The sequence below is a fragment of the Rhodanobacter soli genome, from assembly GCF_040548735.1.
GTDB classification, from domain to species: Bacteria; Pseudomonadota; Gammaproteobacteria; order Xanthomonadales; family Rhodanobacteraceae; genus Rhodanobacter; species Rhodanobacter soli_A.
The window spans coordinates 613,610-671,280 of record NZ_JBEPSD010000002.1 but is presented as its reverse complement, the minus strand read 5'-3'; the positions used below and the strand labels follow the sequence as shown (position 1 = coordinate 671,280).

Below are 57,671 nucleotides of genomic sequence, written 5' to 3'. Positions count from 1 at the left end.
TTATGCTAGGCGGCATATAAAAGTCGCCTGCGAACAAAGATCTGTGCGCTGGCCGACAGGAACTTGCTGCAATGCTTCAGCGGCGGCCCGGTGGCGCACAAAGCAAGCTTTTCATTGCCGTTCAGGCTGTTGGAGCGTTACTGGCGTTTTGGTTCCAACTGCGGCCAGATCAGGATTTATGTCCACCCGAACCATGCGCCCCCAAGGTGGCCATCCAAATCGACTCGGGATGACTGTATGCGAAAACTGGAAAACACCAAGCTCGCCATTGTGGGTCTCGGTTATGTCGGCTTGCCGCTCGCAGTGGAGTTCGGCAAGCGCTACGACACCGTTGGCTTCGACATCAACAAGGCCCGGATCGATGAGTTGGCTGCGGGTCGCGACAATACGCTGGAAGTCGATGCCGCCGAGCTTGCCGACGCCACACATCTTCGTTTCAGCGCCGAACTTGAAGACTTGCGGGATCGCAACTTCTACATCGTCACGGTGCCCACCCCGATCGATGTCGCCAAGCGCCCGGATCTGACGCCGCTGATCAAGGCCAGCGAAACCCTGTCCAGGGTACTCAAGCCCGGCGACGTAGTGGTGTACGAATCCACCGTGTATCCCGGTTGTACGGAAGAGATATGCATTCCGATACTCGAAAAAGGCTCCGGCCTGGTCTACAACCGCGATTTCTTTGCCGGCTACAGTCCCGAACGCATCAATCCGGGTGACAAGCAGCATCGTGTCACCAGCATCCGGAAAGTCACCTCCGGCTCCACGCCGGAGACGGCCGATTTTGTCGACCAGCTGTATGGTTCGGTGATCACCGCGGGCACGTACAGGGCCAGTTCGTTGAAGGTGGCCGAGGCCGCCAAGGTCATCGAGAACACCCAGCGCGATCTCAACATCGCCCTGGTCAATGATCTGGCCATTCTGTTCAACAAACTGGGCATCGACACGCTGGAGGTGCTGCAGGCTGCCGGCACCAAGTGGAATTTCCTGCCGTTCCGCCCCGGCCTGGTTGGCGGTCACTGCATCAGCGTGGATCCGTATTACCTCACGCACAAGGCGCAGGCGGTGGGCCACCATTCGGACGTGATCCTGGCGGGCCGCCGCACCAACGACGGCATGGGTCCGTATATCGCCGGCGAAGTGATCCGCCTGATGGTGCGCAAGGGCATCAATCCGGTGCAGGCGCGTGTGCTGATCCTTGGCCTGGCGTTCAAGGAGAACTGCCCGGATCTGCGCAACACCCGTGTGGTCGACATCGTGCTGGCACTGCGCGGTTACAACGCCGATGTCGACGTCCACGATCCATGGATCAACGCCGCCGAGGCCGAGCACGAATACGCCATCACGCCCGTCGCGCAGCCGCAAGCCGACAGCTACGACGCCGTCATCGTCGCCGTCGGCCATCAGCAATTTGTCGACATGGGCCCGGCTGGCATCCGCGCGCTAGGCAAGGCCGCCTCGGTGATCTACGACGTGAAATGTCTGCTTCCGCGCGAGGCGGTCGACGGTCGTCTTTGAACAGGACTTCATGCCATGAAAGTGCTGGTTACCGGCACCGCCGGTTTCATCGGTTCACACGTCGCGCTGCAACTGCTCGAACGCGGCGATGAGGTCATCGGTTTCGACAGCCTCAATGACTACTACGACGTCGACCTGAAGAAGGCGCGACTCGCGCGTTTCATGGAGCACCCGGGCTATACGCATATCCACGCTGACCTGGCCGATCGCACGGCGGTGGAAAGCGCCTTCGCCACGCATAAGCCGCGGCGCGTGATCAACCTCGCTGCGCAGGCCGGCGTGCGCTATGCGGCCGAAAACCCGCACATCTATGTGGCCAGCAACGTCACCGGGTTTCTGCACATCCTGGAAGGTTGCCGCCGGCATGATGTGGAGCATCTGGTGTTTGCCTCCACCAGCTCGGTGTACGGCGCCAACACCGCCATGCCTTTTTCCGAGCATCAGCCCACGGAGCATCCGCTTACCCTCTACGCCGCCTCCAAGAAAGCCAACGAGCAGATGGCGCACAGTTACGCGCATCTGTACGGCATCCCGTGCACGGGGCTGCGTTTCTTTACGGTCTATGGCCCATGGGGGCGCCCGGACATGGCGCTGTTCCTGTTCACCAAGGCGATCCTGGCCGGCGAACCCATCAAGGTGTTCAACCATGGCCGACACAAGCGCAGTTTCACCTACGTGGATGACATCGTGGAAGGTGTGATCCGCACGCTGGATACGCTACCGGGCAAGGACAACGACTGGAACGGAAACCTTCCCGACCCGGCCAGCAGCGGCGTCGCACCCTACCGGCTGTACAACATCGGCAATGCGGAGCCGGTGGAATTGTTGCGCTACATCGCGGTGCTGGAGCAATGCCTCGGACGCAAGGCGCAAATGGAGATGCTGCCCCTGCAGGCGGGCGACGTGCCCGATACCGAGGCGGACGTGTCGGAACTAATCCGTGCCGTCGGGTATGCACCGAAGGTTTCGGTAGGCACGGGCATCGCCAATTTCGTGAGCTGGTACCGAAGCTATTACGGCGTGTAATTGAAGGCACGCAAGCGACGCGCCACATGGCGGGCAAGCCGTGCTCCACGGCTGAAGCTTGCAGCATCGTCGCTCGCACATGCAGACGATGTCAGGTTGTCGTGATCATCGCGTGACCGCTTTCGTAGCGGCATTGACGGCGCTTGCACCGGTAGGCTGCGATGGTGGGGATGTCGCGCGATGTTGATCCGCGATCAGCCTCAATCCCCACGCGCAAAGGAATACGAACATGTCGCTTTCACTATTGGTGGTCATCGTCCTCATCCTCCTGCTGATCGGCGCGCTGCCAACCTGGGGATACAGCCGCTCCTGGGGCTATCGCCCGACCGGAGGCATCGGCCTCATCCTGCTGATCATTCTCGTGCTGTGGCTGCTTGGCGTGTTCCACTGACCTTTCCGATCGTGCCGTGATTGCGCTGGCTAAACCCGTCGAGCACGTGCCTGATGGCAGCCTGACGGCACTGCGCCGCAAGGCAGCGGAATGTCGGGCCTGCCCGCTGTGGCGCAATGCCACCCACACGGTATTCGGCAAGGGGCCGGCCCACGCGGCGGCAATGCTGATCGGCGAACAGCCCGGAGCCCAGGAGGATCTGACCGGCGAACCGTTTATCGGGCCGGCCGGCCACTTGCTCGACCGGGCGATGGCCGAAGCGGGCCTCGATCGCCGGACGCTCTACCTCACCAATACCGTCAAGCATTTCAAGTACGAGACACGCGGCAAGGCACGCTTGCACAAGCGAGCGAACGCCGCGGAACAGGCCGCTTGCCGGCAGTGGCTGGCGGCGGAATTGTTGCGGGTGCAGCCGCAACTGGTCGTCGGACTGGGCGCCATGGCGGCGCAGACCCTGTTCGGCAATACCTTCCGCATCAGCGAGGAACGTGGCCAATGGCGCGACATGGGAGCGCAGGCGCGCGGACTCGCCACCTGGCATCCGTCCGCCGTGCTGCGCATGCGTGAGGATCGCCGTCACCAGGCCTATGTCGAACTGGTGGCCGATCTGCATGAGGTGGCGATTGCGCTGTCCACCCTGTCCGAGCGAAGGAGAGTGGCACTATGAACGGCGGCGTCTGGCCTGGCGGTTCCTGCTGCTGGCGCTGGCCGTGATTCCCGCAGCGGATTTCCATCTCGGCATCACCCATCAGGAGTCGCGTCCCGATGATGGCGGTTCGCCGGTGGTGACCGATCCGCAGGAGTGAGTCCTTGCCGGCGCCTTCAACGCAGGAAACGCAGCACCTGCTGCTCCAGCTTGCGTGGATGCGCGGCGGTGGCCGCGGGGATGGCTCGTTGCAGGCTGCCATCCAGCCAGCCGTCCAGGATGCGCGGGTGGATGTAGGAGCCGCGGCACACTGCAGGGGTATTGCCGAGGATGGCGGCGACTTCGCCGATGGCTTTCGCCAGCGCGCGGCGGCGCGCCGGCTCGCCGCCCTTCCCGGGCCGCGGCGTGCCAGCGAGGACGCGGGCCGCGTGCACCGTGCCGCCCCAGGTGCGGAAGTCCTTGGCGCTGAACTCATGCGTCTGGCCGTTGCTGCAGGCCGCATGCAGATACTCGTTGACCATCCCCGAATCCACCGGTTGCAGCTGGCCGTCATCGTCGACGTACTGGAACAAGCGCTGCCCGGGCAGTTGTTGCACGCGACGCACGATCCGCACCAGGCGCCGGTCGTCCATCTCCACCTCGCGATCCTGCCCGCTCTTGCCGCGGAAGATGAAGCGCAGCCGCCCACGTTGCGCACGCACATGGCGGGTACGCAAGGTAGTGAGGCCGTAACTGCGGTTGTCCCGGGCGTAACGGTCGTTGCCGATGCGGATCAGCGTGTCGTCGAGCAGGCGTACCAGCAGTGCCAGCAGCTTGTCGCGCGGCAGGCCGTCGAGGGATAGATCCCGGCGTACGCGCCGGCGCAACGCCGGCAGCGCCTTGCCGAATGCCACGATGTGGTCGAACTTGCCAAGCTCGCGATATTCCCGCCAGCGCCGGTGATAGCGGTACTGCTTGCGCCCGCGCGCATCGCGACCGGTCGCCTGCAGGTGTCCGCGCGGGTTGCTGCAAATCCACACGTGGGTATAGGCCGGCGGAATCGCCAAGGCACGGATGCGTGCCAGTTCCTCGCGATCATTTACCGGCCGGCCCTCCGCGTCGCGGTAGCTGAATCCCTTGCCACGACGAAGCCGGCGCAGGCCCGGTTGCGCATCACTGACGTAGACCAGGCCCATGGCACGCGTCTGTAGGCGTGGATCCGGCAGGTTTTCGTGGGCAGGGCTGACCATCTGCAGCGAGTATGCGCAAGGCAGGTCAACGACGGGTGATCCGGCAGGCTCGCTTCAATGGAAATCCCGCGATCGAGCATCCAGTGCGCCAAGCAGTGGCGTGAGATCCGTCAACCGATGCGCGATCAGGTGACCGACACCTTCCACGCTCTCCCACTGCCCTTCCACCGCAAGCAGCCGCGCCTGAAGCAATGGACGACGCTGCGCTTCGGCCACCCGCCGCCACACGACGACGTTGATCAGGCCATGCTCGTCTTCCAGTGTCACGAAGATGATGCCACTGGCTGTTTGCGGTTGCTGTCGCGACGTCACCAGCCCGGCCACGCGCACACGGCTGTTATGCGGCTGCCTGCGCAGTGCTTTCCCGTCGATGCAACGCGCCGAGCTCAGCCGGGCGCGAATCTGCCGCAGCGGATGCGCGCCCAGGCTGAGACCGACGCGTGCGTAATCCGCCAGCGTGTCCTCGGCTTGCGTGGGCAGCGGCAAGACCGCCGTCCGCTCGGCCGGGCTTTCGCTACCGAACAGCGGCAATTGTGGCTCGACTCCGGCTACCGCCCAGCGCGCGCGATGGCGATGGCCGGCCAGCCCGCGCAAAGCCGCCGCATCGGCCAGCAGCTCCTGATGGCGACGATCCAGATCTGCACGCACGCACAGGTCGGCGATGTCGGTGAAGGGACGCTGTCTGCGCGCCGCGACGAGGCGCTGCGCTGTCGCTTCGGAACATCCGCGCACCATGCGCAGTCCCAACCGGATCGCGCGCGCACCGGCGGCGCCTTGCGGGTCGGGTTCCAGCGTGCAGTCCCAGTCGCTGAAGCGCACGTCCACCGGGCGCACCGCGACACGGTGGCGCCGCACATCCTGCACGATCTGGCTCGGCCCGTAAAAGCCCATCGGCTGCGCATTGAGCAGCGCGCAGGCGAATGCCACCGGGTAATGGCATTTCAGCCAGCAAGAGACGTAGACCAGGTTGGCGAAACTCGCCGCGTGCGACTCGGGGAAGCCGTAGGAACCGAAACCCTTGATCTGCTCGAAGATGCGCGCGGCGAATTCCGCCGTGTAGTTATTTTTCAGCATGCCCCGCATCAACTTGTCGCGAAACGGTTCCAGCCCGCCATGGCGTTTCCACGCCGCCATCGAGCGGCGCAGCTTGTCGGCCTCGCCATCGGTGAAGTCGGCAGCCACGATGGCCAGCTTCATGACCTGTTCCTGGAACAGCGGCACGCCGAGCGTGCGCTCCAGCACGCTCTTGAATTCCGGCGACGGATAATCGACTTCCTCCTCGCCATTCCGCCGCCGCAGGTACGGATGCACCATGTCGCCCTGAATCGGGCCCGGCCGTACGATCGCCACCTGGATCACCAGGTCGTAGAAATTCCTCGGCCGATGCCGCGGCAGCATCGCCATCTGCGCGCGGCTTTCGATCTGGAAGACGCCGACGGTATCGGCGCGCTGGATCATGTCATAGGTCTTCTCGTCATCCTTGTCGGCCGTCGCGATCGTCGCGATGGTCTTCACCACGCCATGCTCGCTTTCCAGCAGGCCGAAGCATTTGCGCAGGCAGGTCAGCATGCCCAGCGCCAGGCAATCGACTTTCAGCATGTGCATGTAATCCAGGTCGTCCTTCTCCCACTGGATCACGGTGCGGTCGGGCATGGCCGCGTTTTCCACCGGCACCATCTCGCTCAGCGAGGCATCGGAGATCACGAAACCGCCGACGTGTTGCGACAGGTGGCGCGGCATGCCGAGCAGCTCGTGGGTAAGTTTCAATATGCGGCGGATGACCGCGCTGTCCGGATCGAAACCCTGTTCGCGCAGCCGCTCCCCGGCCGTGCTGTCGCCCCAGCCGCGCGCAAAGACATCGCTGAGCTTGTCGACCTGATCCAGCGGCAGGCCGAGTGCCTTGGCCACGTCGCGGACCGCGCTGCGGCCGCGGTAGCAGATTACGGTGGCGGCCAGCGCGGCACGCTCGCGTCCGTATTTCCCGTAGATGTACTGGATGACCTCCTCGCGCCGCTCGTGTTCAAAATCGACGTCGATGTCGGGCGGCTCGTCGCGGTCCTCGCTGATGAAGCGAGCGACCAGCAACTGGTTGACGTCCGGATCCACCTCTGTCACGCCCAGCGCGAAGCACACGGCGGAATTGGCGGCCGAGCCGCGACCCTGGCAGAGAATATCCTTGCTGCGTGCAAAGTGAACGATGTCATGCACGGTGAGGAAGAAAGCTTCGTACTTTTTCGATGCGATCAGCGCCAGCTCGTCATCGATCAGTTTGCGTACCTTGTTACTGGCACCCTGCGGCCAGCGCCACCGGATGCCTTCCTCGGCAAGGTGGCGCAACCAACTGGTGGGCGAGTGGCCCTGCGGTACCAGCTCCCTCGGATAGTCGTATTTCAGCTCGCCCATCTTGAAAGTGCAGCGTTCGGCGATGCGCACGCTTTCCTGCAGCAGGGCCGCGGGATAGAGATCGGCCAGCGCGTCGCGCCGGCGCAAATGCCGCTCGCCATTGCGGAAGATAAGCGCGCCCGCCTCGGCGATGGGCACGCGATGACGGATCGCCGTGAGCGTGTGCTGCAAGGCGAGCCGACGTCGCACGTGCATGTGCACGTCGCCACTGGCCACCAGCGGCAGATCCAGCGCACGACCAAGCGCCTGCAGCTCGCGCAATCGTGTGTCGTCGTCGGGTCCCCGATGCAGTTCCACCGCAAGCCATGCGCGGTCGCCGAACGTCGTGCGCATCCAGCGACCGTGCGTGATGTCCGGCTGCAGTTCCGGCATCCACAAGGCCAGCGTGCCCGGCACGCCGTCCTGCAGGTCTGCACGAGTGAGCCGATAGCTGCCTTTTTTCGAGGCCCATCGCCCACACGTGATCAGCCGGCAGAGCCCGGCATAACCCTGCTTGCTTTCGCACAGCAGCACCAGTTTCGGGCCATCATCGAGCTGGAGCTCCGCGCCGACGATCAACTTCATGCCGGTCTCGTTCGATGCCTGGTACGCACGCACGATGCCGGCCAGCGAACATTCGTCGGTGATCGCCAGTGCGCGGTAGCCGCATGCCTTGGCACGTTCGAACAACTCGCCCGCGTTCGAGGCACCGCGACCGAAGGAGAAGTCGGACAGGCAATGCAGTTCGGCGTACGAACTCATACAGGCTGGCTCACGCGAACCAGCCCTGCAGCATCCAGCCGCTCTGCTCGCCGGGTTGGCAGAAAGCCCACGCCCGTTGGCCCAGCGAGGTTTCGATCACATAGTAGTCGCGGCATGCTTCGGCGCCATCCCACCAGCCGGTTTCAAGCCGCTCGGGGCCGGCCAGGATGCGCGGCGACGGGCCACGCAGGGGAATCGGGTGCGCCAGCAGCCAGGTCGGGCGCGGCGATGGCTCGTCATACCCGGCACCGGAGTCGGCCACGACCTGCGCACGCTCGGGACGTGGATCGGTCGTGCTGCCCAGTCGGTAAACAGTCCGGTCGCCCAGGCGCGCGCGCAGGCGTTCGCGCAGTTGTCCGATCGGCAGGGCGCTGGCCGGCCGCTCGTCGAACAGATCCCGCCCGGCGGGAATGAACGCCGGCAGGTCACGTGCGATCAGGCGGAGCGCCAGCACTGGCGCGGGAAGCACGACGTGTTCCAGTCGGCCTCGTGCAAACTCGAACAGCATCGCACCATCGCGCTCCGACGCCAGCAGCCCTACGGGCACATCGGTATATCGGCCTTCACGATGTTCCAGTCGCAACAGAAAGCGTTGCACCCCGCCGTCGCGACCGGCGAGATAGGCAGCAAGATCATCGACCATGCGTCGCACCGGAAAGATCAGCGCCGACTGGTTCTCCACCTCGTGCAGCAACTCGATGCGCAGGTCGAACGTGTCCGGCGGTCGATACAACTCCAGGCCCGAGGGCAAGTCACCTGTCAGGCGATCCAATGACGCCAACAGTTCCGCACCGAAACGTCGACGCAGCCCATCGCGCGGCAACGCCAGCACTTGACCCACCGTGCGAATGCCCATACCCGGCAACGCCGCGATGGCGTTCGCAGGCAATCGGCTCTTCGCGATCGGCACACGCTGCAGGGCATGGCATAGCGCCTCCACGGACAGCACCGCTTGCCCATCGGAAACCGTGGTAAGCACATGCGCGGCATGAGCCGTTGGCGCTGCCGCCATGCGGTGACGGAACCCCAGCTCGGTGAAATCCGTCCGCAGCATGGATTCAAGCCGTGGCCACGGCCCGAACAGGCCCATGCTCTTGCTGACCTCCAGCACGATCGCATGTGGCAGCAGGCTGACCTCGGAGCTGTAGCGGTAAGCCACGGCGGCCAGGAACCGGTGCCATCGCTCCACCGACTCGCGGTCATACGGGATCGCGTCGAACTGCGACAGCAGCGCTTGCGCAGCGCTCAGTCGTTGTCCGACATGCAGGCCCGCCGCTCGGGCAGTTTCATTGGCCGAAACAATCGTGCGGGCGTTGACCGGGCCGTCGACGAGCACCAACGGTCCCTCCGTGGGACGGCGTCGGAGAATCCCATCCATGGCCAGATGCGGCAGGTAGATGCAGGCCCAAAGCATGTCCGGTCGCCATCAATGGGCAAAACGCGCCAGGGGAACGGGCTGGGCAGGCACGGCACCGCCGCGGCATTTGCGCACCCATATCTGCGGCCGCGGCAAGGCTTCCAGTTCCAGACGCAGCGCGGCAGGCGATGCGTTGGAAAGGTGGGAGCGATCGCGGAACACGAAAGCGAGGGACTGTCCGGTGACCGCGGCCACCTGCAGGCGCCGCAAGGCGCGATCGTCGGCATGAAGCGGCCATGCGAGCACGGCGGCGCAACTTCCCGAGCGCAGGCATTGCTCGGTGGCCCAGAGCACATCCTTCTCGCCGGCAGCCACGATTTCCACCCGGCGCATGTCGACGCCCTGCTGGCGCCAGCCGGCGACACACGGCGCATACGGCGGCGACACGATCACCACGTGGCGCCGACCTTGGGTCAACCGCGCGAGCGTCGGGAGCACGAGGCGAAGTTCGCCTACGCCATCGACGGGCAACAGGATCTCGGACAGCGAAGCCTCGGGCCAACCGCCTGCGGGCAACACCGCATCGAGTGCGCACCACCCGGTGGGCTGATCACCGGCTGGCACCTCGGGGGCACGGCCACGCCAGACCTGGCGAGCGTCGAGCAACGCGGAAAGTGGGACTGCAGCGTTCATCAGCTACCCCGCAGCAAGCCCGCAAACAGACCTTCAATCGCGAAGTCTTCGGTGGGGTCCGGATCAATCGGCTGAAAGCCTGGGCTGTTCGGCATCAACCGGATCACATCGCCCTTCCAGTAAAGGCGCTTGATCGTGAAACGGTCGCCATCCACACGTGCCGCCACGACTTGGCCGTGACGGGCCACTGGCGTGGCGTGCACCGCCACCAGGTCCCCATCGAGGATCCCTTCGTCGCGCATCGAATCGCCGACCACTTTCACCAGGTAGTCCGGGCGCAACCGGAACAGCGAGCGCGACACGCGCAGGCTGCGATCGACCCGCGACGCCGAAAACAAGGGTTCACCGGCCGCGATGCGACCGATCAGGGGTAGATCGAGCGTGTCGGCATCCATCGGGTCGGGCTCACGCACCAGGCGAATGCTGCGGGCGCGGTTGGGTTCGATCGTCAGCCGGCCTTTTGCTTCGAGCGACCGGACGTGCTTGAGCACCGCGCTGACGTTGTCGATCCCCAGTGCCGCGCCGATTTCTTCCAGCGTGGGCGACTGCCCGTCACGTTCGATCCGGGCGCGGATGAAGGCGAGGACGTTCGACTGGCGGCTCGTGATCTGGATGGTCATGGTTCGCATAGTTTCACCCAAATAGGTGAAAATGAAAGATGGGAAAAAGCCGCGCCGAACCACCTGAGACGGATCAAGGGTTTAGCGCGGTGATCGCATCCGGCTTCGAACGCGGCTTCCGTCCCAGCGTCCGTCGAAGCCATCTCACGGGATGAGATGGCTTCGCGATTCACTGCTCCCCCACCCGCCCAGGCCACCGCATGAACGCCCTTCCCGATCGCTACGCTTCCGATGAACTGGTCCTGCGCGACCCCAGCGATGGCCGCACACTGGCCCAGCGGTTCTCGAAGCGGTATGCGACGAGGATCACCGGTGCCTTCGTCGTGCCTGGTCGTGAAGGTTCCTTTGCGCCGTTGCCGGACGATCTGCCGGCGGCGCTCGCACAGGCCTTGCGCTCGCGCGGCATCGAGCAGCTGTATAGCCACCAGGCCGAGGCGTGGGCGGCGACGCAATCGGGTGCGCATGTCGCCATCGTCACGCCCACCGCCTCCGGCAAGTCGCTCTGCTACACGCTGCCCGTACTCACCGCTGCGATGACCCAGCACGCCAAGGCGCTGTATCTCTTTCCGACGAAAGCGTTGGCGCAGGATCAGGTGGCCGAGCTGCTCGAACTCAACCAGGCCGGCGATCTGGGCGTCAAAGCCTTCACCTTCGATGGCGATACCCCCGGCGACGCGCGCCAGGCCATCCGGCTGCATGGCGACATCGTGGTCAGCAACCCGGACATGCTGCACCAGGCCATCCTGCCGCATCACACGAAATGGGCGCAGTTCTTCGAGAACCTGCGTTACGTGGTGATCGACGAGGTGCACACCTACCGCGGCGTGTTCGGTTCGCACGTCGCCAACGTGATTCGACGCCTGAAACGCGTATGCGCGTTCTATGGCGTGACGCCGCAATTCATCCTCTGCTCGGCCACGATCGGCAACCCGAAGGAGCACGCCGAAGCGCTGATCGAGGATGCGGTCGCCGCGATCACGGAAAGCGGTGCACCGACCGGCGACAAGCACGTGCTGCTGTGGAACCCGCCGGTGGTGAATCCCGACCTCGGCCTGCGCGCCTCGGCGCGTTCGCAGACCAATCGCATCGCGCGGCTGGCGATCAAGTCGGGGATGAAGACCCTGGTGTTCGCGCAGTCGCGCACCATGGTCGAAGTGCTGACCAAATACCTGAAAGACGTGTTCGACAGCGATCCGCGCAAGCCCGCGCGGATCCGAGCCTACCGCGGCGGCTATCTGCCCAAGGAGCGGCGCGCTGCGGAACGTGAGATGCGCGCCGGCACCATCGACGGGATCGTGAGCACGTCGGCCCTGGAGCTGGGCGTGGACATCGGCAGCCTTGATGTCGTGGTGCTCAACGGCTATCCCGGTTCCGTCGCCGCCACCTGGCAGCGCTTCGGCCGCGCCGGTCGCCGGCAGCAATCGGCGCTGGGGGTGCTGGTGGCAAGTTCCGACCCGCTCGATCAATACCTCGTGCGGCACCCGGAGTTCTTCCAGGGAGCACCGCCTGAACACGCGCGCATCCAGCCCGATCAACCCCTGATCCTGCTCGACCACATTCGCTGCGCCGCGTTCGAGCTGCCCTTCGTCGGCGACGAGATGTTCGGCACCGAGGTAGCCACGCCCTGGCTCGACGTGCTGGGCGAGGAAGGCGTGCTGCATCGCGAAGGCGATCGCTGGGAGTGGATCGCCGACAGCTACCCGGCCATCGCCGTGTCGTTGCGCTCGGTGGCGGACGGCAACTTCGTGGTGGTCGATCGCACCAACGGACGCCAGACGATCATCGCCGAAGTCGACTACACCGCGGCGCCGGTGACGCTCTACGAGGGCGCCATCCACATGATCCAGTCGGTGCCCTACCAAGTCGAGCGACTCGACTGGGAAGGCCGCAAGGCCTACGTCACGCGCACCCACGTGGACTATTACACCGACGCGATCGACTACACGAAACTCAAGGTGCTCGATTGCTTCGACACGTCCAATGCCGGATGTGGGCAGGCCCACCACGGCGAGGTGCATGTCGTGCGCCGTGTGCCCGGCTACAAGAAGATCCGCTTCTACTCGCACGAGAATATCGGCTTCGGTCCGGTCAACCTGCCCGACCAGGAATTGCACACGACGGCAGTGTGGTGGCAGCTCCCTCAGGTCGTGCTTGATGCCGCCTTCGAGGATCGCCAGCAAGCACTCGACGGTTTTCTCGGCGCGGCCTACGCGCTGCACATCGTGGCGACCGTTGCGGTGATGGCCGAAGCACGCGATCTACAGAAGTCCGTAGGCAGCGGGGACGGCGCCTGGTTCGTCAGCTCGGACGTCACCGGCCGCGGACAGATCCGCGGCAGCGACGGGCAGCCTGCTGCTCCGGCAACCGACGCCCCGTTCACGCCGACGGTTTACCTCTACGACGCCTTCCCCGGCGGCATCGGCCAGAGCGAACCGTTGTTCAACCGGCGCGAGGACCTCGTGGCCCAGTCGGTGACCCTCATCGAACGCTGCGATTGCCGTGGTGGCTGCCCCGGCTGCGTGGGCCCGGTGCTTGCTGCCGATGAGGACGCTGCCACGACGCCCAAGGCCTTGGCGTTGCGCGTGCTGGCGCTGCTGGTGGCCCTGTGAGCGCGTTGGCTGCGCGGTTGCGGCAACTGCGTACGCAGTCAGGTCAACAGATGCCGGTGGCTCCGCCAAAACCCACCCTTTCGCCTGACGTGCTCCGACTGATCCACGGGCACTCGCGCATGCAGGGCATGGCGCGGCGCGCTCTATCCAGTGATCGCATGGTGCCCGGAATCGAGATCGCACCCGGGCTGTTCCTCACCGAGGCGATCGTGGATTGGGGATGCCCTACCCCGTTGATCGACACCACCTTTGCGCGGTGGGACGAGCCCGTCGCCCACAGCCGCCTGCTGCACTTCGACACCGAAACAACGGGTCTGGCCGGAGGCACTGGCACGCGGGCGTGGATGATCGGGGCCGCGGACTGGCTGGCCGACGGACATTTCCGCCTGCGCCAGCTGACCACCACCACGATGGGCGCCGAAACCGCGATGCTGCGAACCTTTGCCCAGTGGCTGCAGCCCGACACCGTGCTCGTCAGCTACAACGGCAAGTGCTACGACTCACCGCTGCTGAAAACCCGCTTCCGCCTGGCCCGATTGCCGGATCCGTTGTCCGGACTGGGCCATCTGGATCTGCTCCATCCTGTACGCCGGCACTGGAAGGGCGTGTGGGAAAACTGTCGCCTGGCTACGGCCGAGCGCGAACTGCTCGGCGTGGTGCGGGAAGACGACTTGCCGGGCTCAGAGGCCCCCGCCGCCTGGCTCAGCTATCTACGCGGAGGGTCCGCACTGAATCTGAGGCGGGTGTTGGCACACAACAGCCAGGACCTGAAGAGTCTGGCTGGCGTACTGCTCCACTTGGCCAGCTTGCCTCGTTAACTCGATGACTTACGAACCGGGACAAGACTGCCAAGCCCGGATGATGGCGTATTTTTTTCGCGCCAGACGAGACCCGACCGGCGGCTTGCTTCGGCATCACGCTTTGCGCGCTGCTGGAAGGACTGGACTATGCGTATCGGACTCTAAAAGCTTCGTGCTACTCAGAATGGGGGAGACGCTGACCCGACCAGCGCAGGATCAGGGTATCCGGATTTAATTGCCTCTGTCCCCTTATTCGGGCCATCACGGCCTGGCCACGCTGGCGGTGGTCGTCCTCTTCGTTCTCGACCGCCTCGTGCTGTGGATGGAGGTCCGCGGCTGAATCTGCCGTCTCCCCGGGTACGCCCGGGGAGACGGTCTAGCATGGCGACGGCCGGTCAGAAGCTGGCCGTCACGCGCGCGTACCAGAAGGCGCCGTTGAAACCGAACGGCGAGGTAAGCGCGTACTTGACGCCAAGGAATTGCAGCGTGCCGTTCTGCTCCTTGCCCGGGTGGGTGTTGAAGACGTTGTTGCCTCCGACAGCCACCGAGAAGGTGTCGTTGAATTTGAAGCGTGCCTCCAGGTCGAGCAGCGTCTTGCCGCTGTAGTGATCCACGTCGTCCGGCGGGTTGTTGCTGCCGAACAAACCGACCGTGGTGCTCCAGCCGCCGTAATGGTTGATCCGAGCGATGGCGTCGAACCGGTGCAACCCGTAGTCGAAGCTGAGCACCGACCGGCTCTTGGGTACCTGGTGTTCAAGGTCGTACACGAAATCGTTGTTGAGCGTGTCCGGTTTGACCTTGACCACGTCCTGCGTATTGCGGTTGTAGCGGAAGTCGATGTTGAGCTTGCCGTTGCCCAGTTGGTGCAACGTGTCGACCACGAAGTCGATGCCGTGGACATGGGAGCCGAACGCATTGCCGAAATAGCTGGCGTCGCTGCCGAGCAGCAATTGCGCATTCGGGTAGCCGCCGGCGGCGAGCTGGTCGACGGTGGCCTGGGTCACGGTCTTGCTGACCAGGCCAATGCGGTTGTCGATCTTGATCCGGTAATAGTCCAGGCTCGTCGTGACGTTGTCGGCCGGCGTCCACACGGCGCCGACGGACAGGCTCTTCGATGTCTCGGTCTGCAGCGGTGCCGAACCGAGCGCGCGTGCCACCGGGTTGTCCACCGGATAGGTGCCGCTGGGGATCAAGCCGCCCTGGGCGTTCGCCGTGGTGGTGATGTTCAGCGTGTTGGCCTGGCCCGGGGTCGGCGTGCGGAAGCCGGTATTGTAGGTACCGCGCAGCGCGAACGTGTCGGTGAACGCATAGCGGCTGGAAAGCTTGTACACCACCTTGGAGCCATAGCCGTTCGCATGCTCGTAGCGCACCGCCGCCGCACCCGACCATTTGTCGTTGAGGTTCGTCTCGGCATCGAAGTAGGCGGAGTCGCTGTTCTGCGTGAACCTCCCGGCAGCGTTGGTCGGAAAGCCCTGGAAGGCGTCCGAACCCACACCGAACACCGACGCGGTCGGCCCCACCTCGGTCGAGCCGGGGTCGCCCTGGTGGATGATGTAGGTTTCCTGGCGCCACTGCGCGCCGAAGGCGAGCGTGAGCGGCGAGTTGTCGAATGAGCGGACGAAATCCGCACCGGCGCCCTGCTCGCGCTGGGTCAGCTTGCCGGGGTGAAAGCTGGTGGGCGAAAGGCTGCCCAGGCTCGGGTTGATCGAACCCTGCAGCCGGTAGTCGACCTCGTTGCTGCCGGTGCGGTAGTGCGCATCCCACTGAAAGTTGCTCTGCCCACCGCCACGCACGCCGCCGACCAACTGGTGGTCGGCGATGTCGGCGCCGAACAGCGGGCTGTAGCCGCCTGGGAACTTCGTATAGATCGGATTGAGCAGCATCCAGCCACTCGGGCTCGCCGCGTTGGCCGTCAGGTAATTCGCCGGGTTGCCGCCGCCGGCGACGATGCTGTCCACCAGCGACTGCGGCGCGTCCGCTGGCGTCAGGGTGCCGTCGGCGTAGCTGACCAGCGTGGAGCGGCCGGCGACGCCGTATTGCGGCGGCAGCACCGGGCTGCGGTAGAAGAAGCTCGACAGGACCTTCTTGTCCATGAAGTTGCCATAGCCGTAGAGCTGCACGTCGCCGGCCAGCGGCAGGCCCGCGTTGACGAAGAGCTTGTTCGTCTTGGTCTGCGGGTCGCCCCAGCGCTGGCCGAGGCCGTCGTACGGCACTTGGTTCGCGCCCACCACCGCGGCCACGGCCGCCGCGCCCCCTTGCGGAACGCCGCGCGAAGTGGGGTCGGTGGTTTCGCGCTCGGCACTCACGTGCACGAAGCCGTCGGCTCCGAGCGGGAGGCCCGCATCGGCATCGTAACGCCGCAGGGCGCCGTCGTCCTTGCCGTACTTGCCCAACTCCGCGCTCACCGTCACCCCCTTGGGAGCCTTCTTGAGGATCACGTTGACCACGCCGGCGATCGCATCCGATCCGTACAACACCGAGGCACCGTCGCGCAGCACCTCGACGCGCTCGATCGCGTTGGACGGAAACACCGAGAAATCGACCGCCTGCGCGCCCTGGTTGAAGGTGCCGAGCGGATCGATCTGCAGGTTGACCAGCGCCGAACGATGGAAGCGCACGCCATCGACCAGCACCAGGGTCTGGTCGGGTGACAGGTTGCGCAATGACACCGGCCGCACGAACGACGTGCCGTCGGCGATGGGAAAGCGCTGGGTAGTCAGCGACGGCACGATATTGGTCAGCGCATCGGTGAGGTCCGCCGAGGGCTGGTTCGCGATCTGGCTGCCGCTGAACGCGTCGATCGGCGAAATGGATTCGGTTGGCGACAGGCCGGCCCGGTGCGTGCCGGTCACCACAACCTGCTGCAGGTTGGTGATCGCTTTGCTCTTCGCCGCATCCTTCTGTCCCTGCGCCTTGGTCGCCTGGCTGGTCGTGGCCTGCCCGCTGTCCGCCGCCCCCGGATCCTGCGCCTGTGCCGACCATGCCACCAGCGCCGCAGCGGCAAGCGCTGTGCGCACCGCACGCATAAGCACCACGTTGACACCCGTTTGATTAGGCATCTGCACTCCCCTCGAATTGGCCCCATTGGCCCCAGCGCCGCAACCTACTCCTGCCCGAACTGCCGGGAAAGGCCCGTCAAGAAGTTGCGGACGTGGAGCCACCCAGCTGGCGACGGCTTCGCCATTCGCAACGCATTCGTCACCAGCACCGTGGTGCAGCATGACGTCACACCGCGCTCCGCTTCGCCGGCATCCTGGGCATGCCGGCGCCGGTCTCTTCGTATCTATTTGCGCCTTGGCAGGCGGGACCGGAGTTGGACGTTGGAGGCGTGGAAGTGGACCAGGCCTCGTTCTTGTGGGCGTTCCGTTGCCTGGGCGGTCCGGTCACTCCCACGCTGTCGGCGACACGAAAATCCAGCCCGTCACATCGCCGCAAAAAATTGTAAGTGGCTCTGACCCGCTTAGCCTTTGCGGCCAAGAAAGGTGCGCACAGAGGGGCGTTCGGGGCACGGCATCAGGCCTCGCGCGAGGGCCAGTACGAATCTGGTTTGACCGGGCGGCGTATCGGCGTCGATTGAATTTCAGTCGGCGTTGAGTAGCCGCACATCCCGGCCGAGTATCTGAATGTCACCGCCGACTGGATTTCGATCGACACCGTGTATCGGGACGTCCCCGTCGACGGCATTTCAGTCGGCATCGAGTGGCGGATATCCCCGCCGGAGTATCCAGACATCCACGTCGAGTATCCGAATGCCCCCGCCGAGTGAAATTTGGTCGGCGCCGGGTCGCTGGATATCCCCGCCGGGAGGATTTTTGTCGGCGGGGATGGTTGGGGTATCGGCGTCGATGGGGGCGCCGATGTTCCTGTGTCCCGCAGATCTGGGCCGATAGCGCGGATCTGAAGAATCGGGGCTAGGTAGGATTCGGCGGGGCAACCATCACGACGCAAAGCTGCCCCTACCGATGATCTACCACCTCACCCTCCACATCCCACCGCCCTCGCAGGTTGCGCAGTGATTCACAAGTGACCAGTCATCCCGCCCTTCCAGGCGCTTGATTCCCTTCCATGCTTTGTCAGCGCTGTGCGCTGGCTGCCAGTTGTCGTGGCCGCAGTCTCCCCGCCGCACCATCACGTCATATTTCGGCGTTGCGTACGTCTTCTTATAAAAGCGGATGTCGCCTGGTACGGGCGCGGGAAAGTCTTCCTCAGCATCAGCCTCCACGTCCTCTTCGGCTTCCACATCCTCTGGGTGCGGCTGATAGCCCCCCTTCATCTGAGCAATAACCTGCCGTAGCGCTTCGACCTCTTCCCTCAGGTCGGCATTTTCGTCATAGAAGGCTTTGGCAATCTCCAATTCTTTTGCGGCCGACTGACCCCGCTGCTCAAGCTCTTGCATGCGCATACGGGCTCGGTAGGTTCGAATCTCCCCAATTTCGAACGGCGGCTCCACGCCTACTGCGGCTGCACTCATGACCAGCATTCGAATATCGCTACGCAGTCGGTCGAACCCTTTGCCGTCCCTGTCCATGAAGTCCAGGCGGGCCGCTGTCCACACCCGGCCGGTTATGCGGACGTCCTCGCCATCCCGAATGGGTGGCCAATAAAGACGGACCGCTCCGCTGTAGCACGAGAGCTTCTTTCCTACCTCGTCAGTGAGGCCCCAACTTGCATCTTCACCTAAGCGATACACCGTGGCGAGCGCATCGAGGTCGCGGGCCGCTTGCCTCGCAAGACCGGGCCAGTATTCATCCCCGTCGAACGTCGAGACCACCACGATAGGCATCCGGCGACGATTAGAGTAAATGCTCGTTGCCAGCGCGATGCCATCGGCTTCATCAAGCATGTCTCGCACACCGCTAGAGCCAAGCTTGGTATCACCCAAGTGCCAATCATTTCGGAGTTCCCGAATCTTGTGGACGATTTCCGGACACCGGGGAACGACGAAGCCAGGCCGAATCACGCTGTGACCATTCCGGGCGGCAAGGGTGATGTAGACGACCGTCCTGAGGGACGACCTGACCACGCGAAGTGCTGTTCGAAAGGTGTTCCCGTCGTCAGTGAGCTCTTCGAGAAAAACCTCGCGAAGTTCCCCTTGGTCGTTAGCAGTATAAATCTGCCTCACCATTCCCGGCTGACCGCCCATCTTGGAGACAAAGGTCGAAGACACCGCCGTTGGGTCATTCATCCCCTTCTTTCTCAACCACTCGTCGACGGCTGCTTCAAGTTGCTTGTAGAGAGCCTTGCCTTCCTCATCCGAGAGGTCGGGCGCTTCCATCAGATAAGCCGACAGATGTTGCATGGGTTCTCCCCCTGTTTCTTTCAGAATGCCCGGATGGACTAACCTGTGCGAACTTTACAGATGCCATCTACAAAAACCACGAAAGGGTGTGAGCACTCGATGCACGAAATTGGCATTTCATCAAGGTCACCACTAGCCGGCAAGGCTTCTCTTACTGAGCGGCGACGACCCGCTGATCTCATGCAGGTCGAGGCTAAACCCCTTGATAATACTCACACGCGCATGAGCAGCCGCCCCGATCCCGAGCGACTGCTACTCTTCGCCGCCCCCGGAACGGGCTAGGCAACGCTCGGGAGAGATCTGGAAGAGGCGCGATTCCTGGTCTCACTGGTCAGCACCAAGGCAAGAGCTGAATGGCACTGCCTCGGCTACAACCGTATTGAGGACTTGGTAGGCCCGACGGGTTCATTGCCGAGAGCGGGTACGGCAGTGCCAAGTTTCAACTCGCCGACATCATCAGCCACGATGGAGGTCTCTTCCCGATGCCCAGATAAGAGTGCCGGGACGCAACTTAGATGCTCAGGTATACACTTCGGAGATTCCACAGGGGGAATAGGAAATGCCAGTTACTACGCTTACGCCGGTCAAGAATCTGCGACTCGACTTGAGCAATTACCGAACTTTGCCGCAGCCAGATGAGCGCAGCGCCGTTGAGGCAATTATCGCTACGAACCCGGATTGGTTTTGGGCACTGACCCATAGCTTGCTCGAAGATGGCTACTTGCCCACGGAAAATATCTTGGTGCAAAAGGATGGGGCGGGTCTGCGCGCTGCTCTCGTCGTCAAAGAGGGAAACCGGCGCATCTCCGCCCTGAAACTGATCCATGGCCTAATTCTAACGAAGGGTCTTCCAGTTCCCTCCAGCGTTCTAGATGCCATTCAGTCCTTGCCGAAGGGTTGGAAAAAGGACAACTCCAGCGTTCCTACCGCGATCTACGGGCCAGACGAAACAGAGCTCGTCAATCGCATCCGCAGCCTGACCCACGGCAAGGGTGAAAAGGCGGGACGCGACAAATGGACGGCAGTAGCAAAGGCAAGACACAACCGGGCTGAGAACGGAACATCCGAGCCAGCTCTTGATCTGCTTGAAAAATATTTACAGAAAGGCAAGAACCTCACAGACCATCAAGCGCAACGGTGGGCAGGCGATTTCCACCTGACGGTCCTCGAAGAAGCAATGAAGCGCGTTGCGACTCGACTGGGTTGTGCCAACAGCCCCGAGGTGGCCAAGGCATATCCGAGGATCAAGAACCGTGTTGAGCTGGAAAACATCATCAAGGATATCGGCCAGCAGGAACTGGGATTCGACGGCGTCCGCAAGACGGATTTCGCGTCGACCTATGGTATTCCGCCCTTACCAGGGCAGGGCAAGTTTGGGACTACGACCAGCGGTACTTCAACCTCGACGACCAACAACCCTTCTGATACCGGAGAGAGGCCTAGCGGAGGCAACTCCAGTGAAACCAATGGTCAAGGCTCAGGCATGGGTGGGCAGGATTCAGGCACCACACCGGGAGGTGCTACCGGACAAGAGAAAGGACCGAAGGCCGTAGCGATGGACGACCCTCGTCGCGTCAAGCGCATCCTCAAAGGCTTCACCCCTCGCGGCAAGAACCGGGAAAAAGTTGTGTCCTTGCGAGGCGAGCTCCAGGAGCTCAACCTCGACAAAAATCCGATAGCATTTTGCTTCCTTGTGCGCAGCATGTTTGAGGTATCAGCCAAGGCCTACTGCGTTGACCATAAAGGCGCCGGACTCAAGGCCGCAAAGGATGGCCGGGATCGATCGCTAGTCGATGTCCTACGAGACATCACGAACCACCTGACGAATGACGAAAAGGACAAGGACGCTCTCAAAGTCATGCACGGCGCCATGACGGAGCTTGCCCGAAAGGATGGTCTCCTTTCCGTGACCTCGATGAACCAGCTTGTCCACAATCCGAATTTCTCCCTGCGCCCCGGCGACATCGTGGTGCTGTTTGGAAACATCTTTCCGCTCCTTGAAGCGATGAACTGAGGCGGCGGCATCATGTCAACCCGATACCACACACCACTCCGCTATCCAGGCGGCAAGCAGAAGCTCACTCCATTTTTGGTGGAAGTCCTCGAAGCCAACAATATGATTGGCGGAGAATATGCAGAGCCTTATGCCGGTGGTGCCGGGGTGGCTCTGGAACTGCTCCTGCGGAAGCATGTTCGCAAGATTCACCTCAATGATTCGGCTCTACCCATCTATGCATTTTGGCGCTCGGTATTGAAGGAAACCGATGCTCTGAACAGCATGATTGCCTCTGCGTCGATGACCATTGCGGAGTGGCGGAAACGACAAGACATCGTCCGGAACCCAAAGGGTCATACCCTCCTCGAGGTTGGATACAGCGCTTTTTTCCTCAACCGCTGCAACCGCTCAGGTGTCCTATCCGGCGGGGTGATTGGTGGCCTTGACCAGACAGGAAACTGGAAGATGGATGCCAGATTCACCCGCAATGAACTCATCCGCCGCATCGAAACCATCGCAGACCGCAAATCTTCCATCGTGGTCAAGAACTGGGATGCCGAACGGTTTATGACGGAGCATGTGGACACGCTGCCAGCTGACACGCTGGTCTACTGCGACCCACCCTACTTCGACAAGGCAAGCCGGCTTTACCTGAACTCATATGGCCCAGACGATCACGAACGTATCGCCAAGTTTATCCAGGCCAAGGTCCGCCACAAGTGGATGGTGTCTTACGACAGCGCCCCGGAAATCCTGTGGCATTACCGAAAGCGCCGATCATTCCTCTATGACCTCCAGTACAACGCCTCAACGGTTTACAAGGGCCGGGAAATTTTCATCTTCTCAGACCAACTAAAGGTGCCGACGGAGTCCGAGTTGCCCTACATCGACCAAGCCATTCTTGAAAACAAGGTCCATCTTCAGATACGGAGAAACAAGCATCTGGCGGTGTCAACAAGCATGTAAGAGGCACCATTAAAGGCAAAAGGGCTCCCACCTGGGCGCCCCTGCTGAATAGGTCGATTATGTAAGCGTTTACGGTATTGGCGGAGAGAGTGGGATTCGAACCCACGGTAGTGTTACCACTACGGCAGTTTTCAAGACTGCTGCCTTAAACCGCTCGGCCATCTCTCCGTAAACTTTTGTCTGCGGCAAGGCGCGCGTTGCGCGCCACCACGGCAGTTTTGTTCCGGGCATCCTGCCCTACACCCCTTCGGGGCCAGCGGCGTTGCCGCTGTCCGCTTCGGCATCCTGCCTTCGCGTCAAGACTGCTGCCTTAAACCACTCGGCCATCTCTCCATAAATTTTTGCAGGCAGGTTTGCTCAGCCAGCAGTGACGGAAGTTTATCAGGAACCCTGCGGCGGACGAGCGCTGGGGCCCTTCTTCGACAACGCCACCAGACATCCCACCAGTATCCCCACCGGGATCAACGCACCCAGCAACGGCAGCAGCAGCACCGGTTCGCGCACCACCATCGGCACCAGTTGGGTGGCGGCGGCGAAGGCGATGATGGCGAGGCGCCAGCGGCGGCTGTGGCGGGCGAACCAGAAGCTGGCGAGGACCAATGCCAGCGCGATCACGGACAGGTCGAGGTCGAGCGTGGGCAGGTACCATACGCCGGCGAAGCCGAGCCGGGTGCCGATCACCGAAGCCAGCACTGCCAGCAGGAAGAAGCTGGTGTAGAACTCCACCCTGCCCCAGGCGCCTCGTGCGGGCGTGTTCATGCGATGCGGTCCAGCCCGGCCATGTACGGGCGCAGTGCTTCGGGCACGTCGATCGAGCCGTCGGCGTTCTGGTAGTTCTCCATCACCGCGATCAGGGTACGGCCGATGGCGAGGCCGGAGCCGTTGAGCGTGTGCACCAGTTCGGGCTTGCCGGTGTCGGCGTTGCGCACGCGGGCCTGCAGGCGGCGCGCCTGGAAGTCTTCGCAGTTGGAGCAGCTGGAGATCTCGCGATAGGTCTGCTGGCTGGGCAGCCACACTTCGAGGTCGTAGGTCTTGACCGCGGTGAAGCCCATGTCGCCGCTGCACAGCAGCAGCTTGCGGTACGGCAGATCGAGTTTCTGCAGCACCTTCTCGGCGTGGCCGACCATTTCCTCCAGCTGTGCATGCGATTGGTCGGCGCGGGTGATCTGCACCATCTCGACTTTCTCGAACTGGTGCTGGCGGATCATGCCGCGGGTATCGCGGCCGTAGCTGCCGGCCTCGGCGCGGAAGCACAGCGTGTGCGCGGCCATGCGCAGCGGCAGCGCGTCGGCGTCCTGGATGGTGTCGCGCACCAGGTTGGTCAGCGAGACTTCGGCGGTGGGAATCAGGTAGCGCTTCGTCTCGCCGACTTCGGTGGCGAACAGGTCTTCCTCGAACTTCGGCAGCTGGCCGGTGCCCTGCATGCTGTCGGAGTTGACGATCACCGGCACGTTGCATTCGAGGTAGCCGTGCTCGGCGGTGTGCAGGTCGAGCATGAACTGGCCCAGCGCACGATGCAGGTGCGCGAGCTGGCCACGCAGCACGGTGAAGCGCGCGCCGGACAGCTTGGCGCCGGCGTCGCCGTCGAGCCAGCCATGGCGTTCGCCCAGTTCGACGTGGTCCTTCACGGCGAAGGTGAAGTCGCGTGGCGTGCCCCAGCGGCTGACTTCGACGTTGTCGTGTTCGTCCTTGCCGATGGGCACGGACGCGTGCGGGATGTTGGGAATGCCCAGCGCGATCGCGGCGAGCTTCGCCTGTGCATCGGCCAGTGCCTGCTCGTTGGCCTTGAGCTTGTCGCCGATGCCGGCGACCTCGGCCATCAGCGACGCCACGTCCTCGCCTTTCGCCTTGGCCTGGCCGATTGCCTTGGAGCGTGTGTTGCGCAGGTTCTGCAGCTCCTGCGTCTCCATCGCCAGCTGCTTGCGGCTGCTCTCCAACGCCTCGACGGTGGACACGTCCAGCGTGTAGCCGCGGGTTTCGGCGAGGCGCGCGGCGGTTTCGGCGAGACGCGAGCGCAGCAGGGCGGGATCCAGCATGATCAAAGTCCAGGTGAAGGCTTGAACCGTGAATTATCGCTGCCGGGTGGCTGCTGCCGCAATGCAGCGCACGCTTGCACCCTTCCCCTGCTGCACGCAGGGGAAGGGTGCAGGGAACAACTCAGCTGGCCAGCTTGCGTTCGCTGCGGCCCAGCCACCAGGCCATCGCGGCGCCGGCGAGCAGCCACCCGACGAGTTGCTCGACCAGTGCGGCCAGGGTGAAATCGAGCGGGAAGCGATACCAGTTCCAGTACGGCACCATCGTGCACAGCCAGGTGAATACCGCCGCCACGGCTGCCAGTGCCACGCGCCGCCGGAAACCCAGCCCGGCCAGCCCCAGCATGAAGGCCAGCGCCAGCGCGGCGAGTGTGTCGGACGCCCATTGCCGGCCGATCTGCGGCCCCATCTGCATCATGTCCTCGCCTTGCGGCAGGTAGACCACGAAGGCATACGGCGACGTCGCCGCCTTTTCCGAGTACGCCTTGAGCACCGCCTCGTCACCCATCTTCTTCGGATCCAGCGATGGCAGGATGTAGATGCCGGGCTGGCTGCCAAGCCCTTCGTGCAGGCTGCTCAACACCGCGTTTTCGTTGGCCGGCAACCGGATGCCGGCATCGCCCAACCCCAGCGCCATGTGCGCCGCCACGCCCCACAGGAACATCACGACGCCGCCGATCAGACCCGCCACGAGTATGCGCATGACTCACCCTCCCCGGTTGATGCGGCGAATCTATGCCGGGTACCGAGGCGGCAGCAAGGGCGCGCGCAGCAGCCGGCGTTATTTGCCGCGCGCCTTGGCGCGGGCGGCGCGCAGGGCCAGCAGTTTTTCGCGCAGTTGCAGTTCCAGGCCGCGTTCGACTGGCTCGTAGAACACGCTGCCGGCGAGCGCATCGGGCAGGCATTGCTGGTCCAGCGCGACGCCGCCTTCGGCGTCGTGGTCGTACTGGTAGCCCTTGCCGTAGCCGAGGCCTTTCATCAATTTCGTCGGCGCGTTGCGCAGGTGCATCGGCACTTCCAGCGTGCCGCCGCTGCGCACCGCGTCGCGGGCCTTGTTGTAGGCCATGTAGGCAGCGTTGCTCTTGGGCGAAATCGCCAGCCAGATCGCCAGTTGGGCCAGGCCCAGCTCGCCTTCGGGGCTGCCCAGGCGCTCGTAGGTATCCCACGCGTCCAGCGCCATGCGCCAGGCCCGCGGCTCGGCCAGGCCGACGTCTTCCACCGCCATGCGCGTCATACGCCGGGCCAGGTACAGCGGATCGACGCCGCCGTCGAGCATGCGGCACAGCCAGTACACCGCCGCATCGGGATCGGACGAGCGCACCGACTTGTGCAGCGCCGAGATCTGGTCGTAGAACTGCTCGCCCTGCTTGTCGAAGCGGCGCGTGCGGTCGGCCAGCACCTGGGTCAGCGTGGTTTCGTCGATACGCCTGTCTTCGGCCAGCTCGGCGGCGATTTCAAGCAGGGTCAGCGCGCGGCGCACGTCGCCGTCGGCGGCCTGGGCGATCGAATCCAGCGATTCGTCGGCAACCTGCAGTTGCAACTCGCCAAGGCCGCGCTCGGTATCCACCAGCGCGCGTTTCAATGCGGCAATGATGTCGTCGGTGGAAACCGGTTCCAGCACGTGCACGCGGCAGCGCGACAGCAGCGCGGAGTTCAGCTCGAACGAGGGGTTCTCGGTGGTGGCGCCGATGAAGATGATCACGCCGCGCTCGATGTGCGGCAGGAAGGCATCCTGCTGGGTCTTGTTGAAGCGGTGCACCTCGTCGACGAACAGCACGGTGCGCCGGCCCTGGGCGAAGTTCACCTCGGCCTCGGCCAGCGCCTTGCGCACGTCCGGCAAGCCGGATAGCACTGCCGAAATCGCGCGGAAATCCGCGTCCGCATAGCGCGCCACCAGCAGAGCCAGCGTGGTCTTGCCGCAGCCGGGCGGACCCCACAGCACCATCGAATGGATCTTGCCGGCCTCCAGCGCGCGGCGCAGCGCCTTGTCCGGACCGACCAGGCGCTGCTGGCCGACGATTTCATCGAGGCTGCGCGGGCGCATGCGTTCGGCCAGCGGCTTGAGCGCGTCGGGTTCGGCGAACAGGCCGGGGGTGGATGGCGAGACAGGACGGGGCATCCGGGCATGATAAGCCATGCCTGCCGGTTCATCTGGCCGCCGCCGATTGCCGGTATGATCCCGCCACGCAGCGGTGTTTGGCCCGCTACGCGCTGTCGGGGGCAGGACGCAGGTGAAGGCAAGGGGGCAGTTTCCTTCCGGATGGATGATCGCGACAGGCCGTGCCGGCGCACGCCTGCCGGGCAGGTTGCGCGACGCATGACCGGCGCGCGCTTCTGTCGCCGCCGCTTCCGCCTGCGTCTTGCCGGTCTGTTCCTGCTGTTCTTCCTGTGCACCCCGGCCAGCGCCGGCAGCGGCGATCCCTGGGCTCCGTTCGACGCGCCCTGGTTCGACCAGGTCGGCATTTCCGACGGCTTGCCGCATTCGATCACCACCGCGATTGCCCAGGACCGCGACGGCCTGGTCTGGATCGGCACCATGGGTGGACTGGTGCGCTACGACGGCTACCGCCTGCAGGTGTTTGGCGCCGGCAGCGGCAAGGTCCCCGGCCTGCCCGACGCCTACGTGCGCAGCCTGCTCGCGCTGCCGGACGGCAGCCTGCTGATCGGCACCAATGCCGGCGGCCTGGTCCGCTTCGAGCCGGCGGACAACAGCTTCCATGTCTATCCGGTCGGCGACGACGGCCTCTCCGACCGCAAGGTCTTCGCGCTGGGCGACGATCACGCGGGCGGCGTGTGGATCGCCACCGAGGATGGGCTGGACCACCTCGACCTGCGCACCGGCAAGATCCGCCGGGTGGACACCGGGCCGGATGCCGCGCCACGCAACTTCAGCGTGATGCAGGACCGGCACGGCAACCTGTGGCTGGGCAACAACGGCGGCCTGTTCGTCCGCCGCGCAGGCACGCATGCCTTCGTGCGGCCCGCGGCACCGGACAAGCCCGCCGCCACGGTGCTCGACAACCAGATCTGGGCGATCATGCAGGATCGCGAAGGCCGCCTGTGGGCCGGCAGCGGCCAGGCCGGCGCGGCGTACCGGGATACCGACGGCCGCTGGCACGGCGTGCCGGGCTTCAGCGGCTACCCGGACAGCGCACGCCACGCGACCGTGCGCGACTTCCTGCAGACCGGCACTGGCGAGATATGGATCGCCACCGACGGCGGCGGCGTACTCGAGTACGCGCCCGGCGAGCCAAGCGTGCAACGGATCGACCACGACCCGGCGGTGCCCTCGTCCCTGCCCGGCGACTCGGTGCGCGCCCTGCTGCGCGACCGCTCGGGAAATATCTGGGCAGCCACCGACCTGGGCATCGCCCACCACAATCCGCAGGCGCGCACCGCGTTCTCGTTGCTGCCTTCGCCGCTGGAACAGAACGCGCTGTCCGACACCAACGTGCACAGCATCTTCGTCGACTCGCGCGGGCGGATCTGGCTCGGCCTCGGCGCCGGCCACATCGACGTGATCGACCTGAAGGCCGGCCGCATGCGCCACCTTCACCTAGACGGCAGCCAGACGCAACGCGACGTGCGCAGCCTCGCGGAAGCCGCCGACGGTTCGATCTGGGTCGGCACCCAGGGGCTGGCGCGGGTCGACCCGGATACGCTGGCGATCGAGGACTCGGTGCTGCCGGCGCTGCACGACAAGCCGGTGCTGAGCCTGCAGCCGGATGGCCCGCGCCTCGTCATCGGCACCTACGACGGCATCTACCGCTACGACATCCGCACCCGCGTGCTGGAACACGCCGGCCACGTGCCGAACGATCCGTCCAGCCTGGCCAGCGACACCGTGCGGCACATCGCGAAGGTGGGCAACGACTGGTGGTACGGCACCGGCCGCGGCCTGAGCATCGCCAGCGGCGACAGTCTGCCGCGCAGCTTCACCAACCTGCGCCATCGCGCCGGCGAGACCAGCAGCCTGCCGCAGGACCTGATCGGTTCGATCAGCAGTGGCCCGCATGGGCAGGTATGGGTCAGCACATTCGGCGGGCTGGGCGTGGCCGATCCCCCGGCCGATGGCGAAGCGTGGAAATTCCAGACGATAGGCCTGGCGCAAGGCCTGTCCAGCGACAAGGTCAACGCGGTGCTGGCCGACGACCAGGGCCGGCTCTGGGCCAGCCTGTCCAACGGCGTGGCCAGGATCGACGGCGATACGCACGAGGTGGCCAACCTCGGCACCCGCGACGGCCTGCACATCGCCAGCTACGTCAACGTCGCCGCGGCACGCGCGCCCGGCGGCGAGCTGTTGTTCGGCGGGCTGGGCGGACTGACCGTGATCCGCCCGCACTGGCAACCGCTGCCGAGCGCCACCGCACCGCTGGCGGTCACCAATGCCGTCGTCAACGGCGTGGCGATGCCGTTCGGCAAGCTGCCGGCCGGTAACGCGAAGATCAGGCTGGACCGGGGCAACCGCAACCTGCGCCTGGACTTCGCCCTGCTCGACTATCAGGCGCCGATGGAGACCGCCTACAGCTATCGCATGGACGGCCTCGACGAGGACTGGACGGTCATCCCCAAGGGCAACCTGCCCAGCGCCATCTACACCAGTCTGCCGCACGGCAACTACCGGCTGCGCCTGCGCGCCGCCACCCGTGGCCTGCAGCCGCACACGGTCGAGACCGACCTTGCGGTCACGGTCAAGCCGCGCTGGTACGAAACCACGCTTAGCCGGATCGTCGCCGCCCTGCTGCTGGCGGCGCTGATCGCCGCGCTGGTGCATTTGCGCACCCTGTACCTGGGGCGACAGGCGGTCCAGTTGCAGCGGCAAGTCGACGAGCGCACGCGCGATCTGCTCGTCGCGAACCGCCGCCTGGACGAACTGGCCAGCACCGACGGGCTGACCGGCGTCTACAACCGCCGCCGCTTCCTGGAACTGGCCGGACTCGAGCGCGAACGGGCGCAAGGAGGATCGGCCTGCATCGCGCTGTTCGACCTGGACCGCTTCAAGCTGATCAACGATGCCCACGGCCATCTGGCCGGCGACGCGGTGATCCGCGGCGCGATCGAGGTGATCAGGCAGCACTGCCGCCAGGGCGACCTGGTGGGCCGCTACGGCGGCGAGGAATTCGTGCTGTGCCTACCGGATACCAGCCTACCGCTGGCGCGGGACATCGCCGAGCGCATCTGCGCGGCGCTGGCCGCCACCGCGGTGAACCATGACGGGCGCTCGATCCCGGTGACCGCCAGCATCGGCATCGCCGCGCTGCGGCCGGGCGAGTCGATCGAGCAATGGCTGTCGCGCGCCGACAAGGCGTTGTACGAAGCCAAGCACGCCGGCCGCAACCGTTGCGCCGTCGCCAGCTGAGCGGCGCGATGGTCAAGCCGCATCGGCGTCGATTCCGCGTATCAGTGTGTACTGGCGGTAGACGCCGTAGCCCACGCCGCACAGGCCGGTGAGCACCGCCGGGATCAGCAGGGTGCGCTCGCCCAGCACCTGGAACAGCATCGCACCGACGGCGCTTCCCAGCGTGAACGTGACGACCACCAGCAGGCAGACGCGGATGCGCAAGGTATCCACCTCCAGCCCGCGCAGGCGCTGGCCGATGTAGATGCCCAGGTCGGTGAACATGCCCGAGACATGGGTGGTGCGGAACACCATGCCGCTGTAGGTGCTGGCCATGCCGTTCTGCAGCCCGGCCGCCATCGCGGCCAGGTCCAGGCCGTACGAGCTGCCGGCGTCCAGCAACGGCACCGCGGCGAACAGCAGCAGCGATTCCAGCACCAGCGCCACCCCATAACGGCGGCCGAGTTTCAGCGTGTGTTGCTGCACGATCAGCCCGCTGAGCAGCGCGCCGATCACGAAGGCGCTGATCGACAGCAGCCAGTGCCATGCCTCGCCGCCGTCGCCAGTGCCCACCGCGATGCCGAGCAGGCTGGTGGACCCGGTGAGGTTGGTGATCGACTGGTGCCGAAAGCCCATGTAACCGGCGGCGTTGACCATGCCGGCGATGAAGGCGAGGATGCCGCCGCCGATCCAGGCCCAGCGCGGCAACCGGCGCAGCACGGTCATGGCGGCATCAGTCCTTCAGCGGCTGCACGTCGATCACCGGCGCATCGCCGATCACGTCGGCGCCCTTCGGCGGCACGAAGTTGAAGGTGGCCGGCGGGATCGGCGCGTTGCGCTGCCAGCCGGAGAAGCGGATGTCGGTGGTGGAACCGAGCTGGTCGCGGAAGGTCATGCGGGCCAGGCCATTCGCATCGAAGCCGAGGTCGGCGTAGTCGAACTGCGGGTCCTTCGCGGTGGAACTGAGCCGCAGCCAGGCCAGGCCGTCGTGCTCACCCTGCTCGACCACCTTGAAGTCCTTGTCCATCTGCTTGAGGTCGGTCAGCACGGTGAGCGGACTGTGCGCCTCTTCGCTGCTTTGCACGCGCACGGTGACCTGTTCGAGTTCCGGGTCGTACATCCATACCCGGCTGCCGTCGGCGACGATGGTCTGCTTGTACGGCGCCAGCGTATCCCAGCGGAACTGGCGCGGCGCCTGCAGCGCCAGGGTGCCGGAGCTGTTCTTGCTGGTGTGGCCGTTGAGGTCGGTCAGGGTCTGGCTGAAGTGGCCGGTGAGCGAATGCAGGCCGGTGGCGAAGGCATCCAGCCGCGCGCGCGCCGGACCCGCGGCAGCCTGCGCCACGGCGCTCAGCGACAGCGTCAGCACGACGGCGGACAGGGCAAGCATGAAGCGTTTCATCGGATTCCCCGGAACGTGGCGGTGGCGGTGGATTGTGGACAGTGCCGGCTTAACGGATCGGTAGGAGCGGCGGGTGGTGTTCTTCGGGCTTCGCAGGATACCGGCAGTGCCCGCCGTGCGAACTGGCTTCAGTTCTTCGGCGGAGGCGGCGCCAGCACCTCGCGGTTGCCGTTGTGCTGAGGGGCGCTGACCACGCCGTCCTGCTCCATCTGTTCGACCAGCCGCGCGGCGCGGTTGTAGCCGATGCGCAGGTGCCGCTGCACGCCGGAGATCGAGGCGCGACGGGTTTGCGTGACGATCGCCACGGCCTTGTCGTACAGCTGGGTATCCGCATCGCCGCCCTCTTCGCCTTCCTGCGGCAGGCCCGAGTCGTTGATGAACTTGCCGTCGCTGGTGGCCTGGACTTCCTCCAGCACGCCCTCGATGTAGTTCGGCGCGCCCTGCGATTTCAGCCAGGCGACCACATGATGCACTTCGTGGTCGTCGACGAAGGCGCCGTGCACGCGTTCCGGCGTGGCGGTGCCCGGCGGCAGGTACAGCATGTCGCCGTGGCCAAGCAGGGTCTCGGCGCCGGACTGGTCGAGAATCGTGCGCGAGTCGATCTTGCTGGAGACCTGGAACGCGATGCGGGTGGGGATGTTCGCCTTGATCAGGCCGGTGATCACGTCCACCGACGGGCGCTGGGTGGCCAGGATCAGGTGCACGCCGGCGGCGCGCGCCTTCTGCGCCAGGCGGGCGATCAACTCCTCCACCTTCTTGCCGACGATCATCATCATGTCGGCGAATTCGTCGATGAACACCACGATATACGGCAGCGGCTCCAGCGGTTCGGCGGCGAGGTTCGGCATGTCCGGGTTCGGCCGGAACAGCGGGTCCAGCATCGGCTGGCCGGCGTTCTCGGCGTCCTTCACCTTCTTGTTGAAGCCGGCCAGGTTGCGCACGCCGACGGCGGCCATCAGCTTGTAGCGGCGCTCCATCTCGGCGACGCACCAGCGCAGCGCGTTGGCGGCCTCCTTCATGTCGGTGACCACCGGCGCCAGCAGGTGCGGGATGCCCTCGTACACCGAGAGCTCCAGCATCTTCGGGTCGATCATGATCATCCGCACGTCTTTCGGGCTGGCCTTGTACAGGAGGCTCAGCACCATCGCGTTGACCGCCACGGACTTGCCCGAACCCGTGGTGCCGGCCACCAGCAGATGCGGCATCTTGCCCAGGTCGACCACCACCGGCTTGCCGCCGATGTCCTTGCCCAGCGCCAGCGCCAGCGGCGATTTCTGCTGGTCGTACTTGTCCGAACGCAGTATCTCGGAGAGATACACGATCTGCTTGTGGGTATTGGGGATCTCCAGCCCGATCACGTTCTTGCCGGGGATCACGTCGACCACGCGCACGCTGACCACCGACAGGCCGCGCGCGATGTCCTTGTCCAGGCTCGACACCTGCGAGCCGCGGATGCCCGGCGCCGGCTCCATCTCGAAGCGGGTGATCACCGGGCCCGGATAGGCGCCGACCACCTTCACGTCGATCTTGAAGTCCTTCAGCTTGAACTCGACCTGGCGCGAGAGCACCTCGAGGGTTTCCTCGGAATAGCCCGGCCCCTGCGGCGGCGCCTCGTCCAGCAGCGACAGCGGCGGCAGTTCGCCCGGCGTGGCGGCGCCGACGAACAGCGGGATCTGCGTTTCCAGCCTGGCCCGCTCGCTCTTGGTCACCGGCGCGGGCGGCGCCTCGATGCGCACCGGTTCGCGCTTGGCCTGGCGCACCGCATCGGCTTTCTTCACCACCTCGCGCTCGGTGCGCGCCTGCCGCGCGGCCAACACCTGCGGCGCCTCGCGCAACTTGCCCTTGAGCCAGTCGAGCAGCTTCAGCACGCCATGCCCGGTCAGGTCCATCACCTTGAACCAGGACAACCCGGTGGCCAGGGTCACCGCGACCAGGAACAAGGCCAGCAACAGCAGCGGCGCGCCCTTGTTGCCGAACGCGCTGAGCAGGGCATCGCCGACCCATACGCCGATGATGCCGCCCACACCTTGGGGCAGCACCGGCTCGTCGTGGAAATTGAGGTACAGCAACGCCGGGCCGGTGATGAAGAAGAACACGAAGCCGATCAGGCGCAGCGCCGGCTCCCACGGATGCACCACCTGCTCGCCGCGCTGGCGCAGCACCTGCACGCCCAGCAACAGCAGCAGCAACGGGAAGCAGTAGGCGACCAGGCCGAAGATCCAGCGCAGCAGGTCGGCGATATAGGCGCCGACGGTGCCGCCGAAATTGCGCGCGTGTTCCAGCTGACCGGCGTTCGTCCAGCTGGGGTCGTGCGGGTTGTAGCTGAACAGGCACACCAGCAGGTACAGCGCCAGCGGCAACAGCAGCAGGGCACCGGCTTCGCGCAGCCGCCGCTTCAGCTCCTCGCTGAGGCCTTCCTTCGGTTGTTGCCTGACGTTCGTGCTGCGCGCCACCCTGGGTGCCCCCTTCCTGCCTGCCAAGGGTTAGAGCATACCTTGCAGCGCAGGATGCACCAGCTTGCCGCCATCGACATTGATGCCGCTATTCAGCGGGGCGAACTGGCGCCACTCGCTGCCCGCGGCCAGACGCTGCACGTACGGCAGGATCGCGGCGGAAATCGCCAGTGACGACGTCTGCGGCACCGCACCCGGCATGTTGGTCACGCAGAAGTGGGTGATGCCGTGCACGTCGTAGGTGGGCTTCTCCCAGGTGGTCGGCTTCGAAGTCTCGAAGCAGCCGCCCTGGTCGATCGCGATGTCCACCAGCACGCTGCCCGGCTCCATCGTCCTGACCATCGCCTCGCTGACCACGTGCGGCGCCCGGGCACTGGGGATCAGCACCGCGCCGACCACGATGTCGGCGTCGCGGACCTCCTCGGCTACCGACGACTCGTAGGCATACAACGCGGTGACGTTCGGACCCATGGCCATCATTTCGGCCAGGCGGTCCTGGCGCTTGTCGAACACCACCACGTTGGCACCGGCGGCCGCGGCCAGGGCGGCGGCATTGCCGCCGGCGGCACCGGCGCCGAGCACCACGACCTTGCCGCGCGGAGTGGAAGCCATGCCGCCGAGCAGCTTGCCCTTGCCGCCCTGCGGGCGGTGCAGCAGCGTGGTGCCGATCTGGGTGGCGATGCGGCCGGCGATCACCGACATCGGCAGCAGCAGCGGCAGCATGCCGTTCTCGGTCACCGATTCGAACGCCACGCCGGTCAGCCCGATGCCGAGCAGGCTGCGGGTCAGCTCGGGCTCGGCCGCCAGGTGCAGGTAACAGAACAGCAGATGGTGCTTTTTCAGCAAGGCGAGATCGCCGGCGACCGGCTCCTTCACCTTGACGATCAACTCGCCCGCCTCGTACAGCGCGGCGGCATCCGCCACCACGGTGATGCCCTCCCTTGCGTAGGCCTCATCGGCAAAGCCGCTTTTCAGGCCGGCCCCGGACTGGATGAACACATCGTGGCCACGGTGCACCAGGTCGGCGGCAGCGGCCGGAATGAGGGCGACGCGACCTTCCAGGGTCTTGGTTTCGGAGGGAATGCCGATGCGCATGAAGGATGGGTCCTGTGGAAGTGTGAATCCATCGCGCAGTCGCCGCTGTCGTGCCGCCGATCTGCCGATGCCTTGAATCGGTGTCGTGTATTCCCCATTCTTCCGGGGGTCGTACGCTCCGTCGCCATCGCCCTATGCGGCCCGAAGGGAAACCGCCGCAGGGGTCGGAGCGAATAGCCACTCAAGTCACCAGACAACCCAAGGATTATAACCATGAGCCCGAGACTGTCTTCATATTCCGTGTACTCCGCGCCGGGAGCTGTTTGCGCGCAGGGCAAGGAAGAGCGAGGGAGTGTATGTCAATACACGACCGAACGATGACGCTGCCCTGTGGGCAAACAGACCCGGCCCGAAGGGTTGCTTTGCAGCGGTCGCCATGCGGCGGCCCGCGGCTTGGCCATGCAACCAGCATGGCCCGCACCACGGTCCACCACCTGACAACCGCTGCAAAGCAACGCGGAGCACACGGAATATGAAGACAGTCTCTACCCCCAAACACAGCCGCCTGCTGATCCTCGGCTCCGGCCCCGCCGGCTACACCGCTGCGGTGTATGCGGCCCGTGCCAACCTCAAGCCGACCATGATCACCGGCCTGCAACAGGGCGGCCAGCTGATGACCACCACCGACGTGGACAACTGGCCGGGCGACGTCGAGGGCCTGCAGGGGCCGGCGCTGATGCAGCGCATGGCCGAGCACGCCGAGCGCTTCCACACCGAGATGATCTTCGACCACATCCATACGGCGGACCTGAAGCAGCGCCCGTTCCGGCTCAAGGGCGACTCCGGCGAGTACACCGCCGACGCACTGATCATCACCACTGGCGCCACTGCCAAGTACCTCGGCATCGCCAGCGAGGAGAAGTACAAGGGCAAAGGCGTGTCCGCCTGCGCCACCTGCGACGGCTTCTTCTTCCGCGACCAGGACGTGGTGGTGATCGGCGGCGGCAACACCGCGGTCGAGGAGGCGCTGTACCTGGCCAACATCGGCCGCAAAGTTTACCTGGTGCATCGCCGCGACAAGCTGCGTGCCGAGAAGATCATGCAGGACAAGCTGTTCGAGAAGGCCGCCGCCGGCAAGATCGAGCTGGTCTGGAACCACAGCATCGACGAAGTGCTGGGCGACGACACCGGCGTCACCGGCGTGCGCGTGAAGGACGTCAACTCCGGCGTCACCCGCGACATCGCGGCCACCGGCTTCTTCGTGGCGATCGGCCACACGCCGAACACCGGCATCTTCGAAGGCCAGCTCGACATGCACGACGGCTACATCAAGATCCACAGCGGCCAGCACGGCATGGCCACGATGACCTCGGTGCCCGGCGTGTTCGCGGCCGGCGACGTGGCCGATCACATCTACCGCCAGGCCGTCACCTCGGCCGGCTTCGGCTGCATGGCCGCGCTGGACGCGGAACGCTGGCTGGATCAGCAGACCCCGGCGGGTTGACGAAGCGGGAGTGAGTGGAGAGGAGCGAGCAACGAGCAGTGGCGGGAACTTGTCGCTTCCTCCACTCTCCACGGCCATGCACAACATCCGCTTCCATGCCGCGATCGCCGAACTGCCAGCCGCGGAGTGGGACGCCCTGCGTGCCGATGCGAACCCGTTCGTGTCGCACGCGTTCCTGGACGCGCTGGAACGCAGCGGCTGCATCCGCCCCGACTGGGGCTGGCAGACGCATCACCTGGGCCTGTACGAAGACGGCCGCCTGCTGGCCGCCGCGCCGCTGTACCTGAAGGGCAATTCGCACGGCGAGTTCGTGTTCGACTGGAGCTGGGCCAGCGCGTGGGAGCGTGCCGGCGGCGAGTACTACCCGAAGCTGCTCAACGGCGTGCCCTACTCGCCCGTGCCCGGCCCGCGCCTGCTCGCCGGCAACGGCGCACGCACGCCGCACCTGCAGCGTGCGCTGGCCGACGCCATGCGCGACGAAGCCGTGCGGCTCGGCCTGTCATCGGTGCATGCGAATTTCCTGCAAGCTGCCGAACTGGCCGCCTTCGGCGACGACTGGCTGGCGCGCTCGGACGTGCAGTTCCACTGGCACAACCGCGGCTACCGCCACTTCCCGGATTTCCTCGCTGCGCTCAACCACAAGAAGCGCAAGAACATCCTGCGCGAACGCCGCCAGGTGGCGGCGAGCGGACTGGCCTTCGAGTGGCGCAGCGGCGACACGCTCAGTCTCGATGAATGGCAGCGCGTGCATGCGCTGTACGAAGCCACCTTCGACATGAAGGGCAACCACGCCGCGCTGACTGCCGCGTTCTTCCGCCGGCTCGGCGCGCTGGGATCGATCGCGCAGCTCGCACTGGCCCGCGACGGCGCGGCCATCGTGGCGATGGCGCTGTTCGTGCAAGGCGGCAACGTGCTGTACGGCCGCTACTGGGGCGCGTCGATGGACGTGCCCGGCCTGCATTTCGAGCTGTGCTACTACCGCGGCATCGAGTACGCGATCGCACACCGCCTGGAACGTTTCGAACCGGGCGCGCAGGGCGAACACAAGCTGGCGCGCGGGTTCCTGCCGGTGCGCACGCACTCGCGCCACTACCTGGCCAACCCCGATTTCCGTGCCGCGGTGGCGGCGGCGCTTGCCAGCGAGGCCGAAGCGGTCGACGCTTATGCCGCCGAGCTGCAAGGCCACAGCCCTTATGCCGATCACGGCAAGGTCGAACGATGAACAGGCTGCCGCTGCTGGATGCCGAACTCTGGGACCGCTTCCCCGACCCGCGCCAGGCGCTGGCCGAACCGAACGGCCTGCTCGCGTTCGGCGGCGACCTGTCGCCCCGGCGGCTGCTGGCCGCGTACAGTCTCGGCATCTTCCCGTGGTTCGGCGAGCACGAGCCGATCCTGTGGTGGTCGCCCGACCCGCGCTGCGTGTTCCATACCGAAACCCTGCGGATCAACCGCAGCCTGCACCGCCAGCTCAGGGGCAAATCATGGCGGCTGACCGTCGACCACGCATTCGACCAGGTCATCCGCGCCTGCGCCGCGCCGCGCGCCAACGACGCCGGCACCTGGCTGGTGCCGACGATGATCGACGCCTATGTCCAGTTGCACCGGCTCGGCCATGCGCACAGCGTGGAAGTGTGGGACGGCGAGCGCCTGGTCGGCGGCATCTACGGCGTCGCGATCGGCCGGCTGTTCTGCGGCGAGTCGATGTTCAGCGCGGAAAGCGGCGGCTCGAAGCTCGCCCTGGCCGCGCTGGCACGCCTGCTGCGCGACATGGATTTCCCGCTGATCGACACCCAGGTCAGCAACCCGCATACGCTCGGCCTGGGCGCCGTCGAGATGCCCCGTGTGGAATTCCTGCGCCAGGTGGCCCGGCTCGGCCAGTTGCCCGGGCTGGTCGGCAGCTGGGCCGCCTTCACGCCGCGGCTGATCCAGCCCTGCGCGGGGACCGGTTTCAGCGACCGAGTGCCTTGAGTTCGTCGTAATTTTCCAGGAACAGCGCCACCAGGCGGGGATCGAGCTGGCTGCCGGCAACTTCGCGCAGGTAATCCAGCACCTCGGACTCCGGCCACGCCGGCTTGTACACGCGCACCGTGATCAGCGCATCCCACACGTCGACCACGCTGAAGATGCGCGCGGCCAGCGGGATCTCCTCGCCGCGTAAGCCTTGCGGATAGCCGCCGCCGTCCCAGCGCTCGTGATGGCTGTGCGGGATATCGCCGGCATCGCGCAGGAAGTCCACCCGTTGCAGCAGCTCGTAGCCGAGCTGCGGGTGGCGGCGCATCACCGCCATCTCCTCGTCGTCCAGCTTGCCCGGCTTGATCAGCACCGCATCGGGCAAGGCGAGCTTGCCGATGTCGTGCAGCAAGGCGCCAAAGGTGAGGTTGCGCAACGCCTCGCCTTGCACGCCGGCCAGACGGGCCAGGCCGGTGGCCATGCGCATCACCCGGTCGGAATGGTCGCCGGTCTCGCGATGGCGGATATCCATCGCCGAGACCAGCACGCGCAAGGCCTGGGCATGCCCGTCCAGCAGTCTCCGGTTGACAGCCTGCAGGCGCCGCAGGTCACGGCCGATCATCCAGTACAGCAGCGCACCCGTGCTGGCCACGAATAGCCAGCCCTTGACGCTCTGCAGGGAGGTCAACTCGGCCTGACCGTGCACCAGGGCGTCCAGCGCACGATCGGACAGCCAGATCCACAACGCGGATAACAGCACGTAGAGCAGGACGGTGCGGGACTGAGGGCTGATTCTCACGACGGCTCCCCGGCGAGATCATCCCGCCCACGACATGCGCGCCACGCCTCTTGCGGGCAGGCGGAAGTATGAGTCCGCGCCTGCCGTGGCGGTGTGACCGGAACCTCAGCCTCAGCCCGTTCGCGCCGCATACTTGCGGGCCACGTAGTCGTCGAGGATGCCCACGAATTCGTTGGCGATGTTGTCGCCGCGCAGGGTCATCGCCTTCTCGCCGTCGATGAACACCGGCGCCGCCGGCGCCTCGCCGTTGCCCGGCAGCGAGATGCCGATGTTGGCATGCTTGGATTCGCCCGGGCCGTTGACGATGCAGCCCATCACCGCCAGGGTGAGGTTCTCCACGCCGTCGTACTTGATGCGCCAGGTCGGCATCTGTTCGCGCACGTGTTCCTGCACGGTCTTGGCCAGTTCCTGGAAGAACTCGCTGGTGGTGCGGCCGCAACCCGGGCAGGCGGTGACCAGCGGGGTGAACGAGCGCAGGCCCATGGTCTGCAGCAGTTCCTGCGCCACGATCACCTCGCCGGTGCGCGAGGCGCCAGGCTCCGGCGTGAGCGAGATGCGGATGGTGTCGCCGATGCCTTCCTGCAGCAGCACCGCCAACGCGGCGCTGGATGCGGTGATGCCCTTGGAACCCATGCCGGCTTCAGTCAGGCCCAGGTGCAGCGCGTAGTCGCAGCGCGCGGCCAGGTCGCGGTACACGGCGATCAGTTCCTGCACGCCGGAGACCTTGCACGACAGGATGATGCGCTCGCGTGCCAGGCCGATCTTCTCGGCCAGCGCCGCCGAATCCAGCGCCGAGCGGATCAGCGCCTCGCGGGCCACGTGCGAGGCGTCCCACGGATCGGCGCGGCGTGCGTTCTCGTCCATCAGCGCGGTGACCATGCCCTGGTCCAGCGAGCCCCAGTTCGCACCGATGCGCACCGGCTTGGCGTAGCGCAGCGCCTTCTCGATGATTGACGCGAACTGGCTTTCATGCTTCTTGCCGAAACCGACGTTGCCGGGGTTGATGCGGTACTTCGCCAGCGCTTCGGCACAGGCCGGCTCGCGTTCCAGCAGCAGGTGCCCGTTGTAGTGGAAGTCGCCGATGATCGGCACGTCCACGCCCATCATCGCCAGCCGCTCGGCGATGCGCGGCACCGCGGCAGCGGCGGCCGGCGTGTTGACCGTGATGCGCACCAGTTCGGAGCCGGCGCGGGCCAGCTCGGCGATCTGTTTCGCGGTGCTGGCCGGGTCCTCGGTATCGGTGTTGGTCATCGACTGCACCACCACCGGCGCGCCGCCGCCGACCTTTACCTTGCCGATCTGCACGGCCACGCTGGGCCGGCGTAGCGCCGGCCCAGCCGGACGCGGTTTCTGTGTGGCAATCTCACTCATGGAATCAACCGGGATGACAAGTCGCGATGGTTCGCGGCGATAGTGCCAAGGATACCCGATCAGGCCTGCCGCCCTGTGGCAAATCGGCGCACGCTGGCGACCGATTGGTTGCACAGGGCCGTCCACTGTCATCGACACAGGGGACGGATTGCCGCAGCAACTTGATCGGGATCAATGCGGCACCGCATGCTTCACTTTAGATTGTCCAGATGTCCAGCCGGGGAACCCCATGCCGAATACCGAGTATTACAACGACAAGGTCGTGCGCCAGTTCCTGCTGGCCGCGGCGGTCTGGGGCATCATCGGCATGTCGGTCGGCGTCTACGCCGCCGCCGAGCTGCTGTGGCCGGCGCTCAATTTCGAGATCCCCTGGCTGACCTTCAGCCGGCTCCGCCCCGACCATACCTTCGGCGTGATCTTCGCGTTCGGCGGCTCGGCGCTGATGGGCACCTGCTACTACGTGGTGCAGCGCACCGGCCACGCGCGGCTGGCGTTCAAGAAACTGGCCGCGTTCACGTTCTGGGGCTGGCAGCTGGTCTGCGTGCTGGCGATGGTGTCCATGCCGCTGGGCATGACCCAGAGCAAGGAATACGCCGAGCCGGAATGGATCATCGACATCCTGATCGCGATCGTCTGGGTGAGCTTCGGCGTGGTGTTCTTCGGCAGCCTGGCGCGCCGGCGCATCAAGCACATCTACGTGGCGAACTGGTACTACGGCGCGTTCATCATCGCGGTGGGCCTGCTGCACATCGTCAACAACCTCGCCCTGCCGGTGTCGCTGTTCAAGTCCTACCCGATCTATTCGGGCGTGGTCGATGCGATGGTGCAGTGGTGGTACGGCCACAACGCGGTGGCGTTTTTCCTCACCGCCGGCTTCCTCGGCATGATGTATTACTTCGTGCCGCGGCAGGCGCAGCAGCCGCTGTGGAGCTACCGCTTCTCGATCGTCAATTTCTGGGCGCTGATCTCGGTCTACATGTGGGCCGGCGCGCACCACCTGATGTACACCGCCCTGCCCGACTGGGTGCAGTCCGTCGGCATGGCGTTCTCGCTGGTGCTGCTGATGCCCAGCCTGGGTTCGGCCGCGAACGGCCTGCTCACGTTCAACGGCTCGTGGTGGCGGTTGAAGACCGACCCTGCCGCGAAGTTCATGGTGATGTCGCTGGTGTTCTACGCCGCATCGACCTTCGAAGGCTCGATGATGGCGATCAAGACGGTGAACTCGCTGTCGCACTACACCGACTGGACCATCGCCCACGTGCATTCCGGCTCGCTGGGCTGGGTGGCGATGATCACCATCGGCTCGCTCTACGCGATGGCGCCGCGCGCGCTGGGCCGTCCGGAGATGTATTCGCACAAGGGCATGGAAGCGCATTTCTGGCTGCATATCATGGGCACCCTGCTGTACGTGGGTTCGATGTGGACCGCCGGTGTCACCGAAGGCCTGATGTGGCGCGCCACCAATCCGGACGGCGCGCTCACCTATGGTTTTCTGGACAGCCTGATCGCAATCAAGCCGATGTACCTGATCCGCTGGCTGGGCGGCGTGCTGATCCTGTCGGGCATGTGGGTCATGGCCTGGAACCTGTGGCATACCGCGGCGGATGCGCGCGCGCGCCTGATCAAGCCGATCCCGGTGCCGATCCCCGAGCCGGTGCCGCATCAGGTTCCGGCCCCGCTGCCCGTCGCTGGTTGAGGAGGTTTGGTTATGGCGTACAAACATTTCGAAGCAATCGAGAAACACGCCGGCCTGCTCGCGATCGGCATCGCGATCATGGTCTCGCTGGGCGGCCTGGCCGAGATCACCCCGCTGTTCGTCGAGGCGCACACGCTGGAGGCGCCGCCCGGCGTGCATCCGTACGACCCGCTGCGGCTGGCCGGCAAGGACGTCTACGTGCGCGAGGGCTGCTATCTGTGTCACTCGCAGATGATCCGTGCGCTGCGTTTCGAGACCGAGCGCTACGGCCACTTCTCGACCGCCGCCGAATCGGTCTACGACCGGCCGTTCCAGTGGGGCTCCAAGCGCACCGGCCCGGACCTGGCCCGCGTCGGCGGCAAGTACTCCGACGACTGGCAGCGCATGCACCTGCTGGACCCGCGCCAGGTCGTGCCGCAGTCGAACATGCCCGGCTACCCGTGGCTGGCCGCAAAGAAGCTCGACGCCGCCGACGTCCAGGCGCGCATGCGCACGCTGCGCAGGCTGGGCGATCCGTACAGCGATGCGGATATCGCCGGCGCGCCGGCCGCGGTGGAAGGCAAGACCGAGATGGATGCGCTGATCGCGTATCTGCAGGGCCTGGGCATCAAGAACGAACCCGACCCGGCGGCCACCCCGGCCAGCACCGGAGGTGCGCCATGATCACGCCGATGAACCCGATCTGGGGCCACATCGCCGGCGTGTTCATCCTGCTGATGATGTTCACCTTCCTCGGCATCTGGTTCTGGGCCTGGCGCAAGTACCACAAGCCCACGTTCAACCGCATGGCACGCCTGCCCATGGAAGACGAGCCTGAAGTCGAAACCGATACGAAGGAGAACCGTCCATGAGCGCGGGATGGTCGCTGTGGGTGATGTTCCTGGTGGTGCTGAACATGGGCATCACCTTCTTCCTGTACCTGTGGGGCCCGCGCGCGAAGATCCCCACCCTGCCCGATGGCACCAGCGGCCACGTCTGGGCTCACGGCGTGTTGCGCGAAGGCGTGCGCAAGCTGCCGCTGTGGTGGGTGCTGTTCTCCGGCGCCATGTTCGTGATTGGCTTCACTTACCTGGCGCTGTTCCCCGGCTTCGGCAGCTTCAAGGGCCTGCTCGGCTGGACCTCGCATGGCGAGCTGGCGCACAACGTGGCCGTCAACCAAGCCACGCTCGCGCCGCTGATGGAGCGCTTCAAGCTGTATCCCGTCGAGCAGCTGTCCAGCGATCCTGCCGCGCTGCAGATGGGCAAGGTGCTGTTCGAGGACAACTGCGCCGCCTGCCACCAGCGCAGCGCGAAGGGCAACGTCGCGCTCGGCGCGCCCGACCTCAGCGATGGCGACTGGCTCTACGGCGGCAGCGGCAGCGACATCACCACCTCGATCCACGACGGGCGCAGCGGCGTGATGCCGCCGTGGGCGAGCCTGGGCGCGGACAACGTGAAGAACCTCGCGCAGTACGTGCTGAGCCTGTCCGGCGCACCGCACGATGCGGCCAAGGCTGCTGCGGGCCAGCCGCTGTTCGCCACCTGCGCCGCCTGCCACGGCGCCGAGGGCAAGGGCAACCCGGCACTGGGCGCACCGAACCTCACCGACAAGGTGTGGTTGCACGGCAGCAGCGTGGCCGACATCGAGAAGAGCATCGGCGAGGGCCGCCAGGGCCACATGCCGGCGTGGAGCCCACGCCTGTCTGACGAGCAGATCCGCGTGGTCGCGGCCTACGTCTATCACCTGTCGCACCCTGCCGATGAAAGCAGGCAATGACATGGCCGCCCGCACGGCATCGGCCTGGTATCGCCAGCCGGTGCTGTGGCTGGGCGTGTTCATCTTCGCGGGCTCGCTGGCCGGCTGTGTGTGGATGATCGTGCTCGGCGCCAGCCACGCCGATACCCCGCTGGATACCTCGCACACCGTGTTCGGCGTGCCGGTCGGCGCGCGCAGCAGCGCCGGGCCGCCGCCCCACCCGTCGACTGATCCGCCGCGATGAACACCTACGCGGCCTGGGCCCACCCGCAACTCGCCGCGCAGGTACTGCGCCCGCGCCGCGACGGTTGCAGCGAAATCGCCTTGCGGGTCGAATCGCTGAACGACGCGCGCCAGGTGCTGTGGCTGGAACAACGGATCCGCGCCCTGCCCGGCGTGCGGCGTGTCGCCATCGACCGCCCGGCGCAGCGCGTGCGGGTGGTGTGGGATGCACAACGCACCTCGCTGCCCAGCCTGCTCGACCACTTCGCCGCCGCGAACTGCCCGGCGCAGCCGCTGCAGCACGACAGCATCGACGACGCCCGCTCGCACGAGCAGCACGACGCGCTGAAGCGCCTGCTGGTCGCCGGCATGTGCTCGATGCAGGTGATGACGTACGCGTTCGTGATCTACATCGGCGTGGTCGATTTCGTCGACTTCAGCACGCGCAACCTGTTCCGCTGGCTGGGCCTGCTGACCAGCTTGCCGGTGGTGTTCTACTCGGCGCAGCCGTTCTTCAGCGGCGCCGTGCGCGAACTGGGCGAGCGCCGGCTCGGCATCAACCTGCCGGTGGCGCTGGCGGTGGCATTGGTGTTCCTGGCCAGCACGTTCAACACGCTGTGCGGCAGCGGCGAGATCTACTTCGACTCGGTGACCATGTTCGTGTTCCTGCTGCTCGGAGGGCGCTACGTGGAACTGCGTTCGCGCCACCGCAGCGGCGCGCTCGGCGACGCTGCCATCGACGCCACGCCGCTGCTGGCGCAGCGCCGCCGCGCCGATGGCGAGCTGGAAACGGTGGCCGCGATCGCCCTGCTGCCCGGCGATCGCGTGCACATCGCCGAAGGCGGCACCGTGCCGGCGGACGGCGTGCTGGAAAGCGCCGGCGTGCGGGTGGATGAGGCATTGCTGTCGGGCGAGTCGCATCCGCTGCGGCGTGAGCGTGGCGAGCGGCTGGTTGCCGGCAGCGTGCTGCTGTCCGGGCCGGCCGAGTTGCGCGTGGAGCACAGCGGCGCCACCACCACGGTGGCACGGCTGGGCGCCTTGGCCACCCGAGCGCGGCAGGCGCGCACGCTGATCGCCGCCAGCGATCGCGAGATCGGCCGCTTCGTCGCCCGCGTGCTGGTGCTCACCGCGCTCACCGCGCTGGGCTGGCTGCTGGTCGACCCCACGCGTGCATTTGAGGCCGCGGTGGCCGTGCTGGTGGTGGCCTGCCCCTGCGCGTTCGCGCTGACCCGCCCGGCCACGCTGACCCGCGCGCTCGGCGTGCTGGCCGGCCGCGGCGTGCTGGTCACCGATGGCGCGGTGCTGACCGCGTTGGCGCGGGTCGACTACGCGCTGTTCGACAAGACCGGCACGCTGACCGTGCCGCAGCTGGACCGCCGCGCGGTCGAACCCCTGCGCGGCGATACCGTCGAACAGGTGCTGCAACTGGCCGCCGCGCTGGCCCACGAAAGCTCGCACCCGCTGGCCCGTGCCCTCGCCGACGCGGCGCGCCAGCAGGCGTTGCCACTGCATGCGCAGTCGGTGCAGGTGCATGCCGGTGCCGGCATCAGCGGCGAGGTCGGTGGCCGCGAGCTGCGTCTGGGCCGCGCCGATTTCGCGCTGGCTCCGGGCAGCCCGCCGGTTTCGTCCGAGCTGGCCGGTGCACTGCTGCTGGCCGATGCGCAAGGCGCGATCGCCGCATTCCATGTCGACGAACAACCCCGCGTCGATGCCCGCCGCATGCTCGACGCGCTGCGTGGCGACGGCATCGCCGCCACGATCGCCAGTGGCGACGACGCCACCCGCGTCGCCGCGCTCGCCGCCCGCCTCGGCATCGACGACTGGCATGCGCGGCAATCGCCCGCCGACAAGCTCGAACGGCTGCAGGCGGCGCGCGCCCACGGCCACACCACCCTGGCCGTGGGCGACGGCAGCAACGATGCCCCGGTACTGGCCGGCGCGGACGTCTCCGCGGCGCTGGCGTCGGGCACCGAGCTGGCCCAGGCGCACGCCGACCTGCTGTTGCTGGATGGACGTCTGGACGGCCTTGTCGATGCCCGCACGGTCGCCCGCCAGGTGCAGCGGGTGATGGCGCAGAGCCGGCGCTGGGCCTTGCTGTACAACCTGTGCGCGGTACCGTTTGCCGCGCTCGGCTTCGTGCCGCCCTGGCTGGCCGGCATCGGCATGTCGCTGAGCTCGCTGGTGGTGGTGGTCAACGCGCTGCGCGTCGGCGGCGATGCGGCGCTCGACCACTCCGACGCCTCCGGTCCGGCAGCCCGTCCACGCGAGCTGCGCGCATGAACATCCTGCTGGTACTGATTCCGGTCACCCTGCTGGTGGTGATCGTCGCGGTGTGGCTGTTCTTCTGGGCGGTCAACCACCAGCAGTTCGACGACCTGGACAGCCCGTCGGTGTTGCCGTTGATGGACGATCCGGCGCCGGAAGAACCTGCCCCCGAGTCGCCCGGCGAAACTGGCCGCTCAACGCGGTAGCCCGCGCGCGGCCGCTACGGTTGCCGGCGCAAGGCGGCTTGCAGCAAGCGTCGTTGCAAGCGGTCGGCCATCCTCGTTGGCGCATCCAGCCCCATCCGCGCCAAGGCTTCGGCCTCGCCCGGCACCGCTTTCCCGGGCCGGCAGAATGCGCGCAGCAGACGCAGCTTGCCGCGCCAGTTGCCGGTGGCGGCCTTCAGCCACTCCAGCGCCGGCAGCAGGCGCTGCTCGACCTCGGTGAAATCGCTGCCGAACGGAAACTTCGGCAGCAGGCCCTTGTGCTGGAACGGCGCCAATACCTCGCGCAGGTGGCCGGGATGATGGCGGCGCCAGGCTTCCGGTATCGCGAAATCGGCGGCCAGCTTGCCGTGGGCCTTCGCTTCCGCGCACAGCGCATCGAGAAAGCGCGCGTCGGCGATCGACAGCATCGCCTCGATGCATTCGCTGTCGCTCTTGCCGCGCAGGTCGGCGACGCCGTATTCGGTAACGACGATGTCGCGCAGGTGACGCGGGATGGTGGTCTGGCCGTAGTTCCAGCGGATGTTGCTCTCGATCCCGCCACGGGTATTGCGCGTGGCGCGCAACAGCAGCACCGAGCGGCCGTCCGGCAATTCGTGCGCCATCGCCACGAAGTTGTACTGGCCGCCGACGCCGCTGACCACGGCGCCGTCCTCCAGCGTGTCGGACACCGCCGCGCCGAGCAGGGTCGCCATCATGCAGGTGTTGAAGAAGCGCGCACCGCGCCGCTGCAGCGTCGCCAGCAACGGGTGGTTGCCGTACAGCTGGTTGACGTTGGAGACCGCGCACATGTCGATCGCATCCGGATCGGCGGCTTCGGTGGCGTCCAGCCATTCGTACAATTCGCGCGAACCCAGGAAGAACGCGCCGCGCAGGTAATGCCCGCCCGGCGTGGCGGGGTTCAACTGGCCGGCGGCCGACGCGCGTTCCAGCGCCAGGTTGTCCCAGCTGCGCCGTTTCAGGACACCGCCGCGCTGCAGGTGCATGAAGCCGTCCATCACCATCTCGCTGGCGCCGTACAGGCCGGTTTCGAACGGAGCCAGGCCGCCCAACCGGCCGGCCAGTGCGTGCGTGGCGCCGGCCGGGTCCAGCGCCACCAGCGCGCGGCGCCATGGGGTGTTGTCCTGCTGGCGCAGCAGCAGCGCCTTGACCAGCGCGTCGGACAGCGCACCGATGCCGATCTGCAGGCAGCCGCCGTCCTTGACCAGCGCGCTGGCATGCAGGCCCAGCGCGTATTCGGCCAGACCCACCGGCGAGCGCGGCAGCGCGAACAGCGGCGGCGACGTGTCCGGGCGCAGTTCCACGTCGAAATAGGCTTGCGCCACCTCGGCATCGCCGCCCAGGTACGGCAGGTCCGGGTGGACCACCGCCACGCATATCGGCCGCTGCCTGCCGGCCGACTGCACCTGGCGCAGGAAATCCAGGGTCAGATCGGGGTTGCACGACAGGCTGTAGTGCACGCCGTCCGGTCCCTCGCGGCGCGCCACCAGTTGCACCAGCAGGTTGATGTCCTGCACCGCGAGGTCGCGCGCGACGTGGGTGTAGTTCTGGCTGATGTAGCTGCGCTGGGCGCTGGCCGAACGCAGCAGCGCGCCGGACTGCAGGTAGAACTCGTGCACCTCGACGTTCGCGGGCAGCGCGTCGCGCGCCTGGTCCAGCGCGTACTGCGGGTCGACCGCATCGGCACCGAAGTGGCGCTCGAGGAACGGCCCGAGGAAGCGTTGTTCCAGCCCCGGCGCCGGTTGCGGCCGGGTCAGCGACAGCGCGGTATACAGCCGCATCGAACGCCCGCTGTCGGCGGCGACCAGCCGATACAGCGCGTTGAGCAACCCGTGCGGTTTGCCCAGACCCAGCGGCGCGGCGATGCGCAGGTCGGGCCCCAGCTCGTAGGCAAGGTGGCGCGCGCAGGCATCGGTGTCGGTGTAACGGCGCTCGATCAGCATGCGCCGGATCATGCCAGAAGCCCCGGGATGACGGCGTGCGCACAGGCCATCGCCTACACTCGACTGATGCCTACGCCATTGATCCCGACCACCCCCAGCCGCCTGCTGGCGGAACAGGCCCTGAGCCGCGCCGCGGGCGCCCCGCTGCTCAACGGCAACGCGGTGGAACTGCTGATCGACGCGGCCGCGCACTACGCCGCCTGGCTGGCGGCGATCCGCGGTGCGCGGCGGCGCGTGCTGCTGGAGAACTACATCATCCGCGACGACGAAGTGGGCCGCGCCTTCCGTGATGCCCTGGTCGAACGTGCGCAGGCGGGCGTGTTCGTCGCGGTGGTGGCCGACTGGGTCGGCTGTCTCGGCCAGTCGCGCGGCGCGTTCTGGGCGCCGCTGCGTGCGGCCGGCGGCGAGGTGCGGGTATTCAATCCGCCGCAACTGGGCCAGCCATTCGGCTGGATCAGCCGCGACCACCGCAAGCTGCTGGTGGTCGACGGCAGCCTCGGCTTCCTGTCCGGCGTGTGCATCAGCGCGAAATGGCTGGGCGACCCGACGCGCGACGTACCGCCCTGGCGCGACACCGGCGTAGCGCTGCGCGGCCCGGCGGTGGCCGAGCTGGAAGCCGCATTCGCGCAAAGCTGGAGCGAGACCGGTGCCGCGCTGCGGCCGTTTTCGGCCATGCCGGAACCAGTCGCGCCGGCCGGCGACGTGGCGCTGCGGCTGATCGCCACCCAACCGGCCACCGCCGGCATGTACCGGCTCGACCAGTTGATCGCCGCGATGGCGCGCAAGACGCTGTGGCTCACCGACGCCTACTTCGTGGGCCTCGCGCCGTACGTGCAGGCGCTGGTGGCGGCCGCGCGCGACGGCGTGGACGTGCGCCTGCTGGTGCCCGGCAGCAGCGACATCCCGATCGTGGCCGGCCTGTCGCGTTCGGGTTACCGGCCCTTGCTGAAAGCCGGCATCCGCGTCTTCGAATGGAACGGTTCGATGCTGCACGCGAAGACCGCGGTGGCCGACGGCCAGTGGGCGCGGGTCGGTTCGTCCAACCTCAACATCGCCAGCTGGCTCGGCAACCGCGAACTTGACGTGGCGGTCGAGGACGCCGGCTTCGCCGGCCAGCTCGCCGCGCAATACGAAAAGGACCTGGGCAACGCCACCGAGATCGTGCTGGCCTCGCGTCGCCGTCGGCACGGCAACGGCAGCCGCGAAAAAGTGCGCAGCAGCGAAACGCGGCCGCCGCGGGTGCGCCACGCCGGCGGCAGCTCCGGCCGCGCGGCCGCCGGCGCCTTGCGTATCGCCAACAGCGTCGGTGCCGCGCTGAGCAACCGCCGCGTGCTCGGCGACACCAGCAGCGGTCCGCTGGTGACCGGTACCGTGACGCTCGCCGCGCTGGCGGTGGTCGCGTTCGTGTGGCCGGCGTGGATCGGCTGGCCGTTCGGCGCCATCGCCGCCTGGTTCGCGTTGAACCTGGGCATCCGCAGCTGGCGAATGCGCAAACGCCGCTGGCGCGAACTGCGTGACGCCGGTGACGACTGAAGAGGCCAGCGCACGGCTTTCGTCACTTGATAACTTTCATGCGCTTCCGGCCTCAAGCGGATGTTTTCTCACAACTTGATACTGCCCGCATGCTAGGCTCTCGCCCCTATGCCAGAGCCGTTCGACAACGCCACGCCACGTCACGTCCTCACCCCCAGCCTGCTCAACCGGCTGGTGCGCGACCTGCTGGGCGATGCCTTGCCGCAGGTGTGGATCGAGGGCGAGCTGTCGAACGTGACCAAGCCCGCTTCGGGGCATCTGTACTTCACCCTGAAGGACAGCGGCGCCCAGGTGCGCTGCGCGATGTTCAAGATGAAGGCCTCCATGCTGCGCTTCCGCCCGGTCGACGGCATGCAGGTGCTGCTGCGCGCCAAGGTCGGCCTGTACGAACCGCGCGGCGAGTTCCAGCTGGTCGCCGAATACATGGAACCGGCCGGCGAAGGCGCGCTGCAACGCGAATTCGAGCAACTCAAGGCCCGGCTCGACGCCGAAGGCCTGTTCGACCCGGCGCGCAAGCGCGCCCTGCCCACCTACGCGCGGCGCATCGGCGTGATCACCTCCGCCACCGGCGCGGCGATCCGCGACGTGCTCAGCGTGCTGGCGCGGCGCTGGCCGCTGGCCGACGTCGAGGTATTGCCCGTGCCGGTGCAGGGCCGCGAGGCGCCGCCGGCGATCGTGGCGATGCTGCGCAGGGCATCGGCCAGCGCACGCTACGACGTGCTGCTGCTGACCCGCGGCGGCGGCTCGCTGGAAGACCTGTGGGCATTCAACGAGGAAGCGGTGGCGCGGGCGATCCACGCCAGCGCGGTGCCGGTGGTTTCCGCGGTCGGCCACGAGATCGACTTCAGCATCGCCGACTTCGTCGCCGACCTGCGCGCGCCCACGCCGTCGGCCGCCGCCGAATTGCTGGTGCCCGACGCGGTGGCGGTCGGTCGCCACCTGCGGCAACTGCAGCAGCGCCTGGCCACCTTGCAGCAACGCCAGCTGCAGGCGCGGTCGCAACGCGTCGACCACTTGCTGGCGCGACTGCAGGCGCAACGGCCACAAGCCCGGTTGCAGCGCGACCGCGAACGGCTGCAGCACCTGCAACGCCGCCTGGCCGTCGTGCTGCGCGAACAAGGCCAGCGGCGCCACACGCGACTGGAGCGCCTGCACGCGCGCCTGCTGGCCCAGCATCCGCGCGCGCGGCTGCCGCTGCTGGCACGCCGGCTGCTCGAACAGGATCAGCGCCTGCGCCGCGCGATCACGCACCTCCTCGAACGCCGGCAGACGACGCTGCGCCATGTCGGCCACGCGCTGCACGCGGTCAGCCCGCTGGCCACGCTCGAGCGCGGCTACGCGATCCTGTTCGACGCGGATGGCCAGGTGTTGCGCTCGGCCCGGGGTATCGCCGTGGATACGCGCCTGCGTGCACGCCTCGCCGACGGCGAACTGCCGCTGCGGGTCAGCGACGACTGACCGCGCCGCTCACGCAAACTGAACGTTGCGGCACGCATCCTTCACGCTCTCCCACGGAGGCGATGCATGAAGGCGGCGGCGTTGTTCGTGAAGGCCCTCGAAGCCGAGGGCGTGCATTGCATCTTCGGCGTGCCCGGCGAGGAAAACCTCGACCTGGTGGAAGCGCTGCGCGAATCCTCGATCCGGCTGATCGTGACCCGCCACGAACAGGCCGCCGGCTTCATGGCCGCGACCTGGGGCCGGCTGACCGGCGAGGCCGGCGTGGCGCTGGCCACGCTCGGGCCCGGCGCCACCAACCTGGTCACCGCGGCGGCCTACGCCCAGCTCGGTGCCATGCCGATGCTGATGATCACCGGCCAGAAACCGATCCGCACGCACAAGCAGGGCCTGTTCCAGCTGGTCGACGTGGTCGACATGATGCAGCCGCTGACCAAGTACACGCGCCAGCTGGTTTCCGCACCGACGATCCCGGCGCGAGTGCGCGAGGCGTTCCGCCGCGCCGAGGAAGAACGTCCCGGCGCGGTGCATCTGGAACTGCCGGAGGACATCGCCCGCGACGAGGTCGAAGACGCGATTCTGCTGCCCACCGAATACGCGCGGCGACCGTCACCGGACGATGCTGCGCTGGTGCAGGCGGCCGAGGCGATCGGCAACGCGAGAAAACCCATCCTGATGATCGGCGCCGCTGCCAACCGGCAGCGCACGGCGGTGGCGTTGCGCGCGTTCATCGACAAGCTGGGCCTGCCGTTCTTCACCACCCAGATGGGCAAGGGCGTGGTCGACGAGGACCATCCGCTGTGGCTGGGCAACGCCGCGCTGTCCGACGGCGACTTCGTGCATCGCGCGATCGACGCCGCCGACGTGATCGTCAATGTCGGCCACGACGTGGTGGAGAAACCGCCGTTCTTCATGCAGAAAGGCCGGCGCACGGTGATCCACATCAACTTCGCCTCGGCCGAGGTGGACACGGTGTACTTCCCGCAGATCGAGGTGGTCGGCGACATCGCGCATACGGTCGAACGGCTCACCGACGCGCTGGAGCCGCAACCGCACTGGGACTTCGCCTGGTTCGACAAGGTACGCCAGGCCTTCCACGAGCAGCTGAAGGAGCACGCGGACGACGAACGCTTTCCGATGCACCCGGCGCGCATCGTCGCCGACACCCGCCGCTTCATGCCGGACGACGGCGTGCTGTGCCTGGACAACGGCATGTACAAACTGTGGTACGCCCGCTACTACCGCGCGCGCCAGCCGAACACGGTGCTGCTGGACAACGCGCTGGCGACGATGGGTGCCGGCCTGCCCTCGGCGATGGCGGCGAAGATGGTCTACCCGCAGCGCAAGGTGCTGGCGATCTGCGGCGACGGCGGCTTCATGATGAATGCGCAGGAGCTGGAGACGGCGGTGCGGCTCAAGCTCGACCTGGTGATCCTGCTGCTGCGCGACGACGCCTACGGCATGATCCGCTGGAAGCAGGCCGAGATGGGCTACGCCGACTACGGCATGCAGTTCGGCAATCCCGATTTCGTGCTGTTCGCCCAGGCACACGGCGCGTACGGCCACCGCCCGGCCAGCGCCGACGAGTTCCTGCCGGCCCTGCAGCGCGCCTATGCGCAAGGCGGCGTGCACCTGATCGACCTTGCCATCGACTACAGCGACAACCACCGCATCCTCGACGAGGAAATCCGTCGACTGAGCGCGGCCGTCTGACCCGGAGATTCCCATGCTCGCCAAGACCTACCCCTACTACCTCGCCAACCAGCCGCAGACGTCGAAGGACATGCTCGACGTGCGCGACAAGTACAGCGGCCAGCTCGCCACCCGCGTCGCCGTGCCGGACGCGAAGGCCACCGAAAAGGCGATCGCCGCCGCGGTGAAGGCGGCGAAGCCGATGCGCGAGTACAAGCCGTGGGCGCGCCAGGCAGTGCTGCAGCATTGCGCGCAGCGCTTCGCCGAGCGCCGCGACGAACTGGCCGAGGCGCTGTGCATCGAGGCCGGCAAGCCGATCAAGGATGCGGCCGGCGAGGTGACCCGGCTGATCGAGACCTTCCGCATCGCCGCCGAGGAGGCCGTGCGCATCAACGGTGAAACGATCAACCTGGAACTGGCCAGCCGTCTGGACGGCTACCACGGTTACACGAAACGCGTGCCGCTGGGACCGGTGTCGTTCATCACGCCGTTCAACTTTCCGCTGAACCTGGTTGCGCACAAGGTGGCGCCGGCGATCGCCGCCGGCTGCCCGTTCGTGTTGAAGCCGTCGGAGAAGACCCCGATCGGCGCGCTGATCATCGGCGAGGTCCTGGCCGAGACCGACCTGCCGAAAGGCGCGTTCTCGATCCTCACCCTGGACGGCGCACATGCCGCGCCACTGATCGAGGACCCGCGCTTCAAGCTGCTCTCGTTCACCGGCGGGCAGATTGGCTGGGACCTGAAGGCCCGTGCCGGCCACAAGAAGGTGACGCTGGAGCTGGGCGGCAACGCGGCGTGCATCGTCGACGCCGACCAGGATCCGAAACTCGACCGCGTGGTCGAGCGGCTGATCTTCGGCGCGTTCTACCAGTCCGGCCAGAGCTGCATCGGCGTGCAGCGCATCTACGCGCATGCCGACATCTACGACGCGCTGAAGCGCAAGCTGGTCGCCGCCACGAAGAAGCTCAAGGCGGGCGATCCGAAAGACAAGAGCGTGTTCCTCGGCCCGATGATCGACGAGGCCGCCGCCGAGCGCCTGCACGGCTGGATCCAGGAGGCGAAGAAGGCCGGCGGCAGGATCCTCTGCGGCGGCAAGCGCAACGGCAACATGCTCGACGCCACCCTGATGGAAGACGTGCCCGCCGACGCCAGGGCGAACCGCATGGAGGCGTTCGGCCCGTTCGCCCTGCTCGCCCCGTTCCGGCAGTTCGACGAGGCGATCGCGATGGTCAACGATTCCGACTACGGCCTGCAGGCCGGCATTTTCACCGACAGCCTCGACCACGCGATGCGCGCGTGGAACGAACTGGAACAGGGCGGCGTGATCGTCAACGACATTCCCAGCTTCCGCGTGGACAACATGCCGTACGGCGGCGTGAAGCTGTCCGGCCTGGGCCGCGAGGGCGTGCGCTACGCGATCGAGGACATGAGCGAGATCCGCCTGATGGTGATGCGCGAGTCCTGAACCGCTCCGGCCGGACTCAACCCGCCAGCGATACCACCTCGCCTGCGCAACCGGCGCGCCGCAACTGCTCCACGTCGCGCAGCGGCGGTGCGCCGAACAGCCGGCTGTACTCGCGGCTGAACTGCGACGGGCTCTCGTAACCCACCCGGTGCGCCGCGGAAGCCACGTCGCACTGCCCGGCCAGCAGCAGGCGGCGGGCCTCCTGCAGGCGCAGCTGTTTCTGGTACTGCAACGGACTCATCGCGGTGATGGCGCGGAAGTGGTGGTGCAGCGAGGACGAACTCATGTTCACCGTACCGGCCAGCACGTCGATGCGCAGCGGCTCGTGGTAGTGGTTCTTCAGCCAGTCGATCGCGTGCGAGACCTGGTGGCTGCGGCTGCCGACCGTGGCCACGTGGCGCAGCCGCGGCCCCTGTTCGCTGGTGAGCAGGCGATACAGCAGTTCGCGCTCGATCAGCGGCGCCAGCACCGGCAGATCCCCGGGCGTGTCGAGCAGGCGCACCAGCCGCAGCACGGTGTCGAGCAGTTCCTCGCTGAGCGGACTCACCGCGATGCCGCGGGCCGTCGTGGCGGATGAGGCGGGAAGGTCCGTACCGGCCAGCAGCTCGGCGATGGCGCGCACATCGAAACGCAACATCGCGCACAGGTAGGGCCGTTCCGGCGAAGCGTCGACCACCTGTGAAGACACCGGCAGGTCGATCGAAGTGACCAGGTAGTTCGCCTGGTCGTAGCGATAGGTTTCATCGCCCAGCAGCACCTGCTTGGCGCCCTGCGCCACCAGCGCCAGGCCCGGCTCGTACATCGTGCACACCTGTGTGCCCGGCGTCCCGGCACGGAAGAAGTTCAAGGCCGGCAAGGCGGTGGGGTGATGGCCGTCCGTGCCGGTGGATCGGTCAATGATGGCTGCCAATTCCGCGCGATCGCGCTCCAGGCGCGCACTCGGCTCGATGGCTGAAAAACCTGGTTTCATGGGATTCGGCAAGATACGGGGACAGCGCAAGATTGCCTGTTCCTGCAAGCCGGTGCGAGTGCGCCACGGCAACTTTGCAGGATCGGGCAAGGATCTCGCAGGATCCGGCTAGCGGCATTCGTCTTCCGCTGCGCATACTTCGACGTCTCGCGCCCCATCCCCCAAGGAGAAACGCATGTCCCTGAGCATCCGCGGCTACGCCGCCCAGTCCGCCACCACGCCGGTGGCGCCGCACACCTTCGAACGGCGCGACCCGCGCCCGGACGACGTGGTGATCGACATCCTCTACTGCGGCGTCTGCCACTCCGACCTGCACCAGGCCCGCAACGAGTGGCACAACAGCCTCTATCCGATGGTGCCCGGCCACGAGATCATCGGCCGGGTCAGCGCGGTCGGCGCCGAGGTGGGCAAGTTCAAGGTCGGCGACATGGTCGGCGTCGGCTGCATGGTCGACTCGTGCCAGCACTGCAGCTCCTGCGCGCAAGGCCTTGAGCAGTACTGCCTCGAAGGCGCCAGCTGGACCTACAACGGCACCGACCGCCGCGACGGCCTGCCGACCTTCGGCGGCTATTCCGAGCGCATCGTGGTCTCGGACAAGTTCGTGGTGACCATCTCCGACAAGCTCGACCCGAAATCCGCCGCGCCCCTGCTGTGCGCCGGCATCACTACCTGGTCGCCGCTGCGCCACTGGAAGATCGGCAAGGGCAGCAAGGTGGCGGTGGTCGGCCTCGGCGGCCTCGGTCACATGGGCCTGAAGTTCGCCAAGGCGCTGGGCGCGGACGTCACGCTGTTCACCCGCTCGCCGGGCAAGGAAAGCGAGGCGCGCCGGCTTGGTGCGGATCATGTGGTGCTGTCGACCGATCCTGCACAGATGAAGGCGGTGGCCGGCCGGTTCGACTTCATCCTGGACACCGTGCCGAACCCGCACGACCTCAATCCCTACCTCGCGACGCTGGTGCTCGACGGCGTGCATTGCCTGGTCGGCCAGTTGCAGCCGCTGGATCCGCCGGTGAGCGCCGGTGCGGTGATTTCCGGCCGCCGCACGGTCACCGGCTCGGCCATCGGCGGCATCGCCGAGACGCAGGAGATGCTGGATTTCTGTGCCGAGCACGGCATCAGCAGCGACATCGAGATGATCGACATCCAGGACATCAACCAGGCCTACGAACGGATGCTCAAGAGCGACGTGCGCTACCGCTTCGTGATCGACCTGGCCTCGCTCGACAAGCCGGCCTGAGCCCGCCGATGCGCGCAGGAGCATCCCGCGCGCCATTGTTCTTTGGTTGATGTGGCGACGGGCAGCGCGCACGCCGGAGAAAGTCCCTGTGGGCGGCGCGCTGTCCCTACCATGCGCCAGGCTTCGTGGCCTGCACGTTCCAGCCCATCGCGTTGTACACGTGATAGCGCGCTATGCCGGTGTACTCGTGCAGGGCCAGGTCGGCCATGGCGAAGTTGTACGACAGCGGCAACCAGGACAGCACGCCGTCGACGTGATCGGCCGGCACCGGCACCACAGGGATGCCGAAGTGCGCGAAGTACAGCACGCCGCGGCGCAGGTGGTAGGCGGACGACACCAGCAGCACGCGATCGGCAGCGTAGGCCTTCAGCAGCGGGCCGCTGAACTGCGCGTTCTGCCAGGTATTCATGCTGCGCGGCTCCAGCAGCAGGTCGGCGGCATCCACGCCGAGCCGTTGCAGGTCGGCGGCGTAGACCGCCGCCTCCGGCCGGCCAAGTCCGAGCGCATCGCCGCCGCTCACCTCGACCTTGCATTCGCGTCCGGCCTGCCGGCACGCGCGGTAAACCTCGGCAGCCTTGCCGATGCGCCCATAGGCAAACAGGCTCGCCTCGACCTCGCCGCTGCCCGCCGCACGCACCGTGCCGGCGCCCAGCAGCACGATCGCGTTGCGCTGGCCCCACTCGATCGGCGCCGCCGCCGAACGGTCCGACTGCAGCTGCGCCAGCAGCCAGATCGGCAACGGCCCGCAACCGGCAGCCAGCAGCAGGGCCAGCGCCGACGCCAGCAGCGCGTAGCTGCAGCGGCGCCACTGCAACAACGCCAGCACCGCGGCGAGCACGAGCAGGATCAGCAACACGTTCACGGTCATAGGCAAGGCCGGTGGAGATGGCGGGGCGCGGGTGCCATTATGCCGATGCGCCGCACGGACCAGGCCACCCTCCGCGCGGCCCTCGTCGGACCGGGCCACTGCACGGGAGCTGAGCCATGACCACCCTCGTCTTCGTCCACGGCTGGAGCGTCACCAACACCTCGACCTACGGCCAGCTGCCACAGCAACTGCAGCA

Annotated in this window: 46 protein-coding genes and 1 tRNA gene (1 of these 47 cut by a window edge); 26 read left to right on the top strand and 21 right to left on the bottom strand. The window is 66.4% G+C overall.

The features are described 5' to 3' along the window. Window positions 1-237 precede the first annotated feature (237 nt). From tviB to ABIE04_RS14045, 5 genes are all read left to right on the top strand, one after another. Window positions 238-1,515, top strand: coding sequence for a Vi polysaccharide biosynthesis UDP-N-acetylglucosamine C-6 dehydrogenase TviB (gene tviB, locus ABIE04_RS14065; protein WP_354551484.1), 1,278 nt, complete (start codon window positions 238-240; stop codon window positions 1,513-1,515). A gap of 15 nt (window positions 1,516-1,530) precedes the next feature. Further along, the gene (locus ABIE04_RS14060) at window positions 1,531-2,541 is read left to right on the top strand and encodes an NAD-dependent epimerase (RefSeq protein ID WP_354551388.1); all 1,011 of its coding nucleotides are present in this window, start codon (window positions 1,531-1,533) and stop codon (window positions 2,539-2,541) included. Window positions 2,542-2,770: 229 nt separating this feature from the next. Next, a complete protein-coding gene (locus ABIE04_RS14055) occupies window positions 2,771-2,932 on the top strand; it encodes a DUF3309 family protein (RefSeq protein ID WP_354551386.1) in 162 nt (53 codons plus the stop codon). Window positions 2,933-2,948: 16 nt separating this feature from the next. Beyond that, window positions 2,949-3,599, top strand: a complete 651-nt coding sequence (locus ABIE04_RS14050) for a UdgX family uracil-DNA binding protein (protein ID WP_354551384.1) — start codon at window positions 2,949-2,951, stop codon at window positions 3,597-3,599. Further along, window positions 3,556-3,738: a hypothetical protein gene (locus ABIE04_RS14045; protein WP_354551492.1), complete on the top strand. Its 183-nt coding sequence runs from the start codon at window positions 3,556-3,558 to the stop codon at window positions 3,736-3,738. Before ABIE04_RS14050 ends, ABIE04_RS14045 begins: the two co-directional genes overlap by 44 nt. Window positions 3,739-3,754: 16 nt before the next feature. Here the strand turns inward: ABIE04_RS14045 and ABIE04_RS14040 are convergent, their stop codons facing one another. The 5 genes from ABIE04_RS14040 to lexA all read right to left on the bottom strand — a co-directional run bounded on the left by ABIE04_RS14040 (window position 3,755) and on the right by lexA (window position 10,621). Continuing rightward, entirely contained in the window at window positions 3,755-4,753 is a 999-nt protein-coding gene (locus tag ABIE04_RS14040) for a DNA topoisomerase IB (protein WP_436410387.1), read from the bottom strand. A gap of 108 nt (window positions 4,754-4,861) precedes the next feature. Next, a complete protein-coding gene (locus ABIE04_RS14035) occupies window positions 4,862-7,951 on the bottom strand; it encodes an error-prone DNA polymerase (RefSeq protein WP_354551379.1) in 3,090 nt (1,029 codons plus the stop codon). A 10-nt stretch (window positions 7,952-7,961) separates the two neighbouring features. Further along, window positions 7,962-9,365, bottom strand: a complete 1,404-nt coding sequence (locus tag ABIE04_RS14030) for a Y-family DNA polymerase (protein ID WP_354551377.1) — start codon at window positions 9,363-9,365, stop codon at window positions 7,962-7,964. Between the two features lie 12 nt (window positions 9,366-9,377). Continuing rightward, a complete protein-coding gene (imuA, locus tag ABIE04_RS14025) occupies window positions 9,378-10,001 on the bottom strand; it encodes a translesion DNA synthesis-associated protein ImuA (protein ID WP_354551375.1) in 624 nt (207 codons plus the stop codon). Next, window positions 10,001-10,621 carry a transcriptional repressor LexA gene (lexA, locus tag ABIE04_RS14020; RefSeq protein ID WP_354551373.1) on the bottom strand — a complete coding sequence of 207 codons (621 nt, stop codon included), beginning with the start codon at window positions 10,619-10,621 and terminating at the stop codon, window positions 10,001-10,003. The genes imuA and lexA overlap by 1 nt, the downstream gene beginning before the upstream one ends. Before the next feature lie 200 nt (window positions 10,622-10,821). On the opposite strand from lexA, the gene ABIE04_RS14015 reads away from it, so the two are divergent. Together ABIE04_RS14015 and ABIE04_RS14010 are read left to right on the top strand one after the other, a co-directional pair. Then, window positions 10,822-13,230 carry a DEAD/DEAH box helicase gene (locus ABIE04_RS14015; RefSeq protein WP_354551370.1) on the top strand — a complete coding sequence of 803 codons (2,409 nt, stop codon included), beginning with the start codon at window positions 10,822-10,824 and terminating at the stop codon, window positions 13,228-13,230. 119 nt (window positions 13,231-13,349) lie between these two features. Then, window positions 13,350-14,048, top strand: a complete 699-nt coding sequence (locus tag ABIE04_RS14010; RefSeq protein ID WP_354551368.1) for a ribonuclease H-like domain-containing protein — start codon at window positions 13,350-13,352, stop codon at window positions 14,046-14,048. 377 nt (window positions 14,049-14,425) lie between these two features. On the opposite strand, the gene ABIE04_RS14005 is transcribed toward ABIE04_RS14010, so the two are convergent. Together ABIE04_RS14005 and ABIE04_RS14000 are read right to left on the bottom strand one after the other, a co-directional pair. After that, window positions 14,426-17,089 (bottom strand): TonB-dependent receptor plug domain-containing protein, encoded by a 2,664-nt coding sequence (locus tag ABIE04_RS14005; RefSeq protein WP_354551366.1) that lies wholly within the window; start codon window positions 17,087-17,089, stop codon window positions 14,426-14,428. A 908-nt stretch (window positions 17,090-17,997) separates the two neighbouring features. Then, window positions 17,998-19,329 (bottom strand): bZIP transcription factor, encoded by a 1,332-nt coding sequence (locus ABIE04_RS14000; protein WP_354551364.1) that lies wholly within the window; start codon window positions 19,327-19,329, stop codon window positions 17,998-18,000. Between the two features lie 559 nt (window positions 19,330-19,888). Between ABIE04_RS14000 and ABIE04_RS13995 the strand changes: the two genes are divergently transcribed. Together ABIE04_RS13995 and ABIE04_RS13990 are read left to right on the top strand one after the other, a co-directional pair. Beyond that, window positions 19,889-21,343: a hypothetical protein gene (locus ABIE04_RS13995; RefSeq protein ID WP_354551362.1), complete on the top strand. Its 1,455-nt coding sequence runs from the start codon at window positions 19,889-19,891 to the stop codon at window positions 21,341-21,343. A gap of 12 nt (window positions 21,344-21,355) precedes the next feature. Further along, a complete protein-coding gene (locus ABIE04_RS13990; RefSeq protein ID WP_354551360.1) occupies window positions 21,356-22,291 on the top strand; it encodes a DNA adenine methylase in 936 nt (311 codons plus the stop codon). A 78-nt stretch (window positions 22,292-22,369) separates the two neighbouring features. Here the strand turns inward: ABIE04_RS13990 and ABIE04_RS13985 are convergent. The 5 genes from ABIE04_RS13985 to ABIE04_RS13965 form a co-directional block, all read right to left on the bottom strand. Next, window positions 22,370-22,459 (bottom strand) — tRNA-Ser (locus ABIE04_RS13985). Window positions 22,460-22,672: 213 nt separating this feature from the next. Beyond that, entirely contained in the window at window positions 22,673-23,050 is a 378-nt protein-coding gene (locus ABIE04_RS13980; protein ID WP_354551358.1) for an LrgA, read from the bottom strand. Next, window positions 23,047-24,327 (bottom strand): serine--tRNA ligase, encoded by a 1,281-nt coding sequence (gene serS / locus ABIE04_RS13975; protein ID WP_354551356.1) that lies wholly within the window; start codon window positions 24,325-24,327, stop codon window positions 23,047-23,049. The genes ABIE04_RS13980 and serS overlap by 4 nt, the downstream gene beginning before the upstream one ends. A gap of 121 nt (window positions 24,328-24,448) precedes the next feature. Next, a complete protein-coding gene (locus ABIE04_RS13970; protein WP_354551354.1) occupies window positions 24,449-25,027 on the bottom strand; it encodes a hypothetical protein in 579 nt (192 codons plus the stop codon). A gap of 78 nt (window positions 25,028-25,105) precedes the next feature. Next, window positions 25,106-26,443: a replication-associated recombination protein A gene (locus ABIE04_RS13965; protein ID WP_354551352.1), complete on the bottom strand. Its 1,338-nt coding sequence runs from the start codon at window positions 26,441-26,443 to the stop codon at window positions 25,106-25,108. A gap of 198 nt (window positions 26,444-26,641) precedes the next feature. Here ABIE04_RS13965 and ABIE04_RS13960 point away from each other — a divergent pair, with 198 nt between their 5' ends. Next, window positions 26,642-29,683 carry a ligand-binding sensor domain-containing diguanylate cyclase gene (locus ABIE04_RS13960; RefSeq protein ID WP_354551348.1) on the top strand — a complete coding sequence of 1,014 codons (3,042 nt, stop codon included), beginning with the start codon at window positions 26,642-26,644 and terminating at the stop codon, window positions 29,681-29,683. Between the two features lie 12 nt (window positions 29,684-29,695). Here ABIE04_RS13960 and ABIE04_RS13955 read toward each other — a convergent pair whose 3' ends face one another. From ABIE04_RS13955 to ABIE04_RS13940, 4 genes are all read right to left on the bottom strand, one after another. Then, the gene (locus tag ABIE04_RS13955; protein WP_354551345.1) at window positions 29,696-30,388 is read right to left on the bottom strand and encodes a YoaK family protein; all 693 of its coding nucleotides are present in this window, start codon (window positions 30,386-30,388) and stop codon (window positions 29,696-29,698) included. Between the two features lie 7 nt (window positions 30,389-30,395). Beyond that, window positions 30,396-31,061: an outer membrane lipoprotein chaperone LolA gene (lolA, locus tag ABIE04_RS13950; protein WP_354551341.1), complete on the bottom strand. Its 666-nt coding sequence runs from the start codon at window positions 31,059-31,061 to the stop codon at window positions 30,396-30,398. Between the two features lie 128 nt (window positions 31,062-31,189). Next, the gene (locus ABIE04_RS13945) at window positions 31,190-33,514 is read right to left on the bottom strand and encodes a DNA translocase FtsK (protein ID WP_436410386.1); all 2,325 of its coding nucleotides are present in this window, start codon (window positions 33,512-33,514) and stop codon (window positions 31,190-31,192) included. Between the two features lie 30 nt (window positions 33,515-33,544). After that, window positions 33,545-34,609 carry an alanine dehydrogenase gene (locus ABIE04_RS13940; protein WP_354551338.1) on the bottom strand — a complete coding sequence of 355 codons (1,065 nt, stop codon included), beginning with the start codon at window positions 34,607-34,609 and terminating at the stop codon, window positions 33,545-33,547. A 472-nt stretch (window positions 34,610-35,081) separates the two neighbouring features. On the opposite strand from ABIE04_RS13940, the gene trxB reads away from it, so the two are divergent. The 3 genes from trxB (at window position 35,082) to aat (ending at window position 38,021) form a co-directional block, all read left to right on the top strand. Then, window positions 35,082-36,053 carry a thioredoxin-disulfide reductase gene (trxB, locus tag ABIE04_RS13935; protein ID WP_354551336.1) on the top strand — a complete coding sequence of 324 codons (972 nt, stop codon included), beginning with the start codon at window positions 35,082-35,084 and terminating at the stop codon, window positions 36,051-36,053. Window positions 36,054-36,129: 76 nt separating this feature from the next. Then, on the top strand, window positions 36,130-37,275 hold the full coding sequence (locus ABIE04_RS13930) for a GNAT family N-acetyltransferase (protein ID WP_354551479.1): 1,146 nt from the start codon (window positions 36,130-36,132) through the stop codon (window positions 37,273-37,275). Then, a complete protein-coding gene (gene aat, locus ABIE04_RS13925) occupies window positions 37,272-38,021 on the top strand; it encodes a leucyl/phenylalanyl-tRNA--protein transferase (protein ID WP_354551332.1) in 750 nt (249 codons plus the stop codon). Before ABIE04_RS13930 ends, aat begins: the two co-directional genes overlap by 4 nt. On the opposite strand, the gene ABIE04_RS13920 is transcribed toward aat, so the two are convergent. Continuing rightward, window positions 38,002-38,802 carry an HD-GYP domain-containing protein gene (locus ABIE04_RS13920; protein WP_354551329.1) on the bottom strand — a complete coding sequence of 267 codons (801 nt, stop codon included), beginning with the start codon at window positions 38,800-38,802 and terminating at the stop codon, window positions 38,002-38,004. The two genes, aat and ABIE04_RS13920, sit on opposite strands and share 20 nt — an antisense overlap. Window positions 38,803-38,913: 111 nt before the next feature. Next, complete coding sequence (gene ispG / locus ABIE04_RS13915) at window positions 38,914-40,173, bottom strand: flavodoxin-dependent (E)-4-hydroxy-3-methylbut-2-enyl-diphosphate synthase (RefSeq protein ID WP_354551326.1); 1,260 nt, start codon at window positions 40,171-40,173, stop codon at window positions 38,914-38,916. Between the two features lie 229 nt (window positions 40,174-40,402). Between ispG and ccoN the strand changes: the two genes are divergently transcribed. Genes ccoN through ccoS form a run of 7 tightly spaced genes read left to right on the top strand, consistent with a single transcriptional unit; the run spans window position 40,403 to window position 46,297 of the window. Continuing rightward, window positions 40,403-41,869 (top strand): cytochrome-c oxidase, cbb3-type subunit I, encoded by a 1,467-nt coding sequence (gene ccoN, locus ABIE04_RS13910; protein ID WP_354551323.1) that lies wholly within the window; start codon window positions 40,403-40,405, stop codon window positions 41,867-41,869. Between the two features lie 12 nt (window positions 41,870-41,881). Continuing rightward, window positions 41,882-42,532: a cytochrome-c oxidase, cbb3-type subunit II gene (gene ccoO, locus ABIE04_RS13905; protein ID WP_354551320.1), complete on the top strand. Its 651-nt coding sequence runs from the start codon at window positions 41,882-41,884 to the stop codon at window positions 42,530-42,532. Then, window positions 42,529-42,720 carry a cbb3-type cytochrome oxidase subunit 3 gene (locus tag ABIE04_RS13900; RefSeq protein ID WP_354551318.1) on the top strand — a complete coding sequence of 64 codons (192 nt, stop codon included), beginning with the start codon at window positions 42,529-42,531 and terminating at the stop codon, window positions 42,718-42,720. The genes ccoO and ABIE04_RS13900 overlap by 4 nt, the downstream gene beginning before the upstream one ends. After that, window positions 42,717-43,625, top strand: a complete 909-nt coding sequence (ccoP, locus tag ABIE04_RS13895) for a cytochrome-c oxidase, cbb3-type subunit III (RefSeq protein ID WP_354551314.1) — start codon at window positions 42,717-42,719, stop codon at window positions 43,623-43,625. The genes ABIE04_RS13900 and ccoP overlap by 4 nt, the downstream gene beginning before the upstream one ends. Before the next feature lies 1 nt (window position 43,626). Continuing rightward, a complete protein-coding gene (locus ABIE04_RS13890) occupies window positions 43,627-43,848 on the top strand; it encodes a hypothetical protein (RefSeq protein WP_354551311.1) in 222 nt (73 codons plus the stop codon). After that, entirely contained in the window at window positions 43,845-46,106 is a 2,262-nt protein-coding gene (locus ABIE04_RS13885) for a heavy metal translocating P-type ATPase (protein WP_354551308.1), read from the top strand. The genes ABIE04_RS13890 and ABIE04_RS13885 overlap by 4 nt, the downstream gene beginning before the upstream one ends. Then, window positions 46,103-46,297: a cbb3-type cytochrome oxidase assembly protein CcoS gene (gene ccoS, locus ABIE04_RS13880; protein ID WP_354551305.1), complete on the top strand. Its 195-nt coding sequence runs from the start codon at window positions 46,103-46,105 to the stop codon at window positions 46,295-46,297. Before ABIE04_RS13885 ends, ccoS begins: the two co-directional genes overlap by 4 nt. A 14-nt stretch (window positions 46,298-46,311) precedes the next feature. Here the strand turns inward: ccoS and ABIE04_RS13875 are convergent, their stop codons facing one another. Next, window positions 46,312-48,267, bottom strand: coding sequence for an acetyl-CoA hydrolase/transferase C-terminal domain-containing protein (locus ABIE04_RS13875; RefSeq protein WP_354551303.1), 1,956 nt, complete (start codon window positions 48,265-48,267; stop codon window positions 46,312-46,314). A 54-nt stretch (window positions 48,268-48,321) separates the two neighbouring features. On the opposite strand from ABIE04_RS13875, the gene ABIE04_RS13870 reads away from it, so the two are divergent. The 4 genes from ABIE04_RS13870 (at window position 48,322) to ABIE04_RS13855 (ending at window position 54,400) form a co-directional block, all read left to right on the top strand. After that, window positions 48,322-49,788, top strand: coding sequence for a phospholipase D-like domain-containing protein (locus ABIE04_RS13870; protein WP_354551301.1), 1,467 nt, complete (start codon window positions 48,322-48,324; stop codon window positions 49,786-49,788). Window positions 49,789-49,896: 108 nt separating this feature from the next. After that, entirely contained in the window at window positions 49,897-51,246 is a 1,350-nt protein-coding gene (gene xseA, locus ABIE04_RS13865; RefSeq protein WP_354551298.1) for an exodeoxyribonuclease VII large subunit, read from the top strand. Window positions 51,247-51,312: 66 nt separating this feature from the next. Continuing rightward, the gene (locus ABIE04_RS13860) at window positions 51,313-52,956 is read left to right on the top strand and encodes an acetolactate synthase large subunit (protein WP_354551296.1); all 1,644 of its coding nucleotides are present in this window, start codon (window positions 51,313-51,315) and stop codon (window positions 52,954-52,956) included. A gap of 13 nt (window positions 52,957-52,969) precedes the next feature. Then, window positions 52,970-54,400 carry an aldehyde dehydrogenase family protein gene (locus ABIE04_RS13855; protein ID WP_354551293.1) on the top strand — a complete coding sequence of 477 codons (1,431 nt, stop codon included), beginning with the start codon at window positions 52,970-52,972 and terminating at the stop codon, window positions 54,398-54,400. 16 nt (window positions 54,401-54,416) lie between these two features. Here the strand turns inward: ABIE04_RS13855 and ABIE04_RS13850 are convergent, their stop codons facing one another. Then, a complete protein-coding gene (locus tag ABIE04_RS13850) occupies window positions 54,417-55,370 on the bottom strand; it encodes an AraC family transcriptional regulator (RefSeq protein ID WP_354551291.1) in 954 nt (317 codons plus the stop codon). A gap of 175 nt (window positions 55,371-55,545) precedes the next feature. Here ABIE04_RS13850 and ABIE04_RS13845 point away from each other — a divergent pair, with 175 nt between their 5' ends. Then, the gene (locus tag ABIE04_RS13845; protein ID WP_354551289.1) at window positions 55,546-56,607 is read left to right on the top strand and encodes an NAD(P)-dependent alcohol dehydrogenase; all 1,062 of its coding nucleotides are present in this window, start codon (window positions 55,546-55,548) and stop codon (window positions 56,605-56,607) included. Between the two features lie 106 nt (window positions 56,608-56,713). On the opposite strand, the gene ABIE04_RS13840 is transcribed toward ABIE04_RS13845, so the two are convergent. Continuing rightward, a complete protein-coding gene (locus ABIE04_RS13840) occupies window positions 56,714-57,454 on the bottom strand; it encodes a YdcF family protein (RefSeq protein WP_436410390.1) in 741 nt (246 codons plus the stop codon). 137 nt (window positions 57,455-57,591) lie between these two features. Between ABIE04_RS13840 and ABIE04_RS13835 the strand changes: the two genes are divergently transcribed. Beyond that, window positions 57,592-57,671: the 5' end (the start) of a phospholipase gene (locus tag ABIE04_RS13835; protein WP_354551285.1), read on the top strand. The gene runs 1,360 nt beyond the window's last position; the window shows 80 of its 1,440 coding nt (coding positions 1-80); the start codon lies at window positions 57,592-57,594; the stop codon falls past the right edge of the window.

Bases quoted from the DNA above. Each gene is read 5' to 3' on its own strand.
- ABIE04_RS13870 (WP_354551301.1), top strand. From the start codon at position 48,322: ATGCCTACGCCATTGATCCCGACCACCCCCAGCCGCCTGCTGGCGGAA.
- ccoS (WP_354551305.1), top strand. From the start codon at position 46,103: ATGAACATCCTGCTGGTACTGATTCCGGTCACCCTGCTGGTGGTGATC.
- ABIE04_RS14005 (WP_354551366.1), bottom strand. From the start codon at position 17,089: ATGCCTAATCAAACGGGTGTCAACGTGGTGCTTATGCGTGCGGTGCGC.
- lolA (WP_354551341.1), bottom strand. From the start codon at position 31,061: ATGAAACGCTTCATGCTTGCCCTGTCCGCCGTCGTGCTGACGCTGTCG.
- ABIE04_RS13960 (WP_354551348.1), top strand. From the start codon at position 26,642: ATGACCGGCGCGCGCTTCTGTCGCCGCCGCTTCCGCCTGCGTCTTGCC.
- ABIE04_RS13875 (WP_354551303.1), bottom strand. From the start codon at position 48,267: ATGATCCGGCGCATGCTGATCGAGCGCCGTTACACCGACACCGATGCC.
- ABIE04_RS13860 (WP_354551296.1), top strand. From the start codon at position 51,313: ATGAAGGCGGCGGCGTTGTTCGTGAAGGCCCTCGAAGCCGAGGGCGTG.
- ABIE04_RS14035 (WP_354551379.1), bottom strand. From the start codon at position 7,951: ATGAGTTCGTACGCCGAACTGCATTGCCTGTCCGACTTCTCCTTCGGT.
- ABIE04_RS13940 (WP_354551338.1), bottom strand. From the start codon at position 34,609: ATGCGCATCGGCATTCCCTCCGAAACCAAGACCCTGGAAGGTCGCGTC.
- ccoP (WP_354551314.1), top strand. From the start codon at position 42,717: ATGAGCGCGGGATGGTCGCTGTGGGTGATGTTCCTGGTGGTGCTGAAC.
- imuA (WP_354551375.1), bottom strand. From the start codon at position 10,001: ATGAACGCTGCAGTCCCACTTTCCGCGTTGCTCGACGCTCGCCAGGTC.
- ABIE04_RS13995 (WP_354551362.1), top strand. From the start codon at position 19,889: ATGCCAGTTACTACGCTTACGCCGGTCAAGAATCTGCGACTCGACTTG.
- ABIE04_RS13885 (WP_354551308.1), top strand. From the start codon at position 43,845: ATGAACACCTACGCGGCCTGGGCCCACCCGCAACTCGCCGCGCAGGTA.
- ABIE04_RS14055 (WP_354551386.1), top strand. From the start codon at position 2,771: ATGTCGCTTTCACTATTGGTGGTCATCGTCCTCATCCTCCTGCTGATC.
- ABIE04_RS14030 (WP_354551377.1), bottom strand. From the start codon at position 9,365: ATGCTTTGGGCCTGCATCTACCTGCCGCATCTGGCCATGGATGGGATT.
- ABIE04_RS13900 (WP_354551318.1), top strand. From the start codon at position 42,529: ATGATCACGCCGATGAACCCGATCTGGGGCCACATCGCCGGCGTGTTC.
- ABIE04_RS13855 (WP_354551293.1), top strand. From the start codon at position 52,970: ATGCTCGCCAAGACCTACCCCTACTACCTCGCCAACCAGCCGCAGACG.
- ABIE04_RS14010 (WP_354551368.1), top strand. From the start codon at position 13,350: ATGCAGGGCATGGCGCGGCGCGCTCTATCCAGTGATCGCATGGTGCCC.
- ABIE04_RS14000 (WP_354551364.1), bottom strand. From the start codon at position 19,329: ATGCAACATCTGTCGGCTTATCTGATGGAAGCGCCCGACCTCTCGGAT.
- trxB (WP_354551336.1), top strand. From the start codon at position 35,082: ATGAAGACAGTCTCTACCCCCAAACACAGCCGCCTGCTGATCCTCGGC.
- ABIE04_RS13955 (WP_354551345.1), bottom strand. From the start codon at position 30,388: ATGACCGTGCTGCGCCGGTTGCCGCGCTGGGCCTGGATCGGCGGCGGC.
- lexA (WP_354551373.1), bottom strand. From the start codon at position 10,621: ATGACCATCCAGATCACGAGCCGCCAGTCGAACGTCCTCGCCTTCATC.
- ABIE04_RS13890 (WP_354551311.1), top strand. From the start codon at position 43,627: ATGGCCGCCCGCACGGCATCGGCCTGGTATCGCCAGCCGGTGCTGTGG.
- ABIE04_RS13845 (WP_354551289.1), top strand. From the start codon at position 55,546: ATGTCCCTGAGCATCCGCGGCTACGCCGCCCAGTCCGCCACCACGCCG.
- aat (WP_354551332.1), top strand. From the start codon at position 37,272: ATGAACAGGCTGCCGCTGCTGGATGCCGAACTCTGGGACCGCTTCCCC.
- ABIE04_RS13980 (WP_354551358.1), bottom strand. From the start codon at position 23,050: ATGAACACGCCCGCACGAGGCGCCTGGGGCAGGGTGGAGTTCTACACC.
- ABIE04_RS13930 (WP_354551479.1), top strand. From the start codon at position 36,130: ATGCACAACATCCGCTTCCATGCCGCGATCGCCGAACTGCCAGCCGCG.
- xseA (WP_354551298.1), top strand. From the start codon at position 49,897: ATGCCAGAGCCGTTCGACAACGCCACGCCACGTCACGTCCTCACCCCC.
- ABIE04_RS14060 (WP_354551388.1), top strand. From the start codon at position 1,531: ATGAAAGTGCTGGTTACCGGCACCGCCGGTTTCATCGGTTCACACGTC.
- ABIE04_RS13850 (WP_354551291.1), bottom strand. From the start codon at position 55,370: ATGAAACCAGGTTTTTCAGCCATCGAGCCGAGTGCGCGCCTGGAGCGC.
- serS (WP_354551356.1), bottom strand. From the start codon at position 24,327: ATGCTGGATCCCGCCCTGCTGCGCTCGCGTCTCGCCGAAACCGCCGCG.
- ABIE04_RS14040 (WP_436410387.1), bottom strand. From the start codon at position 4,753: ATGGGCCTGGTCTACGTCAGTGATGCGCAACCGGGCCTGCGCCGGCTT.
- ccoN (WP_354551323.1), top strand. From the start codon at position 40,403: ATGCCGAATACCGAGTATTACAACGACAAGGTCGTGCGCCAGTTCCTG.
- ABIE04_RS13965 (WP_354551352.1), bottom strand. From the start codon at position 26,443: ATGCCCCGTCCTGTCTCGCCATCCACCCCCGGCCTGTTCGCCGAACCC.
- ispG (WP_354551326.1), bottom strand. From the start codon at position 40,173: ATGAGTGAGATTGCCACACAGAAACCGCGTCCGGCTGGGCCGGCGCTA.
- ABIE04_RS13990 (WP_354551360.1), top strand. From the start codon at position 21,356: ATGTCAACCCGATACCACACACCACTCCGCTATCCAGGCGGCAAGCAG.
- tviB (WP_354551484.1), top strand. From the start codon at position 238: ATGCGAAAACTGGAAAACACCAAGCTCGCCATTGTGGGTCTCGGTTAT.
- ccoO (WP_354551320.1), top strand. From the start codon at position 41,882: ATGGCGTACAAACATTTCGAAGCAATCGAGAAACACGCCGGCCTGCTC.
- ABIE04_RS13970 (WP_354551354.1), bottom strand. From the start codon at position 25,027: ATGCGCATACTCGTGGCGGGTCTGATCGGCGGCGTCGTGATGTTCCTG.
- ABIE04_RS14015 (WP_354551370.1), top strand. From the start codon at position 10,822: ATGAACGCCCTTCCCGATCGCTACGCTTCCGATGAACTGGTCCTGCGC.